At 44.7% G+C, this 57,671-nt stretch carries 49 protein-coding genes (1 of these 49 running past the window's edge); 23 read left to right on the forward strand and 26 right to left on the reverse strand.

Annotated features, from left to right (window positions below):
- A partial coding sequence (locus EBI00_RS16090) for a hypothetical protein (protein ID WP_206612587.1) occupies positions 1 to 184 on the forward strand: 184 nt, incomplete at its 5' end.
- Positions 185 to 299: 115 nt separating this feature from the next.
- Positions 300 to 1,619 carry an MFS transporter gene (locus EBI00_RS13305; RefSeq protein WP_241557041.1) on the forward strand — a complete coding sequence of 440 codons (1,320 nt, stop codon included), beginning with the start codon at positions 300 to 302 and terminating at the stop codon, positions 1,617 to 1,619.
- A gap of 58 nt (positions 1,620 to 1,677) precedes the next feature.
- Here EBI00_RS13305 and purK read toward each other — a convergent pair whose 3' ends face one another.
- From purK to gap, 5 genes are all read right to left on the reverse strand, one after another.
- A complete protein-coding gene (purK, locus tag EBI00_RS13310; RefSeq protein WP_123096437.1) occupies positions 1,678 to 2,742 on the reverse strand; it encodes a 5-(carboxyamino)imidazole ribonucleotide synthase in 1,065 nt (354 codons plus the stop codon).
- Positions 2,743 to 2,745: 3 nt separating this feature from the next.
- The gene (gene purE, locus EBI00_RS13315; protein WP_123096438.1) at positions 2,746 to 3,237 is read right to left on the reverse strand and encodes a 5-(carboxyamino)imidazole ribonucleotide mutase; all 492 of its coding nucleotides are present in this window, start codon (positions 3,235 to 3,237) and stop codon (positions 2,746 to 2,748) included.
- Between the two features lie 205 nt (positions 3,238 to 3,442).
- The gene (locus EBI00_RS13320) at positions 3,443 to 3,913 is read right to left on the reverse strand and encodes a methylglyoxal synthase (protein WP_123096439.1); all 471 of its coding nucleotides are present in this window, start codon (positions 3,911 to 3,913) and stop codon (positions 3,443 to 3,445) included.
- A 6-nt stretch (positions 3,914 to 3,919) separates the two neighbouring features.
- Entirely contained in the window at positions 3,920 to 5,368 is a 1,449-nt protein-coding gene (pyk, locus tag EBI00_RS13325; protein WP_123096440.1) for a pyruvate kinase, read from the reverse strand.
- 81 nt (positions 5,369 to 5,449) lie between these two features.
- Complete coding sequence (gene gap / locus EBI00_RS13330; protein ID WP_123096441.1) at positions 5,450 to 6,463, reverse strand: type I glyceraldehyde-3-phosphate dehydrogenase; 1,014 nt, start codon at positions 6,461 to 6,463, stop codon at positions 5,450 to 5,452.
- 382 nt (positions 6,464 to 6,845) lie between these two features.
- Here gap and edd point away from each other — a divergent pair, with 382 nt between their 5' ends.
- Positions 6,846 to 8,660 carry a phosphogluconate dehydratase gene (edd, locus tag EBI00_RS13335; RefSeq protein WP_123096442.1) on the forward strand — a complete coding sequence of 605 codons (1,815 nt, stop codon included), beginning with the start codon at positions 6,846 to 6,848 and terminating at the stop codon, positions 8,658 to 8,660.
- Positions 8,661 to 8,832: 172 nt separating this feature from the next.
- Here the strand turns inward: edd and putP are convergent, their stop codons facing one another.
- Both putP and hexR read right to left on the reverse strand, forming a co-directional pair.
- Positions 8,833 to 10,329: a sodium/proline symporter PutP gene (gene putP / locus EBI00_RS13340; protein WP_123096443.1), complete on the reverse strand. Its 1,497-nt coding sequence runs from the start codon at positions 10,327 to 10,329 to the stop codon at positions 8,833 to 8,835.
- A 485-nt stretch (positions 10,330 to 10,814) separates the two neighbouring features.
- Positions 10,815 to 11,678, reverse strand: coding sequence for a transcriptional regulator HexR (hexR, locus tag EBI00_RS13345; RefSeq protein WP_123096444.1), 864 nt, complete (start codon positions 11,676 to 11,678; stop codon positions 10,815 to 10,817).
- An 89-nt stretch (positions 11,679 to 11,767) separates the two neighbouring features.
- On the opposite strand from hexR, the gene EBI00_RS13350 reads away from it, so the two are divergent.
- Together EBI00_RS13350 and ung are read left to right on the forward strand one after the other, a co-directional pair.
- Positions 11,768 to 12,643 carry a phosphotransferase gene (locus EBI00_RS13350; protein ID WP_123096445.1) on the forward strand — a complete coding sequence of 292 codons (876 nt, stop codon included), beginning with the start codon at positions 11,768 to 11,770 and terminating at the stop codon, positions 12,641 to 12,643.
- 28 nt (positions 12,644 to 12,671) lie between these two features.
- On the forward strand, positions 12,672 to 13,448 hold the full coding sequence (ung, locus tag EBI00_RS13355) for a uracil-DNA glycosylase (protein ID WP_123096446.1): 777 nt from the start codon (positions 12,672 to 12,674) through the stop codon (positions 13,446 to 13,448).
- A gap of 13 nt (positions 13,449 to 13,461) precedes the next feature.
- Here ung and ygfZ read toward each other — a convergent pair whose 3' ends face one another.
- From ygfZ to EBI00_RS13370, 3 genes are all read right to left on the reverse strand, one after another.
- The gene (gene ygfZ, locus EBI00_RS13360) at positions 13,462 to 14,391 is read right to left on the reverse strand and encodes a CAF17-like 4Fe-4S cluster assembly/insertion protein YgfZ (protein ID WP_123096447.1); all 930 of its coding nucleotides are present in this window, start codon (positions 14,389 to 14,391) and stop codon (positions 13,462 to 13,464) included.
- Positions 14,392 to 14,505: 114 nt separating this feature from the next.
- Positions 14,506 to 15,504, reverse strand: a complete 999-nt coding sequence (locus tag EBI00_RS13365) for a response regulator (protein ID WP_123096448.1) — start codon at positions 15,502 to 15,504, stop codon at positions 14,506 to 14,508.
- A complete protein-coding gene (locus EBI00_RS13370; protein ID WP_123096510.1) occupies positions 15,491 to 18,880 on the reverse strand; it encodes a PAS domain S-box protein in 3,390 nt (1,129 codons plus the stop codon). The genes EBI00_RS13365 and EBI00_RS13370 overlap by 14 nt, the downstream gene beginning before the upstream one ends.
- A 284-nt stretch (positions 18,881 to 19,164) precedes the next feature.
- Here EBI00_RS13370 and xylB point away from each other — a divergent pair, with 284 nt between their 5' ends.
- Positions 19,165 to 20,652 (forward strand): xylulokinase, encoded by a 1,488-nt coding sequence (gene xylB, locus EBI00_RS13375; RefSeq protein ID WP_123096449.1) that lies wholly within the window; start codon positions 19,165 to 19,167, stop codon positions 20,650 to 20,652.
- 8 nt (positions 20,653 to 20,660) lie between these two features.
- On the opposite strand, the gene EBI00_RS13380 is transcribed toward xylB, so the two are convergent.
- From EBI00_RS13380 to EBI00_RS13405, 6 genes are all read right to left on the reverse strand, one after another.
- Positions 20,661 to 21,557 carry a helix-turn-helix domain-containing protein gene (locus tag EBI00_RS13380; protein WP_123096450.1) on the reverse strand — a complete coding sequence of 299 codons (897 nt, stop codon included), beginning with the start codon at positions 21,555 to 21,557 and terminating at the stop codon, positions 20,661 to 20,663.
- 190 nt (positions 21,558 to 21,747) lie between these two features.
- Positions 21,748 to 23,178: a mannitol dehydrogenase family protein gene (locus tag EBI00_RS13385; RefSeq protein ID WP_123096451.1), complete on the reverse strand. Its 1,431-nt coding sequence runs from the start codon at positions 23,176 to 23,178 to the stop codon at positions 21,748 to 21,750.
- Position 23,179: 1 nt separating this feature from the next.
- A complete protein-coding gene (locus tag EBI00_RS13390) occupies positions 23,180 to 24,274 on the reverse strand; it encodes an ABC transporter ATP-binding protein (protein ID WP_123096452.1) in 1,095 nt (364 codons plus the stop codon).
- A gap of 18 nt (positions 24,275 to 24,292) precedes the next feature.
- Positions 24,293 to 25,123 carry a carbohydrate ABC transporter permease gene (locus EBI00_RS13395; protein WP_123096453.1) on the reverse strand — a complete coding sequence of 277 codons (831 nt, stop codon included), beginning with the start codon at positions 25,121 to 25,123 and terminating at the stop codon, positions 24,293 to 24,295.
- A 10-nt stretch (positions 25,124 to 25,133) separates the two neighbouring features.
- Positions 25,134 to 25,994: a carbohydrate ABC transporter permease gene (locus EBI00_RS13400; RefSeq protein WP_123096454.1), complete on the reverse strand. Its 861-nt coding sequence runs from the start codon at positions 25,992 to 25,994 to the stop codon at positions 25,134 to 25,136.
- Between the two features lie 99 nt (positions 25,995 to 26,093).
- Positions 26,094 to 27,413, reverse strand: coding sequence for an ABC transporter substrate-binding protein (locus EBI00_RS13405; protein ID WP_123096455.1), 1,320 nt, complete (start codon positions 27,411 to 27,413; stop codon positions 26,094 to 26,096).
- A gap of 345 nt (positions 27,414 to 27,758) precedes the next feature.
- Between EBI00_RS13405 and EBI00_RS13410 the strand changes: the two genes are divergently transcribed.
- Together EBI00_RS13410 and EBI00_RS13415 are read left to right on the forward strand one after the other, a co-directional pair.
- Positions 27,759 to 28,034, forward strand: a complete 276-nt coding sequence (locus EBI00_RS13410) for an FAD assembly factor SdhE (protein ID WP_123096456.1) — start codon at positions 27,759 to 27,761, stop codon at positions 28,032 to 28,034.
- A gap of 16 nt (positions 28,035 to 28,050) precedes the next feature.
- Positions 28,051 to 28,461, forward strand: a complete 411-nt coding sequence (locus tag EBI00_RS13415; protein WP_148039080.1) for a hypothetical protein — start codon at positions 28,051 to 28,053, stop codon at positions 28,459 to 28,461.
- On the opposite strand, the gene nadB is transcribed toward EBI00_RS13415, so the two are convergent.
- Positions 28,458 to 30,086, reverse strand: coding sequence for an L-aspartate oxidase (gene nadB, locus EBI00_RS13420; protein WP_123096458.1), 1,629 nt, complete (start codon positions 30,084 to 30,086; stop codon positions 28,458 to 28,460). The two genes, EBI00_RS13415 and nadB, sit on opposite strands and share 4 nt — an antisense overlap.
- 232 nt (positions 30,087 to 30,318) lie before the next feature.
- Here nadB and rpoE point away from each other — a divergent pair, with 232 nt between their 5' ends.
- The 6 genes from rpoE (at position 30,319) to EBI00_RS13450 (ending at position 35,108) form a co-directional block, all read left to right on the forward strand.
- Positions 30,319 to 30,924 carry an RNA polymerase sigma factor RpoE gene (gene rpoE / locus EBI00_RS13425; protein WP_123096459.1) on the forward strand — a complete coding sequence of 202 codons (606 nt, stop codon included), beginning with the start codon at positions 30,319 to 30,321 and terminating at the stop codon, positions 30,922 to 30,924.
- On the forward strand, positions 30,908 to 31,570 hold the full coding sequence (locus EBI00_RS13430; RefSeq protein WP_123096460.1) for a sigma-E factor negative regulatory protein: 663 nt from the start codon (positions 30,908 to 30,910) through the stop codon (positions 31,568 to 31,570). The genes rpoE and EBI00_RS13430 overlap by 17 nt, the downstream gene beginning before the upstream one ends.
- Positions 31,571 to 31,573: 3 nt before the next feature.
- Complete coding sequence (locus EBI00_RS13435) at positions 31,574 to 32,548, forward strand: MucB/RseB C-terminal domain-containing protein (RefSeq protein ID WP_123096461.1); 975 nt, start codon at positions 31,574 to 31,576, stop codon at positions 32,546 to 32,548.
- Entirely contained in the window at positions 32,541 to 33,008 is a 468-nt protein-coding gene (locus EBI00_RS13440; protein ID WP_123096462.1) for a SoxR reducing system RseC family protein, read from the forward strand. The genes EBI00_RS13435 and EBI00_RS13440 overlap by 8 nt, the downstream gene beginning before the upstream one ends.
- Before the next feature lie 64 nt (positions 33,009 to 33,072).
- A complete protein-coding gene (locus tag EBI00_RS13445) occupies positions 33,073 to 34,482 on the forward strand; it encodes a DegQ family serine endoprotease (RefSeq protein WP_123096463.1) in 1,410 nt (469 codons plus the stop codon).
- A 200-nt stretch (positions 34,483 to 34,682) separates the two neighbouring features.
- Positions 34,683 to 35,108: a chemotaxis protein CheW gene (locus EBI00_RS13450; RefSeq protein ID WP_158600759.1), complete on the forward strand. Its 426-nt coding sequence runs from the start codon at positions 34,683 to 34,685 to the stop codon at positions 35,106 to 35,108.
- Between the two features lie 66 nt (positions 35,109 to 35,174).
- On the opposite strand, the gene argA is transcribed toward EBI00_RS13450, so the two are convergent.
- Both argA and argE read right to left on the reverse strand, forming a co-directional pair.
- Positions 35,175 to 36,497, reverse strand: a complete 1,323-nt coding sequence (gene argA, locus EBI00_RS13455; protein WP_123096465.1) for an amino-acid N-acetyltransferase — start codon at positions 36,495 to 36,497, stop codon at positions 35,175 to 35,177.
- On the reverse strand, positions 36,494 to 37,663 hold the full coding sequence (gene argE / locus EBI00_RS13460; RefSeq protein ID WP_123096466.1) for an acetylornithine deacetylase: 1,170 nt from the start codon (positions 37,661 to 37,663) through the stop codon (positions 36,494 to 36,496). The genes argA and argE overlap by 4 nt, the downstream gene beginning before the upstream one ends.
- A gap of 130 nt (positions 37,664 to 37,793) precedes the next feature.
- On the opposite strand from argE, the gene EBI00_RS13465 reads away from it, so the two are divergent.
- From EBI00_RS13465 to EBI00_RS13475, 3 genes are all read left to right on the forward strand, one after another.
- Positions 37,794 to 38,741, forward strand: coding sequence for a CYTH domain-containing protein (locus EBI00_RS13465; protein ID WP_123096467.1), 948 nt, complete (start codon positions 37,794 to 37,796; stop codon positions 38,739 to 38,741).
- Positions 38,742 to 38,790: 49 nt separating this feature from the next.
- Positions 38,791 to 41,721 carry a bifunctional [glutamate--ammonia ligase]-adenylyl-L-tyrosine phosphorylase/[glutamate--ammonia-ligase] adenylyltransferase gene (gene glnE, locus EBI00_RS13470; protein ID WP_123096468.1) on the forward strand — a complete coding sequence of 977 codons (2,931 nt, stop codon included), beginning with the start codon at positions 38,791 to 38,793 and terminating at the stop codon, positions 41,719 to 41,721.
- A gap of 109 nt (positions 41,722 to 41,830) precedes the next feature.
- Entirely contained in the window at positions 41,831 to 42,040 is a 210-nt protein-coding gene (locus tag EBI00_RS13475; RefSeq protein ID WP_123096469.1) for a hypothetical protein, read from the forward strand.
- A 98-nt stretch (positions 42,041 to 42,138) separates the two neighbouring features.
- Here EBI00_RS13475 and sbmA read toward each other — a convergent pair whose 3' ends face one another.
- The 3 genes from sbmA to EBI00_RS13490 all read right to left on the reverse strand — a co-directional run bounded on the left by sbmA (position 42,139) and on the right by EBI00_RS13490 (position 49,733).
- Entirely contained in the window at positions 42,139 to 43,428 is a 1,290-nt protein-coding gene (sbmA, locus tag EBI00_RS13480) for a peptide antibiotic transporter SbmA (protein WP_123096470.1), read from the reverse strand.
- 194 nt (positions 43,429 to 43,622) lie between these two features.
- Entirely contained in the window at positions 43,623 to 44,858 is a 1,236-nt protein-coding gene (locus EBI00_RS13485) for an aspartate aminotransferase family protein (protein WP_123096471.1), read from the reverse strand.
- Positions 44,859 to 44,915: 57 nt separating this feature from the next.
- On the reverse strand, positions 44,916 to 49,733 hold the full coding sequence (locus EBI00_RS13490) for an NAD-glutamate dehydrogenase (RefSeq protein ID WP_123096472.1): 4,818 nt from the start codon (positions 49,731 to 49,733) through the stop codon (positions 44,916 to 44,918).
- Positions 49,734 to 50,027: 294 nt separating this feature from the next.
- Between EBI00_RS13490 and EBI00_RS13495 the strand changes: the two genes are divergently transcribed.
- The 5 genes from EBI00_RS13495 to EBI00_RS13515 all read left to right on the forward strand — a co-directional run bounded on the left by EBI00_RS13495 (position 50,028) and on the right by EBI00_RS13515 (position 54,277).
- Positions 50,028 to 51,047: a GlxA family transcriptional regulator gene (locus tag EBI00_RS13495; protein WP_123096473.1), complete on the forward strand. Its 1,020-nt coding sequence runs from the start codon at positions 50,028 to 50,030 to the stop codon at positions 51,045 to 51,047.
- Positions 51,048 to 51,193: 146 nt separating this feature from the next.
- Complete coding sequence (locus tag EBI00_RS13500) at positions 51,194 to 51,961, forward strand: ABC transporter ATP-binding protein (RefSeq protein WP_174714928.1); 768 nt, start codon at positions 51,194 to 51,196, stop codon at positions 51,959 to 51,961.
- Between the two features lie 77 nt (positions 51,962 to 52,038).
- Positions 52,039 to 52,797 carry a transporter substrate-binding domain-containing protein gene (locus EBI00_RS13505; RefSeq protein ID WP_123096475.1) on the forward strand — a complete coding sequence of 253 codons (759 nt, stop codon included), beginning with the start codon at positions 52,039 to 52,041 and terminating at the stop codon, positions 52,795 to 52,797.
- 76 nt (positions 52,798 to 52,873) lie between these two features.
- A complete protein-coding gene (locus EBI00_RS13510; RefSeq protein ID WP_123096476.1) occupies positions 52,874 to 53,563 on the forward strand; it encodes an ABC transporter permease in 690 nt (229 codons plus the stop codon).
- Positions 53,564 to 53,566: 3 nt separating this feature from the next.
- Positions 53,567 to 54,277 carry an ABC transporter permease gene (locus tag EBI00_RS13515; protein ID WP_123096477.1) on the forward strand — a complete coding sequence of 237 codons (711 nt, stop codon included), beginning with the start codon at positions 53,567 to 53,569 and terminating at the stop codon, positions 54,275 to 54,277.
- A 65-nt stretch (positions 54,278 to 54,342) separates the two neighbouring features.
- Here EBI00_RS13515 and EBI00_RS13520 read toward each other — a convergent pair whose 3' ends face one another.
- The 4 genes from EBI00_RS13520 to EBI00_RS13535 form a co-directional block, all read right to left on the reverse strand.
- Positions 54,343 to 54,681 (reverse strand): P-II family nitrogen regulator, encoded by a 339-nt coding sequence (locus EBI00_RS13520; RefSeq protein WP_123096478.1) that lies wholly within the window; start codon positions 54,679 to 54,681, stop codon positions 54,343 to 54,345.
- Between the two features lie 167 nt (positions 54,682 to 54,848).
- Positions 54,849 to 55,949, reverse strand: coding sequence for a uroporphyrinogen decarboxylase (gene hemE / locus EBI00_RS13525; protein ID WP_123096479.1), 1,101 nt, complete (start codon positions 55,947 to 55,949; stop codon positions 54,849 to 54,851).
- Positions 55,950 to 56,103: 154 nt separating this feature from the next.
- On the reverse strand, positions 56,104 to 56,886 hold the full coding sequence (locus tag EBI00_RS13530; protein ID WP_123096480.1) for a DUF2927 domain-containing protein: 783 nt from the start codon (positions 56,884 to 56,886) through the stop codon (positions 56,104 to 56,106).
- A complete protein-coding gene (locus tag EBI00_RS13535; RefSeq protein WP_123096481.1) occupies positions 56,873 to 57,409 on the reverse strand; it encodes an NUDIX hydrolase in 537 nt (178 codons plus the stop codon). The genes EBI00_RS13530 and EBI00_RS13535 overlap by 14 nt, the downstream gene beginning before the upstream one ends.
- 194 nt (positions 57,410 to 57,603) lie before the next feature.
- Here EBI00_RS13535 and astE point away from each other — a divergent pair, with 194 nt between their 5' ends.
- Positions 57,604 to 57,671, forward strand: partial view of a succinylglutamate desuccinylase gene (gene astE / locus EBI00_RS13540; protein ID WP_123096482.1) — the start only. The gene runs 946 nt beyond the window's last position; 68 of the gene's 1,014 nt are visible here — the first part of the coding sequence; it begins with the start codon at positions 57,604 to 57,606; the stop codon falls past the right edge of the window.

A 57,671-nucleotide genomic window follows, 5' to 3' on the forward strand; every position in this document is an offset into this window, starting at 1 on the left:
GATAGCTCACGCTGTCAGGGCTTTTTTTTCGTCTCAAGAAAATGGACAGAAACATCACCCACTCAAGGCCTTCCCCTTGGTCACCGATGCGCTTGCGCCTGTTTCGCAGGCTCAACGCGTCAGCGCGCATCGACGACCAAGGGGAGAGGCTCTACCCAAATGCGCTGTGGCTAGGATCTCATGACATCGGTGTGAATCGGCGACCAATGTTTGGCTATCAGCCGTCTTGTGATAGTTTGCCAGTTTAAGGTTTAATTTATATTAGTGAGTAATGAATTTATAGTTAGGTAATATTTTTGATGAAGATGAATAAAGTGTGGCTTTCAGTATACGAAAAAATAGTAAACAGCGAGGATGCTAGGGCGTGCAAAGCGATTGATGAGTCAGCTTGTAAAGTAGTGCCAGGAAATTTTATTAAAATTATCATCGCGCAGTTTTTTACCAGTTTAGGAGACGCGATCATTAATCCAAAGGTAACATTGCCTTGGGTGATGCAGAGTGTTGGAGCTCCTTTATATCTTGTGGCTTGGTTGGTTCCTATTCGAGAGTCGGGCTCGTTATTGCCGCAATTGGCTATTGCGAGTTTTGTTCGTAGGATGCCGATTAGAAAATGGGTATGGGTTGCAGGTAGTGCTTTACAGGCAGTTAGTGTCACCTTGATAGGATTGGTTGCCCTTTTTATGCAAGGCTCTATAGCGGGTTGGATGATTATTCTATGTCTGGCTGTTTTTAGTGTAGCAAGGGGGCTAAGTTCGGTTGCTTCAAAAGATGTGTTGGGTAAAACGATACCAAAGACTCAACGCGGACAAGTAACCGGTTGGTCAGGAAGTATGGCTGGGCTTGTCACGGTTGGGGTTGCAGCAATCCTATTTTTTGTTGCTTTGACGCCTTTAGAGGGAAGCGCTTATATTTATGGTTTAGCTGTCATTGGTGCAGCGTCCGTTTGGGTGGCCGGTGCACTTGTTTATTCCACCGTGAAAGAGTTTCCAGGTGAGGTCGAAGGTGGAAAAAATGGATTAAAAGAGGCATTAGGACAGCTAGCTCTGCTAAAAACGGATACGGTCTTCCGTCGTTTTGTCATTACCCGATCGCTGCTACTGTGCACGGCATTGAGCGCGCCTTTTTACATAGTGTTGGCGCAACAAACGCTTGGGAGTAGTATGTGGGTATTGGCTATGTTTATAGCGGCTAGCGGTTTTGCTTCTCTTATTTCTGCTCCTTTTTGGGGGCGTTTTTCAGACCGATCTAGCCGGTTTGTTATGATAATCGCGAGTTTTGTTAGTGTTCTTGTAGGGGGAAGCCTATTTCTTTTGTCTTTGTTGACACCTGATGCATTGTCAAACTGGGTTATATTACCCTCTCTATATTTTTTACTTACGATAGCGCATCAGGGAATCCGTGTAGGAAGAAAAACCTATCTTGTTGACTTATCTGATGGCAATAAGCGTACAAGTTACGTTGCTGTGAGTAACACGGTAATTGGCTTTATACTCTTGGTGTTGAGTCTGATCGGTACACTGACTCAATTTATATCGATTGCAGGATTGGTGCTTATTTTCTCAATGATGGCATTGGCTGGGGTTGTAATGGCCAGCAAGTTGCCTGAAATAGGCTCTTAAACTGTCTGAATGACTGTGCGTTGTCCATATTGATTAAATATGGACAACGTATTCAGCATTAATTTGGAAGATTGTCTTTTAGCCAATTAAGTGCGGTAGGGTAGGGTTCAGGCATGTCTAGTGTATGCAATGCTGTTTCTAAAACAGCGAGTTTACCAGAGCAAAAGTTTAGGTGTCCAACCTTACGGCCTAAGCGGACTTCTTTCTGATACCAATAAAGTTCCAAACCCTCGATATTAAGCCACTGATAGTCTAGGTCAATACCGATTAGATTAATCATCATGCTTTGGTTTTTAACGTCAGCAGGAGCCAATGGCAGTCCTGTAACGGCGCGTACGTGGTTTTCGAATTGACATATACTGGCACCGGCTTGAGTCCAATGGCCGCTGTTGTGAACACGTGGAGCCAGTTCATTAATCAATAAGTCGTCTCCCACCCGAAAACACTCCATTGCCATGACACCAACGTAATCTAAGGCATCCATCAGCTTACTGAGCATTGCTTCCGCTTTGCTTTGTAGCGGTTTAAGGCGCTCCAAGGGAGAAATGGACGCATAGAGTATGCCATTGATGTGAAGATTAAGCGTTAGAGGGTAAAAGTGTGTTTCACCATTTTTGCCGCGAACACCCACCAATGATACTTCTTCATCGAATTGAATGGCTTGCTCTGCGATGGCATAGCCTTTCCAATCTTCTGGTATGTCTGTGGATTCCGATTCTTTTAACCAAAATTGGCCTTTACCATCATAGCCACCACGACGACGTTTCAAAAGCACACGCTCGCCCAAGGTATGGTAGGCCTGTTTAGCGGTAGAGTCGCTTTCTACTGGGAACCACGGGGCGGTAGCCAGTTCAAGACGGTCTAACCATTGCTTTTGTGTTAATCGGTCTGCAAGTTGCGGGAAAGTGGCTAAATTGACAAAATTAGTGTGTGTTGCCAATTGCTTAGTGGCAACCGTTTCTGGCCATTCTTCTCGTTCTGCGGTGACCACGTCAGAGGGAGAGAGTGCTAAAGTCTCGGTCGATTCTATATCAACGGGGCGAACATCAACGCCAAGAGGTGTGCCTGCCTGTTTTAGCATGGCGCCTAGCTGGCCTGCGCCCAATACCCATAAAACGGACATAATTTAAGCCTCTCTTGGGTCAGGGTTAGCGAGAACTGTGTCAGTTTGATGCTTTCTGAAAGCGTCAATTTTCGCCGCAAGCTCTGGATTAGAAACCGCTAGAATTTGGCATGCTAATAAGCCAGCATTAAAGGCACCAGCACTCCCGATCGCAAGTGTGCCAACGGCGACGCCTTTTGGCATTTGTGCGATAGACAATAAACTGTCCATACCGTTTAGTGCCTTACTTTGTACCGGTACACCCAGTACTGGCAAGCGTGTATGGGCGGCTACCATGCCTGGTAAGTGGGCAGCACCGCCGGCACCGCCGATGATGACTTTGAAGCCTTTATCGGCTGCGCTTTCTGAAAACTCTGCAAGTTTGGCTGGGGTTCTATGGGCAGAAACCACTTCTACATGATAGCTAACGCCCAGTGCGTCCATGATTTCAGCAGCGCCTTCCATTGTGCTCCAGTCACTTTTTGAGCCCATGATTAGGGCAACATCTGCTTGCAAAATATTTCTCCTATTGGTTGTGTTCAACGTGGTGTCGAGGGGAAACGTTGAAGTAGGTCGATAAGCCTGTCAAATATCCATGAAGCCTAACGCATTTCTATCTGACAAATAATTGGCGGCTAATATAGCCGATTTTGATGTAAACAGCGAGCTTTCAGGGGGGCTAGAGTATTTGGGATGAGGTGAAACTCAAAAAAAGAGCGACTTAGAGTCGCTCTTGGAGGTACTTTTCATAATCTGGAATTTGCCGCTCAAATGCGCTTTCAAACAAGGGCGATGAAACAAGAAAGTTGGCCGATGACACGCTGCAGGCGATTGGGATATTCCAAACTGCCGCGACTCTAAGCAGTGCCTTGATATCTGGATCATGGGGCATAGGCTCAAAGGGGTCCCAGAAGAAAATCAACACATCAATTTTGCCTTCTGCGATCATGCCACCAAGTTGTTGGTCGCCACCAAGGGGGCCACTAATCAGCGATTGCACGGGAACATTAAGCTGTTTTTGCATTAAGTTTCCGGTGGTGCCAGTTGCCATCAAATTGTGTTTGATTAGCTTGTCTTTGTGCTTCTCTGCCCACTCTATGAGCGCTGGCTTCATATTATCATGAGCCACCAGAGCGACGTTTTTACGCTCTGGGGTCGTGATGGTTTTCTGTTGCAATGTTTTGCTCTTCACTGTGAGTTATTCCTCGACAGCGCCGACTTCTACGATTTTCATCATATTGGTGGTGCCATAGCTCACCAGGTGGTCGCCTTTAGTGACAATGACAAGATCGCCATCTTGGATTAAACCGAGAGATTTAACATGATCTACTAAGCCTGCAACTATGGTATCGACGTTAAAATCTTGTGAAGAGAAGGCTACTGGTGTGACGCCACGATAAAGGGTCACTTTATTCAGCGTTGCTTGATTCGGTGACAAGGCATAGATAGGTAAACCAGAGCTAATGCGAGACATTAGAAGTGGCGTCGTTCCAGAATCGGTCAAGCTGATGATGGCTTTAACACCTTCCAAGTGATTGGCGGCATACATGGCAGACATGGCGATGGTTTCGTCAATGTTTGTGAATGTCACATCAATGCGGTGTTTTGAACGGTTGATTGCAGGTTGCTTTTCGGCGCCCAAGCAAACACGATTCATAGTACGGATGACTTCTTCTGGATAAGCACCGGCAGCGGTTTCGGCTGACAACATAACAGCATCTGTTCCATCTAGCACTGCGTTAGCAACGTCAAACACTTCCGCTCGCGTTGGCATAGCGCTGGTGATCATGGTTTCCATCATCTGTGTCGCTGTGATAACAGGACGGTTTAACTGACGGCAACGTTTGATCATGTGTTTCTGAACGCCGATGAGTTCTGCGTCACCAATTTCAACACCTAGGTCACCACGAGCCACCATAACAGCGTCAGAAGCAAGAATAATGGCGTCTAGAGTGGCGTGATCTGCAACCGCTTCAGCGCGTTCAACCTTGGAAATAATTCCCGCTTTTAGACCTGCTGCTTCTGCTAGAGCACGTGCTTCGTGTAAGTCGTCGGCGCAACGAGGGAAAGAAACCGCAAGATAGTCCGCTTTTAGAGCAGCGGCTGTTTTGATGTCTTCTCTGTCTTTGTCTGTTAGTGCCGCAGCAGACAGTCCACCGCCTTGGCGGTTGATTCCTTTGTTGTTAGAAAGTGCACCACCAACAATTACCTTGGTGATTACTTCCATGCCTTTCACTTCGAGAACTTCAAGAACCACACGGCCGTCGTCGAGCAAGAGAATATTGCCGGGTTCTGAGTCTGCTGCCAATTGAGGATAATCAATCCCGACGCGTGTCTCATCACCATTATTTTTGTCAAACCCAACGTCTAAAACAAAAGTCGCGCCATCTTTGAGTTCCACTTTCGTCTCTTTAAAGCGAGCGATACGAATTTTGGGGCCTTGTAGATCGCCCAGAATCGCAACGTGACGGTTGTTCTTTTTCGCCATGGCACGAACTACTTCCGCTCGGTTTATATGATCTTCTGGCTGTCCATGAGAGAAATTAAGACGAAATACATTGGCACCTGCCAATATAAGCTTTTCGATCATCTCAGGGGAGCTTGAAGCAGGGCCTAGAGTGGCAACGATTTTAGTTCTACGAGTCATTATATGTACCAAAAATTAATAAGCGTGAAATAGAGTATAGGAGACGACAAAGGCTGCGTCAGCAGCCTTTGTGTATTTTGATTATTTTGCAGCCATTAATGCAATGGTATTATCGAGCATTCGGTTTGAAAATCCCCACTCGTTATCATACCACGCCATTATTTTAACCAATTTACCTTGTACGCGCGTTTGTGTCGCATCAAAGTTAGAAGTATAGGCGCTGTGGTTAAAGTCTGAAGAGACTAGTGGCTCATAGTTCACATGCAATACTTGAGCAAGAATAGGATCTGCTTTAACTGCATCTTCAATAATTTTGTTCACTTCTTCTACCGTAGTTTCACGTGGTGCAAGGAAGGTTAAATCGACCAATGAAACGTTGATAGTAGGGACGCGAACAGCCATGCCGTCAAATTTTCCAACCAGTTCAGGTACAACAAGACCAACGGCTGCAGCCGCACCGGTTTTACTAGGAATCATGTTTTGAGCTGCGGCTCGAGCGCGATATAAATCTTCATGATAGACATCCGATAGACGTTGATCATTGGTGTAAGCATGAATAGTCGTCATCAACCCACTTTCAATGCCCAGCTTATCGCTTAGGGGTTTTGCAACAGGCGCCAAACAGTTAGTTGTACAAGAAGCATTAGAGATAACCGTCATATCGGCGGTTAAAACGTTTTGGTTTACGCCGTACACAACGGTCGCATCTACGTCTTTACCTGGCGCAGAAATGATGACTTTTTTTGCACCCGCTGTGATGTGGGCGCTGGCTTTTTCTTTTGTGGTAAAAAAGCCTGTGCACTCGTATACGACATCAACACCCAGTTCCGCCCATGGAAGATCGGCAGGGTTGCGTTCTGAGAAGGTGCGGATTTTATCTTGATTAACATAAAGCGCTTCATCGTCGAAGGTGACTTCTTCACTAAAACGACCATGAACGGTATCGTACTTTGTTAAATGCGCGTTCGTTTTAGAATCACCAAGATCATTAATGGCGACTATTTGGATTTGATCACGCTTACCTGATTCATACAAAGCTCTTAATGTGTTGCGTCCAATGCGTCCATAACCGTTGATAGCTACTTTAATCGTCATACTCACCTCTAGAATCGTACAGAATTATCAAGTGTTCGAATTCGAACACTTTGCGTTCGATATTGATATTTGATGTAAAAATACTACATATATGAATTTTTAAGCAAGAGTTTAGTCGTAAAATTCTTACCTTGCGTCGATTTTTTAATCAACTGCCTTGCTTATCCTACATATTATACTGATGTATGTTACAAATGCGGGTACATATTAGCTGAAGTAACCGATAAATTCGAATAATACGTAAAAAAATTACATAAAAATGGTTTTTTTATGTGTTCTATCTGCAAATACAGGTGAAAATAAAGTAAAATGTAGTAATATTACATAAAATTAAAGTATCAGACTGATTGCAGAGTCAACTACACGAATAACGGAGATAGGCATGAATCCGATTGTTGCTAAAGTGACGAACGACATCATTGAGAGAAGTAAAGCGCTGCGCAAGCAATACCTTAGTGATATGGAAAAGGCACAAGAACAAGGTCCACATCGCGGAAAATTATCCTGCGGTAATTTAGCCCACGGCTTTGCTGCGTGTCAGCCACAAGACAAGCAAAAATTGACGCTGATGGAAGAGGCCAATATTGGTATTGTGTCTTCCTATAACGATATGTTGTCAGCGCATCAACCGTATGAAAACTACCCAGATCAAATCCGTGCCGCTGTCCAAGAAATGGGCTCAGTAGCGCAGTTTGCCGGTGGTGTGCCTGCCATGTGCGATGGTGTTACGCAAGGTCAAGACGGCATGGAGTTAAGCTTGTTCAGTCGTGACAACATTGCCCAAGGTGCGGCGATTGCCTTGTCTCACAATATGTTTGATGCTGCGATTTATTTGGGGATTTGCGACAAAATTGTCCCTGGACTATTGATTGCTGCGTTGCGCTTTGGTCATTTACCTGCGTTATTCATCCCAGCGGGCCCTATGCGTTCTGGCATCACCAATGCCGCTAAAGCTGCCGTTCGTCAGCGTTATGCGCAAGGTCAAGCTTCTCGAGAAGAATTACTTGAAGCGGAAGCAGCGTCTTACCACAGTGCAGGGACTTGTACATTTTACGGTACGGCCAATTCAAATCAGCTATTAGTAGAGATTATGGGGCTTCAGCTTCCAGGGTCCTCTTTTGTTAATCCCGATGATCCATTACGTGGAGCCTTGACTAAGTATGCTTCTCAGCTAACGACGAAAATCACCGCGTTAGGCCGAGATTACCGACCTCTGTACGAGATTGTTGATGAGCGCAGTATTGTGAACTCGATTGTCGGTTTGTTGGCAACGGGTGGTTCAACTAACCATACAATGCATATAGTCGCTTATGCTCGTGCGGCTGGCATCATAGTGACGTGGGATGATTTCTCCGCGCTGTCTAAAGTGGTGCCATCATTAACAAGAATATACCCCAATGGCCAGGCTGATATTAACCATTTCCATGCAGCAGGCGGCATGGCGTTTCTGGTTAAACAGTTATTGAAAGGTGGTTTATTGCACGAAGGCGTGAACACCATCATGGGTAAAGGCTTGACCCATTACACTAAAGAGCCGTTCTTGGACGGTGATGGCGTTGTGTGGCGTGATGGTCCTTCTGAAAGTTTAGACGAAGACGTAGTACGATCTTTTGAAAATCCTTTTAACAAAGAAGGTGGCTTATCTTTATTAAAAGGTAACTTAGGTCGATCCGTTATTAAGGTGTCTGCGGTAAAAGATGAAAACAAGATTATTGAAGCGCCAGCGGTTGTTTTCCACAGCCAAAATGCTTTGGCTGATGCCATTGCGAGCGGTGAACTAAAGCGTGATTGTGTGGCAGTCGTGCGTTTCCAAGGTCCTAAAGCGTTAGGCATGCCTGAGCTACATAAACTTACGCCGTATCTAGGTAACCTGCAAGACCAAGGGTATCGCGTTGCCTTGGTAACAGATGGACGTATGTCTGGTGCATCGGGTAAGGTGCCTGCTGCGATTCATTTGACGCCAGAAGCCTTAGCCGGCGGACTGATTGCCAAGATCCAAGATGGCGACTTGATTCGTTTAGATGCGGTAGAAGGTACCTTGTCAGTATTAATCTCTGATGAAGAATTGCACGCTCGTGAAGCGGCTCAACAAGATTTAACCGACTCCCATCAAGGCATGGGGCGGGAATTATTTAGCGCACAACGCATTTTAGTAAGTGGCGCAGAACAAGGCGCTTGTAGCCTGTTTAATGACTAAACCTTTCCTCTGACTACTAACTTTTGTTAGTAAATGGTGTTTGGGGGCTTGTTTCAAGCCCCATTTTTTTGCCTAAAATTTACTCAAAAAAAGAGCCTGGATTCACTTGAATTCAGGCTCTTTTGCATCACTAATAAGATATGCTTATAGCATTTGACCTATTACTGAGAGTTTATTTCATTGTATCTAGTGCTTTCTCATACTTGTCAAAAGACTCAGTGACTGAATCTTCCGGTGCCCCTGTTGCTAGACTAACGACAATAATGGAAATGGTTGCAAAGATAAAACCTGGAACTATTTCGTAAAGGTCAAACATTCCGCCGGAAAGTTGCTTCCAGACAACCACGGTTACACCGCCCACAATAATGCCTGCAAGAGCGCCATTGCGGTTCATGTTACGCCAGAACAAGCTAAGTAGAATAGCAGGCCCAAACGCAGCGCCAAATCCGGCCCAGGCATAGGACACCAGGCTCAGTACTGAACTTTCTGGATTGAGTGCGAGCGTCAAAGCCACCAAGGAAATGATAACAACCGCAAAGCGACCTACATTAACAATTTGCTTTTGTGTCGCTTCTTTATTAAATAACTGTTTGTAAAAATCTTCAGCGAGAGCCGAAGAAGAAACCAGCAATTGAGAATCCGCCGTGCTCATGATCGCCGCTAAGATAGCCGCCAACAAAATACCCGCTACAATTGGATGGAATACAGCGTTGACCAAAATCATAAAGATTTTTTCAGGGTCAGCTAAGTTTCCAGCAAGGTTAGCATCCACGAAGGTAATGCCCACTAAACCGATTAGTAGTGCACCTACCATGGCCAAGAACGTCCAGATAACCGCAATACGGCGCGCTGTTTTTATGTCGGCATTTGAACGAGACGCTTTGAAACGTGCCAGAATGTGTGGCTGTCCAAAATAGCCTAGGCCCCAAGCAACCAACGAGATAATAGCGATAGTGCTGAGGGGCTCTCCGCTCACACTTGTCCAGATATTAAGGAGTTCCGGATTTTTTGCTGTTAAAGTGCTTGTTAGATCTGACCAGCCACCTTCAATAGCTACAATAGGCACAATAACCAATGCAGCGCCCATCATGAGACCCTGCACTAGATCTGTCCAAGCGACGGCGAGGAAGCCACCGAAAAGAGTGTAAGAGACGACACAAACGGTGCCAATGATGACAGCATAGGTGTAATCTAAACCAAATACGGTTTCGAATAATTTGCCACCTGCCACTAAGCCTGAGCTCGTGTAAAACAAGAAAAACAACAAGATAAACAGTGCAGAAATGGTCTGAATTAATTTAGATTTGTCATTAAAGCGTTTGGATAGGAAGTCCGGTAGTGTTAATGCATTGCTGGTTTGAATGCTATAAGTGCGTAGACGCTTTGCGCAAATAAGCCAGTTTAACCAGGTTCCTACAAGTAGGCCACCGGCGATCCAAATGGCTTCCATACCCGCTGCAAAAGCGTAGCCTGGCAAACCTAATAACAACCAACCACTCATATCAGAAGCACCTGCAGATAAAGCAGTAGGCCAAGGCCCTAGCGAGCGTCCCCCTAGGAAGTAATCTTCTGAATTAGAAGTACGTTTGTAAGCGTACAGCCCAATTCCTAGCATAACTATTAGATAGGCTAGGAATGTAAAGCTGATCGCATAACTATTTTCTATCATTATTATTGTCCTCTAGTTAAAAATTCATGAATGCAGTTGTCTTTTACAGCGGGCGTTATTTGCCAATACAAAAAACGGTTTGTATTGGTACTAGGTGATGCATACCGGGCAAAAGAGGCCGATGAAAAGATTTATCTGAACGGCATTCGAACGTTATTTCAGTGTTGTGAATGTTCTTTTTTGTCAGCTATTAAGTGGATTCTTGTCAAAAAAAGACTGAACACGCTGACTTACAAAAAGAACTGCGGTGATTCTAAGTGGCTAAAGTGGGATTATCTTTCAAAAAAATCCGGCTGAATTGCAAAAAACTCTGACATTTGCTGCGGAAGTGAGAGTTTTACTAAAAAGCACGGGCAAATCATGAAATGACCACAAAGAAAAGTGGCTATAAAAAAGGAAAGCCCATGTTAGGTGCTTTCCTTTTTTCAGCGGGTAGGTCGTGGCTTTTGTTGCTTTTTAACGACCATGTCGGTTTGTGTAACCTCTTACTTTTCTACCTTAGGTAGACGAGTGTCTTGCACGCTTTGTTTTAGCTTGCGAAGATGTGCATTAAACTCAGGACCGCGTTTCAGTAACACGCCTGTTGCTAAGGCATCAATTAAGGTTAGATACACAATCCGCGAACTCATGGGGGTGTAGATATCCGTATCTTCGGTTTCTTCAATTGGCAAGACGATAGAGCAGTGCTCGGTTAGTGGAGAGTCCGGATTGGTAATGCCAATCACAGAGGCGCCAGTTGCTCTTGCTACTCTTGCCGTTTCAATTAACGGCAAAGTCCTACCTGTGTAAGAAATGACCACGATGGCATCACCAGCATGAGCCCCCGCCGCTGCCATGCGCTGTACCAATATATCAGTGTAAGCAACAACCGGCATATTCAAACGGAAGAACTTATGATGAGCATCTTTTGCAACCGGACCAGACGCTCCCAAACCATAAAACTCTATTCGGCGCGCTTGAGCTAATACATCTACGGCACGGCTTATAAGAGATTCGGGTAAAATTTCTTGTGCACGAGTGAGGTTGTTTTTAGCGGCTTCAAATATTTTCGCGGTAACAGCGCCCGGTGCGTCATCAGGCTCTACGTTTAAGTTCACATAGGGCGTTCCTGTTGCAAGACTTTGGGCAAGGGAGACTTTAAAATCTGGGAACCCGCTGCCTATGAGGCTGCGACAAAAGCGGTTCACGGTTGGCTCACTTACTTCGGCTCTCGCGGCCAGTTTCGCGATGCTCGAGTGGATTGTGGTTTTGGGGTCGGCAAGAATCGCCTCTGCAACTTTTCGCTCGGATTTGCTTAAGGTGCTCAGTCTTTCTTGTATCTTACGAATAATGTCTTCGTGTTTATTCATTGATCTGCTTCAAAGTTGTCTATTGACTCGGATGGTTGAGTTATTCATTCTGACAGCCACTTACAATTCTGGCAATAAAATGATGTAAAATGACAACATTATCTGAGTATTTAGTTAACATAGCCAGCCTATTGCCTGCTAAAGCGGAAGTGAACAGCACTTTGCTAGAAGAAGGCTTTTCAAATCAGGTGTATTTGATCTCTTGGCATGATAAACCTCGTTTGGTGCTTCGCGTTCCTGGGCTGGATGAGGCGGCTTTTAATATAGATAGGCAAAATGAAATGGCTATTTTGCTTAGCGCTGCAAAAGTCGGTCTCTCTCCATCGGTATATTGGCATGATGAGCAAGGAGCCTTTGCCTGTCCGTTTGTCGAGCAGCCCTCTTTGAGTTGGGATGTTACTCACTCCACCGCCAGTATTCATAAAATGGCCAGCGCTTTAAAGCGAGTACACTCCCTGCCTAATGTCAGTCGTTCTTTTTGTATTTATGCTCTGATTGCGCACTATCTTCAATCCGTCGAGTGTTTCTTGCCGCTTAGTCCAGAACTTCAAGAAGAGTTTGGCTACGTGCGAGGACTCTTTATGAATTTGCCTCGTGTGGCGTCAACCCCATCACCTGTGCTTTGCCATAATGATTTAAATCCCAAGAATGTGTTAATGGATAATAGCTCGTTTTGGTTAATTGATTGGGAATGTGCTGGCATGGGGGATCCACTGTTTGATCTTGCTGTTGTAGCCCGCTCGCACAATCTGAATGGTTTGCAGCAAATACGTTTAATACAGGCTTACGATGACAGTCTTGAAGTAGAAACGACCCTAGATAAAATGGCGCAATACAGTTTGGCGTACTCATTACGAGAAATGGTTTGGTTATTGTTAAAATATTTAACCACTCCAAATGATGCCACAGCATGGTCTTCTTATATGCACTTTAAAACCAGACAATCGCTCAATCCTTTTTTATAATATTTTGTTGAGATAAGAGAAAAATAGAATGTTAATTCCCTCTTGGCAAATGCGTTTAGCCGATGAATTTAATAAAGAGTATATGCGTGCTTTACAGCAGTTTCTTACGCTACAAAAAGAGCAGGGGAAAGTGCTCTACCCTCCAGAAAATGAACGTTTTACAGCCCTCAATGAGGTGCCTTTTGAGCAAGTGAAAGTCGTGATTTTAGGGCAAGATCCTTATCATGGTGAAGGGCAAGCCCATGGTTTGTCCTTTTCTGTTAAGCCAAATGTCAAAGTGCCGCCCTCATTGGTGAATATTTATAAAGAGCTCGAAATGGACCTAGGAATTACGCCTGCGCCACAGGGTTTTTTATTGCCGTGGGCCAAGCAAGGAGTATTGCTGTTAAACAGTGTATTGACTGTTGAGACGGGCAAAGCGGGGTCTCATCAGAATAAAGGCTGGGAGCAGTTCACAGATAAGATCATTGAACTCATTAACAATGAGCATCAAGGAGTGGTGTTTATGTTATGGGGAGCCTATGCGCAGAAAAAGGGCCGTCATATTGATCGGAAAAAACACCAAGTACTGGAGAGCGTTCATCCATCTCCTTTATCGGCATATCGAGGCTTTTTAGGTTGCCAACACTTTTCTAGCGCCAACGATTATTTAGTACGTCTTGGCAAAGCGCCGATTCAATGGGCATTGTCTGCGGCGAAACAGTCGGCGCCAATCATACAGGTGACAGAAACACCCAAAAACGCAAAAGAAGTGCCTCAAGAAACGGCAGCGAACAGTCATTCTCAGATTTCGCTGCCGTTTTAGACTGACAGGACGCCTAATTTTTTGCGCCCACGGGATAGGGAAGTGCAAGTAAAGTGATGTTTTGTTCATCCAGTATTAGGGCCTTCGCTTCGCTGGGCTCTATGTTGATGATCACGAAGGCGAAGCAGGTTTCTTCAATATGGGTCGCGCTGAAGACCTGCCCTATACTTTTCCCTTCCTCATCAAGTAGATCTTTTGTGGTGTCAAGCTGTCCTTGCCAGGTGACCAGGGCCAGTTGTTTCTTCGATTTTCCTCTGTATTGCATGCGGGCCACAATTTCTTGCCCCGTGTAGCACCCTTTTGTGAAGCTAATGCCCCCGGTACTTTGCATATTAAGCCACTGAGGTAGCAGGGTGTCACTCTGTGCCAAGGTGATCAGCGGGCGAGCGGCAAGCATAGAGAGCCCGGCAAGTTGTGAATGCTTTTCTTCAATCGCAGGGCAATCGGCTTGGTTTTCCTCGCGACGAATCAGCCACTTTACTTCCAGTGGGTAATGGCCAAGAGTCAATGTGATGTTCTGGTCGGCCTGAGTGACAGGCAAGCGCTCTGCTAAGGTTGCCTGCGTTGTTTCTGTCGAAGAGGATGTGATGTGAGAATAAACGGCAAAGGCGTCTTGTTCATTGACCAGCTCAGTTTTGAAAAAGACCGCGTATTTTTTTAGATGAAGTAAGGTTTTTTCGACCAAATCTTTGGCCATTATCATCAACACCTCGTCATGGCTTTGAACGAGATAAAAACTGCTGACGATGCGTCCTTTAATGCTGCATATGGCACCGTATAATCCACAATCATCCGATAGCTTGTTCATGTCACAGGTGGTTTGTCCCTGTAGCAGTTTTTTGGCATCTGGGCCGGAAATGCGTAATACACCAATGTCGTGTTGCTTTGCGATGACGGTGTTGTTTTGTAATCTTGAGTGCAGTATTTCGTGAAGCGAGGTCATAACATTTTTCCATGATATCTGTTTGCCACAAAGAGACCGCTGTGGTTTTGCGTGAGTAACCTATCAGTGATGGCGGTTTTTTACTTTTCAATCCCCGATTATCACGACTTGGTGCTAGCGTTCTGCAAACTCGCTTCGTATTTTAAGTAGCTTGGGAAGCTCCTGATGGAGTAAGGGGACGAGTCCGGGATCAAAATGTTTACCACTTTGTTCTGTGATAAAGTCCATAGCATCCTTTATCGGCCAAGCTTTTTTATAAGGTCGCTCGCTTGTTAGTGCATCAAACACGTCCACTAAGGCGATAATACGACCCTCGATAGGAATTGCCTCGCCTGCGAGCCCGTTAGGATATCCAGTGCCGTCCCATTTTTCATGGTGGGTCATGGCGACGGAATGGGCAAGTTTAATCAGATAAGAGCTCGGGTTAGACAATATCTCACCGCCAATTTGAGCGTGGGTTTTCATAATCTCGTATTCATCTGCGGTAAGCTTGCCTGGTTTTAATAATATCTCATCAGGAATGCCTATTTTGCCGATATCGTGCATTGGAGCGGCCATCATTAAATCGTCTGCAGATTCTTCACAAAAGCTGTACGCTAGCGCAATTATTTTGGCGTAGCGGCTCATGCGCTGTACATGCATGCCCGTTTCGTTGTCTTTGTATTCGGCAGCATGCCCCAGTCTGTGTATTAAATCTATGTGTGTATTAAGTAGCTCGTCGGCTTTGATTAGGGATAAATGTGTTTTTACTCGTGCCAAGACAATCGCGGGTACGATTGGTTTAATGATGTAATCCACCGCCCCTGTTTCAAAGCCTTTTTCTTCGTCTATGCTATCTTTTAGTGCAGTAACAAAGATGACAGGAATAGGCGCGGTAGAGGCGTGGCTTTTTAACTGCTGACAGACTTCTAGTCCTGTCATATCTGGCATCATTACATCAAGCAAAATGAGGTCAATGTCTTCTTGCTCGACCAGCTTTAATGCATCTTTTCCAGATCGAGCAAACGACAGACGATAATCCGCCGTCTGTAAAACTTGTCTTAATACTCTTAAATTGACTGGCTCGTCGTCGACTAAAAGAATGCGAGGGGAGAGTTTTTTACCTATTCTCATGTTTGTTCTCCTCTGTCAAAGGGCTTTCTTCCGTTATGATGGCTTTTAAATTTGTTAACGAGCGGATAGCTTGGTCAAATTCAAAGTTGGTAACGGCTTTGCTGATTTCAATGGCTTGCCCTTTCAGAGCTAGCGGCGAATGAAGAATCAGTAAATCTAGGCTTTCATCATCTACCTCGCCTGAATGGGCTGATAGGTGTAATGTATTCAATAAATCTAACAGATTTTCTTTTGATAGTGCGGCGCCTGTATCAGATTGTAAGGTGTCAGTACTGGCTGAATGTTGGGCGATGAGTGCCGACAGTTCATTCTCGAATTGTTCGAAGGTGTGTATTAGGTTGGCTATGCTAAGTTTGCAGGTCTGTGTATCTTCCGATTGAGCGGCATGCTCGAGCTCTGCCATCTCATTGGAGAGTCTAAGCAAGGCCAAATTACCGGCTGTACCTTTAATGGCGTGAGCCAAGCTAGAAAGGGCGTTGAATTCACGCCCATGCAAATGACTTGTAAGCCGTTGTGGTAGGTTTTTGTGTTGCTCTGCAAATCGCGTCAATTCGTTTAAAAACGTGATCATATCAAGCCACAAAGACAGCCCTTTATTGAGATGGATTTGCTGCGTACCCGAAAGGTGATCAGACGTGTCCTTTTCAAAAATCATCAAATCAGTTGGAGTGTCTTGTAATAGTCTCGCCATTTCTGACAGTAGTGTGGCTAATTCAATGGGTTTGTGAGCAAAACCATTCATTCCTGCTTGTTGTGCTTCTATCTTGTCTTCTGCCATGACGTTGGCGGTTAGGGCAATAATAGGGGTAGGCGCTAATTGATGTTCTACTTCATAGCGTCTAATCACTTGCGTCGCCGCTAAACCATCTAAATTGGGCATTTGTATGTCCATCAGGATAATATCAAGCGGTGTCGTTTTAAACTGTTCAACGGCTTCTAAACCATCTCTGGCTAACAAAATAGTGTGTCCCTGCTTTTCCAATAACAAGGTCAACAGCGTAAGGTTCTGCTCTATGTCGTCGACGAGTAGGACTGTTTTGGGGGTAATAATTGGCAGTTCGCCTACTTTGGTGTTAGGCGGAAGGCTTGACTTCTCAAGGGGAAGTCGAAAGGAAAAGCAGCTGCCGACACCCAGTTCGCTGGTGGCCTGCATTTCACCTCCCATCAGCTTAACCAGTTGCTTAGAGATGCTGGTACCTAGGCCTGTACCGCCAAAACGTCGACTCATCGAGGCGTCCGCTTGCGTAAAGGGGTCAAAGATATTGTCCAAACGGTCTTTTGGTATTCCTATGCCGGTATCTTCAACGCAAAAGCATAGATCGCCGTTATTTTGTTTAGATACGGTTAATTTCACGTAACCTTGCTCAGTAAATTTGATGGCGTTCCCCACAAGGTTCATCAGAACTTGGCGGATTCTATCTTCGGCCCCTAGGTATATGTCGGCGATATTTACATCAATGTGAAATGTCAGCTCTAACCCTTTGTTTTTTGCTTGCAGCCAAAGTGTTGAAATAACAACGTCGACTAGGTTTGCGAGGAAAAATGGCTGTATATCGAGTTCCAGTTTGTTTTTTTCTAGTTTGGCGCTGTCTAAAATATCATCCAGTAAATGCAATAAAGAACGGGCTGACTTACTAATCGTTGCTAAGTGTTTTTTGTCTTTTGTCGATACTTCCGAATCTAATAAAATATCTGAAAAGCCAATAATGGCATTCATTGGCGTGCGTATTTCATGACTCATGTTAGCTAAAAACTCTGCTTTGCTTTGTGCGGCTGTTTCGGCCTTGGTTTTGGCGAGGCGTAGTTCGTCTTCCATTTCAATACGTTGTGATATATCTAAAATGACGCCATCGATCCACTCTATGGTTTGATCTTCATTAAACACCACAGAACCGTTTTCTAGAACCCAGATATAATGCCCTGTTTTGTCCAAAAGACGGTATTCGACGGTATAGGTAGCGTGCTTTTCAGCCGCGTGGCTAATGGCATCGGATACTTGTTTTCTATCGTCAGGGTGGACCAGCTGACCAAAAGAAATGGCGCTACTGTAAAAAAGTGCCGGAGGCCAACCACTTACTTCTTGTATCGCATCACTGACAAAGATGGCCGTATACTCTTCATTCATCAAACAACGAAAAGAGGCGCCTGGTATGTTTTTAATCAAGGAGCTGTATTGTTTTTCACGCTCTTTTAGATCCGACTCCATTTTTTTGCGTTGACTGATATCTGTGATGAAACCCACGAAGGTTCGTTCTTGACCTACGCGAGACTCACCAATGGCTAAGCGAATAGGTACCAAATAGCCCTCTTTATGACGTGCCTCTACTTCTCGACCTATGCCGATGATTTTTGCTTCTCCTGTGTTTTGATAGTTAGCAATATAGCTATCGTGATGTTCACGATGATTTATTGGAGTGAGCATCTTTATATTCTGTCCAATAACTTCATCGGCGGTATATCCAAGGATGCGTTCAGCAGCAAGGTTGTAGCTAATAATGAGGCCTTTCTCTGAAATAGTAATGATGCCGTCGACTGCGGTGTCTAGAGTGGTTTTGAGGCGAGTTTCACTGGCGGTTTTTTCTTGTAATAGTTGCCGATAACGTAGTTGTGAGGCAATGTTGGCGGCCAGAATAGACAGCAGCAGGGTGATAACAGCGACCACGAAAGAAAGGGCGCCGTTATCGTTTTCTGATAGGTGACTTAGGTGAGCGTCACCTGTCGATATAAATCGAGCCCCCGCCATGCCCGTATAATGCATACCAGATATTGCACATCCCATGATGATGGCACTGATGCCATTAGCCCAATGCTGACGAATATTTGGCCATTGTTTTCTTATATAAGAATGGGTGGACAAGGCAATAAAAGCCAACACTACAGCAATGACGATAGAGCCGATAAACCAGATAGGATCGTATTTCAAGACGGTATCCATCTGCATTGCCGCCATACCAAGATAGTGCATGGTGCCGATACTTCCTCCGACAAGGAGGCCGCTTAGGCACAATTGCAGCAAACTTAAGTCTGGCTTCACTAGACGTTTTAAGGTGATGTAAGACGCGATGACACTTGGAAAAAACGATACAGCCGTCAGTAGTGGGTCGTAATGAACGCTGCGGCCCATGTCAAAAGCCAACATGCCGACAAAATGCATGCTCCAGATGCCGCCAGCCATAATGAAAGCACCCGATAGCAAAGCCATTTTCTTGTATTTTTTGAGAATATGGTTTCGAGCTACTGAGGCAAAATACAGAGCAAAAAAAGACGCCATGACGGCTAAAAAGAGGGAAAGTGTCACCAGCAAGGGGTTGTACTCTCCCAGAACAAGAAGATTTTGATCGACTTGTGTGACAAAAAATGTGTTAACCCATGACATTAAATAGGCCATGTATTCCTTCAGATAAGTGGTTGAGAAAAAGAGCTTACTGGTTTTTGCTTGACAGCAATAAACTCGTTTTTACTCTAAGCAAATAAAAAACTCATCGTTTTTAGCAACTATTAATACTAAAAAAGCAAGCACTTAGAATTCTATTGACTCCAGCCATGGATGCTTTGAATATGAAATCACATCACACTGTGACTGCCAGTGAGTCATAACAAATAGCATGACAGATCGCACAATAAAATAAATCACTATTTTTAAAAGCAATGGGTAAATAAATGTATCTAGGTCTTGATCTTGGAACATCTGGGTTAAAGGGTGTCGTTATCGACGACAAGGGTAATGTGTTGGTGCAGGAGTCCGTATCGCTCACCGTGAGTGTTCCTCATGCGACTTGGTCGGAGCAAGACCCTGAATCATGGTGGCAAGCTTGTGTCGATGTTATTCAGCGATTACAACAGCGTTTGGATGTGAGCAAATTAAAAGCCGTAGGGTTATCTGGGCAAATGCACGGTGCCACCTTGTTGGATCACCATGGAGCAGTGTTACGTCCATGTATTTTATGGAACGATGGTCGTAGCCAAGGACAATGCCAAGCGCTAATGGCTGAGTTTCCTGATTTGATCGAGCGTTCTGGCAACCTTTATATGCCGGGCTTTACTGCTCCCAAAATACGTTGGGTACAAGAAAACGAGCCCGAGGTATTTGCTAAGTTGGCTCATGTCTTACTGCCGAAAGATTATTTGGCTTTTCGATTGACGGGTGTTATGTCATCGGACTGTTCTGACGCCGCCGGTACACTTTGGCTAAATCCACAAACACGTCAATGGGACGATGATTTATTGGCTGCAACTGGCTTGACTCAAGCCAATATGCCAAAAGTATACGAAGGCTGTGATCTTGTAGGCACCTTATCTGAAGCGATTGCTCAAGAGTTGGGGCTCCCATTGTTACCCGTTGTGGCTGGCGCCGGTGATAACGCGGCCGGAGCCGTGGGCATGGGTGTCACAAATCCAGGCCAAGGTTTTATTTCTCTTGGTACCTCTGGTGTGTATTTCACGGTCAGTGAGTCACATAAAGCCAATCCGCAAAATACCGTGCATGCTTTTTGTCACGCCTTGCCTGGTCGTTGGCATCAAATGGGTGTCACGCTCAGTGCCGCAAATTCTTTGTCTTGGCTTGCCAAGCTGTTGGATAAAACAGTCGTTGAATTACTGGATGTGCTCGAAGACAGTGGTATGCAGCGCACCAAGGTGTTGTTTTTACCTTATCTCAGTGGTGAGCGTACTCCTCACAATGATCCACAGGCGAATGGACAGTTTATTGGATTGAACAATACGACTTGTTTGGAAGACATGACATTGGCCGTGTTGGAAGGTGTCGCATTTTCTCTTCTGGATTGTCAAAATGCCTTGAGCAGCGCAGGCAGTATGGTCGATGAGCTTTCATTAATCGGTGGCGGCGCGCGTTCTGCCATGTGGCGCCAGATTATTGCTAGTGTACTCAATAAACGTCTTATTTATCGAGACGGTGGTGATGTGGGACCCGGTTTGGGAGCAGCGCGCTTGGCTCTTTTGGGAGAGCAGCAAGGCCTAGGGCAGAATATAGAGTCTTTGATCTCGCAATATTGCACCATGCCAGAGGTATTAGAAGTACATGAGCCAGACCTTACCTTTAGCGTCTACTACCAGAAAAAGTATGCCTTGTATCGAGCTTACTATCAGGCGACAAGCAAGCTAAACCATGAATTGGCCTTGTTGTCATGAAGGCTGTGTTATGAAACGGGGGCCGATCCTTCAATATGGATATTACTTTGTGAGCGAAAGTCTCTGGGTGTGACACCCTTCAACTCATGAAATCGGCGATTAAAGTTGGCGACATTGTTAAAGCCAACTTGAAAGCAAATGGTCGCAATCTGCTGATCTGTTTCGGTAAGTAAGCTACACGCACGGCTGACTCGCACACGATTGACAAATTCAATAAAACGATTGCCTGTGGCTTTTTTGAAAAAGCGTGAAAAATGGCTATCAGACATGCCAATTAAGCTTGCGACATTGGAAAGTGTAATGTCTTGACCGTAATTCTGTGACACATAATCAACCACAGTGTTGATTTTACGTTGCAGTGTTTCATTGGATTTTAAATCGATTTGTACGGTAGAAAGTAAGCGGTAATTTCGGCTCTGAGCCAGTTTTTGTAGAAGAGGCAGTGCGAGTATTAACCTTGATAAGCCGCTGGAGTCTCGTACTTTTTGGAAAATATCTTTTAGGTATTCATGGTCTTGATCAAAAAACTCAATGCCTGACTTTGCTCTCGCTAACATAGGTAAAATCTCAGCCAGCTCAGGGATGATTTTCATGCCATTAGAGAAAGACTCATGATCAAAGCGAATAACCATGTCTCTGAGTTGAACCGCTTCTTGGTCGTGTTGGCAGATCCAGTTATGAGGCAGCCTAGGACCTGTTAAAATCAATTGGCCGGGTAAGTAATTTCCAATGTAATCGCCCACAAAGACTTTGCCTGACGTGTCGACGATATAGTGCAGTTCGTAATCATCATGGGCGTGCCAACGAATAAGATCACACGGATATCCGTGCTCTAAGTAGCGAATGGTTTCGTTATCTTCGACAATTTCGTATTCGGGCGTAATGCGTTTGGCGGTATTAGACATAATCTTCTCGCTCAGCAGCTTTTTCGGTTAAATAGAGATCACACTGGTTTTGTGTTTTTAAGTATCTACACCATTGCTTGCTCTGTGTTTTTATTATTTTAATAACACTATATTCAAGAATCCAAGTTGACATAAGGTTTTTATGTGCCTTGGATTCTTGAATTAGACTGTCTAATTAGATAATAACTGTCTAGGCATACTTTGCCATGTTTATTTGAATTGCTTCAGTGAGTTGCGCAACAAAGTCGGGAAACTCCGTTGGGACATTACCCCATAAAAAGCGATCCGTTGCAAAGGCTTGAATACCAGCTTCGTTATTGCTGAAATCGACTAGAGCAGCTTTATTTGGTTCATGATAAGGCGTGCTTAGCTTGCCTTGATCCGATAGTTGAATAAAGGTGAACCAGCTGGCGATGCCTTGGATGGTCTTAACCGGAGTTCGACCTTTGCGATACGCGCCTTCCAATGTGGGGAAAACAAAAATCGGAAATTTAGCGTAGCCGTCGGTACAAATACGCTCCACTGTATCGCCAATGTTAGCGTTACTAAAACGCTGGGCGATAATATCGAAATAAGCTGGTAGATCGACCACAGAGTGCCCAATTGCCGGAATCGAATCTTGCAGAATGAAGTCAGAAAAATACTGCTTTAATTCGTCATCGCGCATGGCTTCATCAAAGTAGGTGAGGCCCTTTAATGCTGCTTGATACGTTACGCAGGTATGGCCTGCGTTTAAAATACGAATTTTCGCTTCTTCAAAAGGCACAACGTCTTTGACAAATTGCACGCCAACGAGGTCAAGAGCGGGTTTTTTACCGGCAAACTTGTCTTCTACGACCCACTGAATGAAGTCTTCGCCCATGACTGTCATATTGTCATCAACACCGAAGCGTGAACGAACATCGTCTACATGCTGCTGGCTTGGCTTAGGTGTAATTCGATCCACCATAGAGCAAGGGAAAGACACATTTTCTTCTACCCATTCCGTCAGCGCCGAATCTTGCTTAGCATCTAAAAACTGCATTAGACCAGTTTCGAGTAGTTCACCGTTATGGCGAAGGTTGTCGCAGCATAACAGGGTGATTTTTGCCTTAGATGTTTCGCTACGAAGTTTAAGACCCGCATACAGAAAAGCATAAAGCGTATTACGAGCACCTTCTATATCGGCTTTTATTGCGGGGTGCTCTAGCATTAAACGACGATTTTCATCAAGGTAGTAACCACCTTCCGTTACTGTTGATGTGACTATTTGAGTTTTAGCATCGGCAAGGGCTACATCGACTTTGTCTGGCGCTTGAGCACCATCAATTTGCTGAACAATAGAACGAATATGCTCGTACCTTGTCTCGCCATCCGCCGCCATGGTTTTTAAAACATACTCGCCTTCTTGTTTAATAAAACGAGCAAAAGCTTGGCTGTCTTGTGGGCGAATATTAACGCCGATAATGCCCCAGTTTTGTTGTGTGTCATAGGCTAGTAGCCTGTCGATGTATACGGCTTGGTGAGCTCTGTGAAAAGCGCCAACACCCAAATGTACTATGCCAGCTTGAATGGAATCTTTTGTATAATCTTGAACACAAAGATGCTCCGCATTGGAAGAGGCTTGTAAATAATTAGTCATACTAGGCTTCCTCTGGAATAACAGAGATGACGCGATCATTTTCGTTAAACAAAATGATTTCTGAAATATCAATTTTGAGACTAACTTCTTGTCCGTCTTTTAGCTCAGTTCGAGCTGGCGCTTTGATGATAATGGTTTGATCACTCGACAACTGAAGATGTGCATACGCTTCGGAACCGAGATGTTCAACCAGCTCAATGCGCCCTGACAAATCACCACCGTCCTCAACTAACGTCATATGTTCAGGGCGAATACCGACAACAACTGAATCTGGTAGTGGGCCTTTCAAGCGCTTAGCAGGAAAAAGAATTTGCTGTCCAAGCAATTCAATCGCTAGATTATCTTCATGACGAACTATTTTGTTCGCTGCGATTAAGTTCATTTTTGGCGTGCCAATGAACTCAGCAACAAAGCGGCTGTTTGGTTGGCGGTAAAGTTCAAGTGGTGTACCAACTTGCTCTATTTGTCCCGCATTTAAAATCACCACGCGGTCAGCTAAGGTCATGGCTTCAACTTGGTCGTGCGTTACATAAATCATCGTTGTGCCGAGTTTCTTGTGAAGACGAGCCAATTCCAAGCGCATTTGTACACGTAGCGCAGCGTCTAGGTTGGACAGAGGCTCATCGAACAAGAAGACTTTTGGCTGACGCACAATGGCGCGCCCAATGGCAACACGTTGACGTTGACCGCCAGATAGCTCTTTAGGTTTACGTTCCAATAAAGCATCAAGCTGCAAAGAGGCTGACACAGAACGTACTTTTTCTTTGATTTCAGCGTCTGACACTTTTGCAAGACGAAGAGCGAACGAAAGGTTATCGGCCACCGTCATATGCGGATACAAAGCATAAGACTGGAACACCATAGCAAGGTCGCGTTTTGAGGAGGCCACTTCAGTAATGTCCCTACCATCAAGTTGAATGCTACCGCCGGTGCTGGATTCAAGGCCAGCGATCGTTCTTAGAAGCGTCGATTTGCCACAGCCAGATGGCCCAACAAATACCACAAATTCTCCTTCGGTAATGCTTAGGTTTATGCCACGCAAAGCATGGTAGCTGTCATAATGTTTTTGTAGATCAGTGATCGCTAAGTAAGTCATAAAAAAACTTCCTAATAATTATTTTACGGCGCCGAACGTTAAGCCTTGGACCAATTGTTTTTGACAGAACCAACCGAAAATAACGATTGGTGCGCAAGCGAGTGTGGATGCAGCGGATAATTTCGCCCAAAATAGACCTTCAGGGCTGGAATAAGAGGCAATCATCGCAGTTAATGGCGCGGCATCGGATGCAGTGAGGTTGAGAGACCAAAAGGCTTCGTTCCAACAAAGCACGATAGATAAAAGCGCGGTAGACGAGATAGCCCCCACAGAAAGCGGCAGTACGACTTTTACCACTTCATCCCAGGGCGTAGCACCGTCCATTCTGGCCGCTTCGAGGATTTCTTTTGGTAAATCTTTGAAGTAGGAAAACAGCATCCAAACAATGATTGGCAAATTCATCAGAGTGAAAATGATCACCAAAGCTGTTTTAGTATCCAATAGACCGTAGTCTCGGCAGAGAATATAAATAGGCACCAATACACCAACCGCGGGTAGCATTTTTGTGGAGAGCATCCAAAGCAGAATGTCCTTTGTTCTCTTTCCTGGAAAAAACGCCATCGAGTAGGCTGCTGGAATGGCAATAATCAGAGCAAGAATGGTCGAGCCGAACGACGTGACGACGGAGTTCCAAGCATGCTGAATGTAGTCACTGCGTTCTTGAACAACCCTAAAGTTGTCTAAATTTGGCTCGAAGAACAGGGTCGGTGGTATTGAAATAGCCTGCAGTTCTGTTTTGAATGATGTAATGAACATCCAAAAAATTGGAAAAAATAACACCAAGGCAATTGTCCATGCGAATAAGCCGGTGAGAATCGTTTTGAGTTTACGTTGTTGATTTAGAGTCATCGTATTCACCTTACACCGTTAAGTTTTTGCCAACGGCACGAATTAAGAAGAAGGCCACGATATTGGCAAGCAATACGGCAAATAACCCGCCAGCAGAGGCCACACCAACGTCATATTGAAGAAGCGCTTGGTTGTAAATTAGGTACGCTAAGTTAGTACTGTCGTAACCTGGGCCACCACCGGTAGAGACGAATATCTCGGCAAAAACAGCCAATAAGAAAATAGTTTCTATCATAACTACAACGGCGATAGGTCTAGCCAAGTGAGGAATGGTTAAGTAACGGAAAATATGCCAGCCGGTTGCACCATCCATTTGTGCCGCTTCTTTTTGCTCTGTATCTTGGGATTGTAACGCTGTTACGAATACTAGAATGGCAAATGGAAGCCATTGCCAGCTAACCATAATAATAACGGACATTAAGGGATAGCTAGAAAGCCAATCAATCGGCTCAAGGCCTAGCGACTGAGATATCCATGCGAATATGCCATATACCGGGTTCATCATCATGTTTTTCCAAATTAACGCGTTAACGGTTGGCATGATGAAGAATGGTGAGATAAGTAGAACGCGAACAATGCCCTGACCAAAAAAAGGTTTGTCAATCAAAGCGGACAGCATGACGCCTAATACAACGGTGATAATCAAGACAGAAAGTAACAGTATTAACGTGTTGGATACGGCTGGTATGAAGCCTGGGTCGGTAATAAAGAACTCGAAGTTCATCAGGCCAACAAAGTTATTTTCACCAGGGTACAGCAAGTTGAAACGAATAGTGGAAAAGTAGATGGTCATGGATAATGGAATGATCATCCAAACCAACAGTAATATGACTGATGGCGCCATTAATAAGCGAGTGATTGAGCGCTTCATGTTTAGTTTCTCTTATTATAAGCGGGAATAATTACCCCATTGAAAGGGCGAGTCAAAATAAGGAATAGGACTTAAGCCCTATTCCTTGATCAAACTATACTAGTAGTATCCAGCTTGACGCATTTGACGATCCGCAGAAGTGTTAGCAGATTTCAGTGCTTGATCAACGGTTAATGAACCAGCTAATGCACCTGATACCATTTGACCTGCTGTAGTACCAATCGCTTGGAACTCAGGGATAGCAGCGAATTGAACGCCCACGTAGGGGGAAGGTTTCAGTGTGCTGTCTGATGGATTAGCCGAGTTGATGGCTTTTAACTCGGCATCAGCAAAGACAGCTGCTTCTTGGAACTTAGGATTAGCATAAGTACTTGCACGTGTACCAGTTGGTACAGCCGCCCATCCATTTTTGTTTCCGACTAGGTTGATGTACTCTTTTGATGTGGCCCAACGAACAAAGGTTTGTGCTGCTTCAACGTTTTTTGTTGCCGCAGGAATACCAAGAGACCATGCCCACAGCCAGTTAGCGCCTTTTTCTGTCACTGAAATCGGAGATTGTGCAAAACCAACTTGATCGGCCACTTTACTTTGTTTAGGGTCTGTTACGAAAGACGCTGCAATAGTGGCATCAATCCACATGCCGCATTTACCCTCGTTAAACAGCGCTAAGCTTTCATTGAAACTATTACTGCTTGAACCTGGAGGACCGTATTTAGTCAGTAGGTCAACATAAAAGCTAACGGCGTTTTTCCATTCAGCTGACTCTAGTTGAGGTTTCCAGTTTTCATCAAACCAACGAGCACCGAACGAATTTGCCATGGTCGTCATCAATGCCATGTTATCGCCCCAGCCAGCTTTACCACGTAGACAAATACCGTAAATACCTTTGCTTGGGTCATTTACTGCGGCAGCAACGTTGCGAATATGCTCCCAACTGTCTCGGTCATTAATTTCCATGCCGGCGGCTTTCACTAGATCTTTTCGATACATCACCATAGAGCTTTCACCATAGAATGGCGCAGCATACATGGTGCCATCATATGACAATCCACCACGGATAGAAGGCAAAATATCTTGAACGTCATAAGAGCCACTGGTATCGATGGGTTCTAGCCAGCCGCGCTCGCCCCAAATTGGCGCTTCATACATGCCAATAGTCATTACATCATAAAGGCCACTTTTATTGGCAATATCTTGAGTCACGTTTTGACGTAATACACCTTCTTCTAAAGTTACCCATTTCACTTTGATATCTGGGTGAGCTTTTTCAAATTCCGGTGTGAATTTTTGCATCTCAATCATGTGACCGTTGTTAACGGTGGCGACTGTTATTTGTGTAGCAGAAAAAGCGCTGGTGGCAGAGATGGCTGCTGTCATAGATACAGCACAGGCTAAGGTTGTTTTACTAATGCGTGTCATAGGTTTTCCCCGTTTGGAGTGTCTTTGTTTTTATAGTCCTACCTAACTTCTTAATAATTACTTATCAAGAGAGTATTAATATAGGCTATGTCATAATTGACCTGTTAATACATAAATTGCCAATAAAGGTACTATTTTGATCAGTTTGGTATCGGTGACTAGAAAAAAAGTCAATATAGTACATGTATAAAACTTGCAGTAAGGTGTTGAAAAGGGCTCTGATGTGGGTGAGGTACAAAGAGACATACCGTTTTTTTGATAAAAATCAGTGAATAACGATAAGCTGTTTTCGTTTCTTACCAATTAATAGCTATAATATTCGCATTCTATTTGAAGGGTAGTAACATGATTGAAACATCAGACTCCGTAAGTTTTAAACGTTTAAAATGGCAATGTCGCCGCGGCATGTTAGAGCTAGATGTGCTGCTGGAGCCATTTCTTGATGATGTGTATTTAACCTTGGTAGAGGAGGATAAACAGCGCTTTCACAAACTGCTCGCTTGTGAAGATCAGGATATTTTTCCTTGGTTTATGCAGAAAGAAACGCCAGATGACCCAGAGCTTGCTCGCATTGTTAATTTCATATTGAACCGTGTTCAGCCTGAAAGCGACCAAGCTTAATTTTTCACGTGCAAGTTTGCTGTTGTGGGTAGTGTTGGCATTGAGTGCCATGGCACTTCTTCAGTTGTACTGGATGCCATTCACGTGGAGACTGATGTTGTATGCCTGCGTCAGCCTTTGTGTTGTCTTGGTCGCAGTATGGATGGTTTGTCGTCCAGTGATTAAAGTGGGCATTGATGATCAAGGGGCCTATCTTTTTGACGATCGTTACTTTTTTAGATTGGTTTTTGTTAGAGCGAATGGCTTTCAGCTAATTGCCAAAGTAGAAACAGAACAGGCTTCTTGGTGGCATTATGTCCTGCCGCCTTATCGGGTCATTTATTGTGATAACTTACCCAAAAGCTCATATCGTCGATTACGCTCTTTCGCGGCACAACAAATATTGTTGCGCCGCAGTGAAGATGCTAAGAAACGTTTTAATGTTTAACGCTCGACATAATTGTCCTCTGTTTTAGCTGTATCGCGATTATTTGGTACTAAAATCGTTGGTTTGCTATCCGCTAATTTATTAGGATAATCCAGCGTAAAATGCAGACCGCGACTTTCTTTTCGAGACATGGCTGAACGAATAATTAGATCAGCCACCATAGCGAGATTTCGCAATTCAAGTAAATCGTTTGACACCTTGTAGTTTGCGTAAAACTCTTGAATCTCCGACAAAAGTAAATCGACTCTATGTTTTGCTCTTAGTAGACGTTTGTCTGTTCGTACTATTCCTACATAGTCCCACATAAAACGTCTTAACTCTTGCCAGTTATGGGTGATCACCACATCTTCGTCTGAGTCTGTGACCTTACTATCATCCCAGTCTGGGATACTAATATCATCGTTTAATGTCTGAATTGTTGCAATGTGGCTCGCTGCTGAACGGGCAAATACAATGCACTCTAGTAAGGAATTGCTAGCCAGACGATTAGCGCCATGAAGACCTGTGTAAGCCGTTTCACCAATGGCATAAAGATTACTTATATCTGTTGCGCTATGCTGATCCACCACCACACCACCGCAGGTATAGTGTGCGGCAGGCACCACAGGAATGGGTTCCTTGGTCATGTCATGCCCGTATTCTAAGCAGCGTTTATAAATGGTAGGAAAATGTTCTTTGATAAACTCAGGGTCTTTATGGGAAATATCCAGTAAGACGTGGTGAATGCCCAGTCGTTTCATTTCATGATCAATGGCGCGAGCCACAATATCACGCGGCGCCAATTCTTCCCGCTTGTCAAACTTAGACATAAATGCCGTACCATCAGGCAACAGGAGTTTTCCGCCTTCGCCGCGAACGGCCTCGGAAATCAAAAATGTCTTGGCTTTGGCATCATAAAGGCATGTGGGGTGAAACTGGTTAAACTCCATATTCCCTACCCTACAGCCTGCTCGCCATGCCATGGCAATACCATCTCCAGACGCTGTGTCTGGATTGCTGGTGTACAAGTAGACCTTGCTGCTACCTCCACAGGCGAGAGAAATGAAGCGACCATGAAATACTTCTACTAGGTCGTCTTTCAAATTGAGCGCATAGACCCCGACGGCTCGGTTTGGGCCTGCTAATCCGAGTTTTTTAGTGGTAACAACATCAATCGCAACGCGGTCTGGGAAGAAATCGATATTTGGATGATTTGTCGCATTTTTAATCAGTGTTTTAGAGATCGCCAGTCCTGTTGCATCGGCACTGTGAATAATCCGTCTGTGACTGTGCCCGCCTTCTTTGGTGAGGTGATATTCGTCTTTTTCGCCATAGCGAGTAAAAGGCACCCCTTGGTTAATTAACCAATCAATGCTTTCTTTGGAGTGTTCAACGGTAAAGCGAATGGCTTCAGGGTCGCCAAGTCCAGCACCGGCGTCAATAGTGTCGTTAATGTGTGATTCTGTGGTGTCTTTGTCCGACAATACAGCGGCGACACCACCTTGGGCGTAGAGTGTTGATCCTTCGCGAATGTCTGCTTTGGTCAAAATGGCCACGCGATGACAATCCGCAAGCTCTAGTGCCAGAGTTAATCCAGCAGCACCTGCGCCAATAATGACGATATCGTGTTTATAGTGTCGGCTCATTGTATTGTTCTAATTAGTCGTTTAAAAAATAATGTTACTATTGATGTCCATGAATAGTGAATACTTTCTCACTCTAAATGGCGAATATTCATCATTATTTTGGATAAAGTAACGTAAACTGGCTAAATGTTTCTTTAAATACGTAAGACGTTATGGGAACCCACTCAATTGATTGTTGTCTTCTCTTGTATACGCAAGGGCACAGGCGATTAAAGCTTTATACGAGGTGCCTATGCAAGGCGAAACGTCTTCTGATCAGGCGTTAGTTGAAAGAGTACAGCAAGGTGATAAGCGTGCATTTGATTTGCTTGTTATCAAGTACCAATACAAGGTTATTGGATTAATAGGACGGTATGTACAAGATCGGAGCGAAGCGTTAGACGTCGCTCAGGAGAGTTTTATTAAGGCCTACCGTTCAATTGGCACCTTTCGAGGAGAAAGTGCTTTTTACACTTGGCTGTATCGTATTGCCGTAAACACGGCAAAAAACCATTTAGTAAGTCGCTCACGGCGACCTCCAGAGTCTGATGTAGAGTTGGATAATGAAGAAGTGTTTAACCATTATGAACCACTCGCGGATATAGACACTCCTGAAGCAAGGCTGAACCGTGATCGTCTAGAAAAAGAGATTTATGTGGCTGTCCAGCGTTTACCAGAAGAATTGCGCAGTGCACTGACTCTGCGGGAATTTGATGGTCTCAGTTATGAAGATATTTCGCTGATAATGGATTGCCCAGTTGGGACAGTTCGGTCGCGCATTTTTCGGGCTCGAGAAGCAGTAGAAAAACACATAAGTCCACTGACAGGGGCAGGAGAAGATCATGGTCGCAAAAAGTAATACATCGTTGGAATCAATGGCAAGCTTGTCAGCACTGCTTGATGGTGAGGCAACCCAAGATGATATAGAGCACTTACTGCAATGTGACAGTGCTGAGTTAAGTCGTCGATTAGAAGGTTATCATAGTATTCATCATGCGCTCCACAAAGAGACCTTTGGGTTTGAATTAGGCGATAGTTTGTTGCTCAGGGTGCAATCTGGCCTAGCGGCTGAGATGAACCTAGAGGAGGATAAGAACCAAGAACAGGGAGAGAATGTCGTTCATTTCTTAGCTCCCAAAGCGGAACGGACGGCGTTCGTTGATCCAGGCCTCATGGGGACCAAAAAATCCACGGAAAAGGTGTTTCGTTGGCCTACTTTTTTATCGGGCATGGCCGTCGCGGCCAGTGTGAGTTTTATGATTGTTTGGGGAAGTCAAATGGCGTTTTTGTCCAATGATGTTCCTTCTAACTTACTGGCCAGTGCCAATGTGTCCTCGTCTAACATGGTGATTACACCTTTGACAGAATCGGCTTATCAACCGATGCAGTTTGATGAGGTCAGACTGCAACATTATCTGAGGCAGCATGCTGAGCAGGCCGCCATGACGGTAGGGCAAGGTATGATCCCAATGGCTCGAATCGTTAGCTACCCTAATGCGAATTAAAGTATGAGGTCATTTGTGCGACTATCCGGTTTGGTAATGCTTTTAAGCCTCTTGTTTTCAGCGGTTGTAGTTCAGGCGAGTGACACGACGGCCGACGCATTAGACAGGCTAAAAAATATGACGCAGTCGTTTTCTACACTGAGTTATGATGGCGTTTTTGTACACTCTGAAACGAAAAAAATGAACAGCATGCGTGTTCGTCATTATCTCAACAATGGTATTGAATATGAGAGTTTGGTTGACCTAGACGGTAAAAAGCTCGAAATAATACGCATAGACGATAAGGTTATTCATGTCTACCCTGATGCGCAAATGACCAACGTCAATATGCCGGCAAGACCGCCGTTTAAACGTTTTAAAAATGTAGATGGTGAGCGTTTACTGCAAGGCTACATGATGTCCGTTGATCCACAGCTAGGTCGTATTGCAGATCGTGAGGTCATTAGCGTCTTGCTTGTTCCCAGAGATGATTACCGATATGGACATAGGTTTTGGTTGGACAAAGAAAACCATTTTCTTTTGAAGCATGACATGTTGAAAAAAGATGGAGAGTTACTAGAAAGGGTTCAGTTTACATCTGTTAATTTTACCCCTGACTTGAAAGATGAGGATTTTGTCCCAAAAGAAGGAAGTTATGCGTCGTCAGTTGTGGACAGCCAGCCAAGGCGTATTAAAAATTTGTGGCAATTTGACTGGTTGCCTGCAGGGTTTGGTTTAGTTTGGCCAGAAGCGCGCGCGTTAAATCACGGCACCAGTATGTTGCTTTTATCAGACGGTATGTCAACGGTTTCGGTATTTGTTGAGCCGACTATGAAGCCTATGGGACTTTCTCTTTTGGCGATGGGAGCAACCATGGCGGGTGAACTGACTATTGAGGTAAAGGATCAACTCTACTTGCTGACAATGGTTGGCGAAGTGCCTCCAGCGACGATTGAAAAACTGCTAACCTCATTTGGACCAATACAAGGTTATGATTGAAGAAACAGGCTATGTCTTATCGGTTGAGGACGGCTTTGCTGATGTTGAAACCATCAGGACAAGCAGTTGTTCATCTTGTCGTGCTCGGCACGGCTGTGGCCATCATGCCATTGCTCAAGTATCCACATCAAACCGTATGCGCATGAAAGCCATCGATCCATTATCGGTTAAAGTAGGTCAATCTGTGGTGGTGGGTATTCCAGAAGATACCTTACTCCAAGCCTCGTTTTGGATGTATCTAATTCCCTTGCTTGGCTTAGTAGTGGGCGCTGTTTTGCCTTCGCTATGGAATGATGAATCAAATCTAGCGGTATTTTCTTCTATTATTGGCTTTGTTGTGGGTCTCTTGCTGGCTCGAAATAAGTCAAAACAGGAAAGCAATAATATGGATTATTACCCTAAGATTTTAAGAATTGAACCCCCTAAGGAGCGTCATATTCCTCTGGTTATGACGCCCTAATGACTCAGGACCTTCTTCACCTGGCACTGTAATAAACTTGATATGCTTTTAAGGAGCCCAATCAATGAACAGATTGCTTAAACAAGCGAGTATGATTGTCGCTAGTACATTTATGGTGGCATCCATGTTTTCACATGCCGCGTCTTTGCCCGATTTCACCTACTTGGTAGAGAAATCCTCTCCTGCGGTTGTGAATATCAGCACGGAGCAGGCTTCAACGCAGCAACCCGCTAACAGAGAAGGCCAGCCATTAGGGCCTAATCGTGACGAGCTCAATGAGTTCTTCAAGCATTTCTTTGGCCAGCAACCGTTTGGTCAGCAGGCTCCACCTCAGCAACGACCACGTAATTCATTAGGGTCGGGTTTTATTATTTCACAGGACGGTTATGTATTGACCAACAACCATGTGATTGATGGGGCTGACGTGATTCATGTACGCCTAAATGACAGACGAGAATACGTTGCAAAGTTGGTGGGAACAGATGCCAGAACGGACTTAGCTTTGCTTAAATTAGAAGCAGAGAATTTGCCAACGGTTAAAATGGGGGACTCTGACGAGCTTAAGCCAGGGCAATGGGTACTAGCCATAGGGTCGCCCTTTGGTTTCGATTACACGGTAACCGCTGGGATAGTGAGTGCAACTGGCCGAAATTTGCCTTCCGATAATTATGTGCCTTTTATTCAGACGGACGTCGCGATTAACCCAGGTAATTCGGGTGGGCCGCTATTTAACCTTGATGGCGAAGTCATTGGCATTAATTCTCAGATTTATACGCGTTCTGGTGGATTTATGGGGGTGTCTTTTGCGATTCCTTCTAACGTTGCCATGTCGGTGGTTGAGCAGCTTAAGAGCGATGGCAAGGTATCAAGGGCTTGGCTTGGTGTACTCATTCAAGATGTAAACAACGAATTAGCGGAGTCGTTTGGGCTGGATCGATCAAGTGGGGCCTTAATCAGCCGAGTACTGCCAGATTCACCAGCGGAGAAAGCAGGGTTGCGTTCTGGTGATATCATTTTAGAGTTCAATAAGCAGAATATCATTCGTTCCGGTGAATTGCCTTATGTGGTTGGGCAAATGAAAGCGGGTACGAAGGTCGATGCGGTTATTTACCGAAATGGCAGTAAGCAAACGATTTCCGTTCAGTTAGAAACTCCGCCGAACGATATGAAAACTCGCGCGCAAACACAGCAAGAACAAAATCGTTTGGGGATGATTGTTGGTGATGTTCCTGCTGAGATCGCCAAGCAATTTGACATCAAGGGAGGCGTTATTGTTGAGCAAGTGTTGGGCGGCACGGCGGCTCGTAACGGCTTGCAACAAGGTGATGTAATTACCATGTTGAATGGTGTTGTGGTGGAAAACATGGAAAGCTTTACGGCGATTGCAAAAGCAGTACCTGGCAATCGTTCGGTGCCAATGCGTGTTATTCGTGACGGATATCCTATGTTTATTCCGTTTAAGATTACGGAATAACCTTCCAGCATTCGACAGAATGTATGCTATAGAAAAACCCGCTTATGGCGGGTTTTTTATGCAAAACTTGAACTCGCCCTTTAGACGTGTGATTATTTAGAGGTGTGACTATTAGACATGTAAATATTTTGGTTTTTTTTATAGCTTGGCCAAAATGATCATGTTACTAAAGTGTCAAATAATATTAGGGGATAGGTGTTGTGGAGCAAGCATTAGAAAAAGGTATTTGTTTTCGTTTGGGGGAGGAGCGCTATGTTCACCCATTGTCGAATATCAAGGAAGTGCTCAGTTATCAATCTCCAGCTCCGGTTCCTGGCGCCAGTGCGGGCGTAGAAGGAATGATTGATGTTCGAGGTCATATGGTCACGGTTCTGTATGGCAGTTATTTGCTTAGCTTGGATCCAGCGACGTGTGAAGATGAGGGACACATTATTGTATTAGAGCTACCGACGGGGTACTTCGGGATTCGTGTTGAAGCCGTGGAGCGGGTTATCGACTTACCACAAAACAATAGCGTTCAGAGCCTTGAATACCGGAACAACGAATGTATTCAAGGCACGATCAATTACCATGATGAACTGTATATTTACGTTGATTTTAGCGATTATTGCTCAGCTCTAGATTAGCGTGTTTGGCTTATTGGCAGACGTTTATCGCTGTTGCCTGCAGTAAACGTCCTAGAGCCATGTCCCTCATAACGATTTGGAAAATATCTTAGAATTTCGTTGATAATTATACAAAGCCTGTTTTTGAGTGGGCAGATTGTTCAGCGTTGTCTCACTAAATCCCCTTTCAATAAACCAATGAGCGGTGCGCGTGGTTAGTAAAAATAATGTGGACAGATTGAGTTGTTTTGCTGTCTGTTCTATGCCTTTTAACAATCGTTCACCACGGTTTGATCCTCGATAGTCTGGTGCAACGGCCAAGCAAGCAAGCTCACCAGCGTATTCTTGTTCAAACGGGTACAAGGCGGCACACGCCACGATAGCACCGTCCCGCTCAATCACGATAAAGCGGTCTATCTCATTTTCAAGCAATTCGCGAGATCGTCTGACGAGGACACCTTTTTCCTCAAGTGGCGCTAACAGAGCCATCATGCCACCAACGTCACCAATATGAGCAGGGCGCAATTGCTCATAGCTGTCCTCATCGATCATGGTGCCACAGCCCTCACGAGTAAAGAGCTCCTGAAGCAATCCACCATTTTCGTTATAGGATATAAGGTGAGCTCGAGGGACGCCTTGACGAACGGCTTGCACACATGCATCAAGCGCGCTATGGGTAATACTAGAGAGTGTTTTGGCGTTAAGAATCATCTGAGCATCTTTGGTCAGTAACTCAGAATACAGTTCACCGTCGTCTTTAAAAATGCCCTTTTCTTCTGAAAAAATCACCAATTTATCGGCTTTTAGCTGAATGGCCGCTTGGATAGCGACTTCTTCACTTTTTAAATTAAATACTTCACCTGTGGGAGAAAAGCCCAAATGCGGCAGCAACACCATGTTGTCGTCTTCCAATAAGCGGAAAATAGCGTCGGTATCAATGCGGCGGACTTCCCCTGTGTGCCCATAGTCTATGCCATCGACTACGCCTAAAGGTCTCGCTACAACATAGTTGCCGCTACAGACTTTTAAGCTGGCACCGTCCATAGGGGTATTTGAAAGCCCCATGGATAATTGGGCTTCCAGTTGCACGCGCACTGCAGCAGACGCTTGTATGATGTCCAACAGTTGGTCTTGAGGGGTGACACGGTAGTCGTCTTCCACCCGGCTGGGTAGGCGTCGATTCGATAGGATTCGATCAATTTGAGGTCGTGCACCTTGTACCAACACCAGACGAATGCCCAATGAATCAAGCAACGCGAGATCATGGATAATACCGGAAAAATGGGCGCATTCGATGGCTTCGCCAGGTATTAAAATGACGAAGGTTTTGCCACGATGGGCGTTTATGTAAGGCGAAGAGTGGCGAAACCAATCTACGTAATTAAATTCTTCAGGCACACTGATCCTCATTGGTTTGGCTCATTTGTTTGCAGGCAATAACGCTCAATTAGACCGCGAATCACCTGTTGCATCGGTTGAATTTGATCCAACGCCATGAATTCATTGGGTTGATGGGCTTGATCGATGGAGCCCGGCCCCAATATGAGCGTTTCCATTCCCATTTGATTTAAAAAAGACCCTTCGGTTGCAAATGCAACCGTAGTGGCTTGACGTTTGGTCAAGGATTCACATGTTTTAATGATATCCGATTCAACGGTCGTATAAAAAGACGGAACGTCAGGAAATAAGCTACTTAATTGTATTTTTGTCCCGGTTTTTTCTTCTATCTGGGGCAATCGTTGTTCAATTTCTGCCATTAACGCTTGATTGCTCATGCCGGGTAGTGCTCTTAAATCAAATTCAAGCTCACAGCGCCCGCATATGCGGTTTGGATTATCACCACCGTGGATACAGCCAAAATTCATCGTTGGGTAGTCAATGACAAAGCTGGCATCTCGATAATTCTGTTTCAGCTGCTGGCGAAACGTCATCAGTTCCGACATCACAGCATGCATGGCATCAAGAGCATTGTTGCCCAGCGCAGGATTAGAAGAATGTCCTGCTTGCCCAGTGACCTGAATGCGCTCCATCATAATGCCTTTGTGAGCGTAAATAGGAGTCAACGATGTGGGTTCACCAATCAAAGCATATCGTGCTTTCAAGGTACCACTTTTGACCAAGGCACGGGCGCCTGACATAGAGCTTTCTTCGTCAGCGGTGGCTAACACAATCAATGGTTGTTTTAGATCAGATAACTCCATCTGCTGAACGGTATCAAGCACAATGGCAAAGAAACCTTTCATATCACAGCTGCCTAACCCATAGAGTTTTTGATCTCTTTCTTCAAGTGTAAAAGGGTCTGATTGCCAGCGGCCTTCATCGTAGGGAACGGTGTCTGTGTGGCCGGCCAATACCAAACCACCATCACCGGTTCCCAACGTCGCGATCAGATTACACTTATGCGGTTGGTCTGGCAAAGGCATCACCTCGCACTTAAACCCTTGCGAGCTTAGCCACGTTTCTAGCAATTGGATGACGCCTTTATTTGACTGATCCCAGTGGGCTTGACTACAACTGATAGAGGGCGAAGCGATAAGCTGCGTCATCATGCTAATTAAAGAGGGCAGTGCGGGCATGGGGTGATGCTCCTTCGAAACAAGTAATGACCTAATATTACTACTGTACGCTAGGCATCTGGTACACTTGCGCGCACTTTATTTTTCTTCGTTGCCGACACCACTGCAACGCCTAAGAGGTTTTCATACCATGGCCACCGAGCTAGAGCTAAAGTTAATGTTGCAACCTGAGCATCTTACATCTGTCAGCGATTTTCTTGATGGGATTTGTGCCCAATCAGAGATCGACGGGCAATCACGTCAGCCTACGTTGTCTTTGATGAATGCGTACTTTGATACAGACACTGCCAGCCTAATGCAGGGGGGCATGGCACTGCGTATTCGCGCTGTTAATAGCCAGTTTATTCAAACCGTCAAAACCCGGGGTAGCAATCGTGTTGGTATGCACGCACGTGGCGAGTGGGAGTGGTTTTTACCTACTGACCGTTTGGATTTATCTTTACTCAGTGAGGTTATCTTACCAGAATCCTTGCAAGACATGGCGTGGTCTCGCGAGTTGGTGGAAGTTTACCGTACCGATTTTGAACGCCAGGTTTGGAATATCGTCACTGAAGACAGCAAAATGGAGGTGGTCTGTGATCAAGGTTGGGTGACATCACCCTATGGGAAAGACGCGATCTGTGAGCTGGAATTGGAATTAAAAGAAGGCCAAGAAGCGGCATTGTATCAGTTTGCTTTGCAGCTTGCTGAGCAGGTACCTGTGCAGGTTAGTCTAGTTTCAAAAGCACAAAAGGGCGTTCGACTAAAATATGGGCAGATTGAATTTCCCGACCAGCCTTCGTATATTGCCAATCAAACCGAGTTGGCGTCGTATTGGTACGAAGTGTGGTTGGTGTATTGGGAAGCCATGCACTTTATGCAAGATGAAGCACTGATGCAGCCTCTACGTCATTCAATCTCCCAATTAAAAACCTGTTTACCAAACGAATTGATGCAGATACTAGACAATGTGGAACACACACTAGAACAACACCTTAGAATGGACGAAGAGGTGGTGTTGACAAAATTAGCGAGTATGAAGCAAATTGGCATTGCTATGCTCAAGGTAGGGCAGTGGCTAAATCAGAAAACAGGTTAGTGTACTCAACCTGCTCTTATTCTAAAAATAATACAGTAAGGAACCTCTTTTGACACCGCCTAATATGAACCCCAATTATGCGCTTTTTTGCGAACAGTCGGCTTCCCGTGCTTTGTTGTTAGAGAGGGTGCAAGACGCGAGAAAAAATCATGGTCTGTGTGCGCTAAATGCAGAACAAATCGCCGTTCTAGAACCCTTATGGATATTGAGTGATTATTTGCATCAGCAATTTACGCGCTTTCCCCATTGGCTAGATGACTTGTTGGTGTTGGACATGCTACCTGAACGACCCTCGAAAGAGGCTCTGTTGGCGGGCAGCGATTATTTCGATTGTGAGTCGAAGGATTGTCTTCACACGTCTCAAGAGGCGCTTGATGAAGCCGCTTTTATCAAGCGACTACGACTGTATCGTCAGTGGTGGATGGTACGTCTGATCGCTCTGGATATTCAGCAACGCCTGTCCTTAACCGAACTCACAAGTCGATTAAGCGCTCTAGCGGACGCCTGTGTGAATGCCAGTTTGCAGTGGTCTGAGCAGCATTATCTTGCTCTTTACGGTCAAGCTCTGGACAGTAAAGGCCAGCCTCAAACGATGATTGTTATTGGGATGGGAAAGCTGGGGGGTAATGAGCTTAATCTGTCTTCAGACATCGATTTGATTTTTGCCTTTCGTGAACACGGGGACACTCAAGGCGGTAAGAAAAGTGTGTCTCATCAAGAATATTTCACCAAACTTGGCCAAAAATTGATTCAGCACCTGGATCAAGTGACTGCAGATGGTTTTGTGTTTCGAGTCGACATGCGCTTGCGACCTTTTGGTCAATCGGGCGCCTTGGTGCTCAACATGGATTCGCTGGAGAATTATTATCAAGATCAAGGGCGGGATTGGGAAAGATACGCCATGATCAAAGCGCGGGTGATGTCAGGCAATGCTCAGGACAAAGCGGCGTTTGAAGCCTTAAGAAAACCCTTCGTGTATCGAAAGTATTTAGATTTTGGGGCCTTAGGTGCTCTGCGGGATTTAAAGCAAATGATCGCCAAAGAAGTGCGCCGCAAAGGCATCGAACACAATATTAAACTGGGTGAGGGGGGCATACGTGAAGTCGAATTCATTGCTCAAGCATTGCAGATTTTACACGGTGGCCGTGATCAAGGTTTGCAGTCGCCCGCCTTACTCAAGGTTCTGCCACATCTTGCTAAACACGACTACTTACCCTTTGAAGAGATGGCATCATTGCGCGACGCTTATCTGCTCCTCAGGCGAACAGAGCATGCCTTACAAGCATTAAACGATGAACAGACTCAATTGCTGCCCAGTGATGCGACAACGCGTACACGCGTTGCTTTAATGGTGGGTTTTCCTTGTTGGTCGACTTTAGAAAAACAGCTGTGGGAAATGCGCAATAAAGTTCATGCGTCGTTTGTGGCCTTGATTGATGATGGGGAAGACAGCACAGAAGAAGTTAAAAACCAAGAATCCTGGCGTTTATTACTGAAAACACCCGATGACAAAGAGGCCATTTTAGACGCCATTGAATTGATTGCATGGCACAATGTTGAGGCGAACGTTGGTCGGATTTCACAATTGTTAAGTTCGAGAACGGTTGTTTTTATGCAACCAATCGGACAAGAGCGACTGGCCGTGTTTTTAGCCGCTTTGATGAGCAAACTAGTTGACGAAGCGAATCCTGATCTGGTGTTGGAGCGGATTTTTCCTATTTTAGAGGCGGTGTTGCGACGTACGGCGTATTTGGTCTTGTTATGTGAAAATCAAACCGCGCTGACTCATTTAATTCGTTTGTGTCGAGAAAGCGTCTGGTTTACCCAAGCTATTTCGACAACACCTGCACTCTTAGATGAGCTTTTGGATGCGAATACTTTATTTTCGCCACCCGATAAAGCCATGCTAGAAGAAGAGCTTCAGCAAGTTCTATTGCGCTTGCCAGAAGACGATGAAGAGGCTCAGATGGATGCCATGCGACGCTTTAGGCGTTCCATTATTTTACGTATCGCAGCCTGTGACATAACGGATATATTACCAGTAATGAAAGTGAGTGATCACTTAACCTGGCTGGCGGAAGTGTTGTTGAATCAAGTATTGCATCAGTCTTGGCAGTACCTCACGAAAAAACACGGTTTTCCTGTGAGTCAGGGGGAAGCCGCTTTGATACCACAGTTGGCCATTATTGGTTATGGTAAATCAGGGGGCTGGGAACTAGGTTATGATTCTGACTTGGATTTGGTTTTTATCCACGATGCGCAAGCAAACGGCGTAACCAATGGGGAGCGTAGTGTGGATAATTTAACCTTTTATACACGATTAGGGCAGCGTTTAATCCACATAATCACCAGCTTTACTGCGGCTGGGCGTTTGTACGAAGTAGACATGCGTTTGCGCCCTTCGGGGAATTCCGGTCTATTGGTTTCTAGTCTGGAAGCTTTCGCTGATTATCAGCAGAACGAAGCTTGGTCATGGGAGCATCAGGCTTTGACGCGGTCTCGTGGTTTAGCTGGCGAGCCGAGTTTGCTGGCAAAGTTTGAAGATTGCCGCAAATCCATCATATCGTCGATCAGAGATCGTAGCACCCTAAAATCCGATGTCATCAAAATGCGCGAAAAAATGCGGGCGCATTTAGACACAGGAGGGAAAGAAAAAGGCTTTGATCTCAAGCAAGGTGTTGGTGGGATTATCGATATTGAATTCATGGTGCAGTATTTGGTCTTAGCGTGGTCACATAAATACCCTGAGCTTATGCGCTTTTCTGACAACGTCCGTCAGTTAGAAGCCGCCGCCGAAGTAGGGTTGCTAGAAACAGATCAGGCATCGAAAATGATAGATACCTATACCTTGTATCGATCTCTTACTCATCGTCTAAGCTTGCAGCAACAAGGCCGAGTGATTCAAGATGATGCTTTGGTGGCGAATCAAAGTTTGGTCAGCCAATATTGGGATAACTTTATTTGTAATGACCAGATTTAGTCGTGTTTTTTGTCTTTTTTCATAAGGAAGTTCGTAAATTTGCTCTATTGGCGCTAAACTCTTAATACTGTATTTATTAAATGCGAATCAAGATAACGAGGAGACGTAAATGCCAAGTATTGATGGTGTAGGCAGCTCCGCTATGGCGTTTGCCAGTGAAGTGTACAGTGCCAACCTAGCTAAATCTGCCCAAGAACAGCAAGGCGCACAAAATCTTGAGCTGTTGGCTGAAGCAATCAAAAGTGCCACACCGGCGGCAAGCAGTGGCTCACACACAATAACAGACAACCTCGGGCAGAATATTAACGTCAACGTTTGACCTTGACTATTGTCCAACGCTAACAGGCTCGTAAAAAAGCCCCGTGTGATTATTCACTCGGGGCTTTTTTACGAGCCTGTTAGTCAGTAAAGCGGCGTTTACTCGGACGGTGGATGCGCCTTTAAGTATTGTCTGTCTTCCTCGGGTAATGGTTGCTCATCAATGGCCGCCTCAAAGGCTTTTAGACGTTTGTAAATGGACAGCAGTTCCACAATGGTGGTCCACGAATTGATCAAGTATTGAAACGAATTTTCTACTTGGTTGAATGCGTTCATGATTCGTTGCATTAGGCCAAGCGTAAAGGCCCCCGCAATGATGGAGGGGGCTAAGATGATAAGCGGAACAAATTGTCCTACGTTCAAGTAGCCGTATCGAACAATATTGAAATACAGATAGTTCGCATATAAACGAAAATAATTTTTGCGTACGTTAGCAAACAGTTCATTGAGAGTGATCGGGGTTGCTCGGTCAGCGTGGTCTTCCCCGTAAACCAGTTCTTTGCGGTAGGCGGCTTCCACACGTTGGTTTTTAAATTCCAATCCAGGAAGCTTTATACCCGCCAAGGCCAACAACAGGGTGCCAAAAATAGACCAAATAATAGCGGTAAACACTAACGCTTGGGGCACTTCACCAATTAAAGGCAGCTCTTTCACGTAGCCAGAGAGCCCCCATAAAATGGGTAAAAATGCAATCAAGGTCATCACAGAGCGAAGCAAACTCACACCTAACCCTTCTACAATGGAAGCAAAACGCATGGTATCTTCTTGGATACGTTGTGATGCCCCTTCGATATGACGCACCTGCTGCCATTTTGATGTGTAATAACTCGTCATAGCGGTACGCCAACGAAACACATAATGACTAATAAAAAAGTTACTTAGTACCGACACTGTTATGGCGACTAAAATAATGACAGCAACGGTTGATAATTCGGCGTAATAATCTGCCAACGGGATGCTATTTGGCGCGGCTAAGGCTTTCTGGATAAGATCATAAAAGCTACCATACCATTCATTTAACATGACACTGACTTGAACCTGAAACCAAGTAATAAAGACAATTAAGCCTGAGCCAATAACAGACCATTTCGCCCACTTTTGGCCACCATAAGCGATCCACGCTCCAATAAAAAGGCCATAACACACGGCCATGTATTGATATAGCCAGACATTTAACGCGGTTTTTTGTGCGCTTTGAAAAACGGCTTGTGCTGACGCTTCTGCCCCTTCGGCTAACGCATCAGGGAAATGAACACCAAACAGGGCCCCTAGGCTCAATATATGACCTAAATCTTGTATAAAAAAATACCAACTAAGAACGCAAAAGATGGCCCATAAAGCAAAACTTAGAAAGAAAAGCTTGGGTTTCGGAAAAAAGGAATCAAACACGGCGTTGTTTCTCTCTGTAAGTTAACAGTCACGTAAATTATTGATTTAGGATAGGAGATTTATATCGTGGTGTGAGCTTAAACCAGACGTGGAGGAATCACAATAAAAGGGTGGCCCGAAAGAGCAATGAGGAAAAAGTGCAAAAAAAACGGGCCAAAGCCCGATTTTTAATTACCTTACTGAAGACGATAAATCTATGCGGCTTGGTTGTTTGCCACCACGGTTGCAACCGCTTTATCAAGGCGAGCTAAACCGTCCGCAATATCCTGCTCCGTAATGATGAGAGAAGGAGCCATACGCAGCACGTTAGGACCCGCTACCAAGACAAATAAACCTTCTTCAGCTGCAGCTTTTACGATCTCACCGGCTTTTCCAGCAAGGCTGTCGATGACTTCAGCACCAAGTAACAGACCCATACCACGAATGTCTTTAAAAACGTGGTATTTTTCGTTAATGGCTTTTAAGCCTGCCACAAAAAGGTCATGGCGCATAGAAACACCACTCAGTACTTCAGGTGTGTCGACGATATCAATCACCGCTTCAGCAATAGAACACGCCATAGGGTTGCCACCATACGTGCTTCCATGGGTACCAAAGGCTAAGCTTTTTGCTGCTTGTTCAGTGGCTAGCATAGCACCTACTGGGAAACCATTGCCCAGTGCTTTTGCGGTAGTGAGTACGTCAGGTGTCACACCAAGTTGCTCGTAAGCGTACAAGGTGCCTGTACGGCCTACACCAGACTGAACTTCATCATAAACCAACAATGCGTTGTATTGGTCACACAACTCGCGCACTTGCTTGGCAAATTCTAGATCGGCAGGAATGATACCGCCTTCACCTTGAATCGGTTCCATAACAATGGCGCAGGTTTTATCGCTAACTAACGTTTTTAGCTGCTCAATATCATTGTAGTCACAATGTTTGATGCCACCGGGTGTCGGTTCAAAACCTTCCTTGTATTTGGCTTGACCACCAACAGAGACAGTAAACAGAGTACGACCATGAAAAGACTTATTGAACGAAATGATTTCATGTTTTTCTGGACCATAGTGATCAAACGCGTAACGACGAACCAATTTGAACGCGGCTTCATTGGCTTCAGCACCACTGTTCGCAAAGAAGACTCGATCTGCGAAGGTTTTCTCTGTCAATTTTTTCGCTAAACGTAATGCCGGCTCGTTGGTCATGACGTTGGCTAGGTGCCACAGTTGTCCCGCTTGCTCACACATTACATCAACCAATGTTGGGTGAGAGTGACCCAGCGCTGTTACGGCAATACCACCGGCAAAATCGACGTATTCCTTGCCTTCTTTATCCCATACGCGAGAACCTTTTCCGCGCACTGGAATGATGGCAGAAGGGGCATAATTTGGCACCATTACTTCGTCAAAGGTTGCTCTCGTTACTTGTTGTGTCACTTTTCTATCCATATCTAAAAAAGACCTCTTTTAAATGGGTGGTCGCCAGTGCGACCACCTTTTTTGGGTTTACATCAGGTTTCTCAACTCACGAATCGCCACCGTCACCATAGCAAGCGATAAGTCGCTTTCCGCTTTTATTTCATTAAAAGTGGTGTGGTAGTGGTGAACGCTGTCGCTGTTTGATTCACGCCAATGTGATAAGCGCTCCTCGAGTTTCTTGATGTCTGCACTTGATTGAATAACCTCTTGAGTGAGGGTTCGTAAACTGTTATCGATTTCATCGCCCAGTCCACCTTTCGCACGTCGTTGCCACATGTCATCAGCGGTTAATGCACTGACCTTATTACGTAACCAATGAAGCTCTAAGTCCATTTCTAGGGCAAAATACGTTTGAGCAACATCGAGCACTTCGGTTCCGGTATTTGTTGCAACCCGAATAATATCCAATCCATAGAATAAGTAATGCAACGAAGACAATCTTTCCGCCACATCGGCGGGGATATTTTGCTCAACCAATTTAGCCGCCATATCCGCTAAATGCGACTGGCTGGATTCCGTCAAAATGGCTTGCATATTCGCTCTAATTACTTCAACACCGGGCTTGTAGGTGTCTTTTAAGCGTTGAATAGACATATTGTCACGCGTGTTACGCAACAACCACAAAGTGGTGCGTTCTACGAGGCCCTGTATTTGAATGAGTAAATCATTCAATACGGAGTTTGACACTGTGAAGTCTAGTTCGTTGATCGCACTCCATAAGTCAGAGATACCGAAGATATCTTCTGCTGCCATGTAAGCGCGCACAATATTAAGCGCTGACGCACTCGTTTCCTCTTGCACGTATGTCGTGAAAGTTGGGCCCATGCGGTTGCCAAGGTTATTCGTTACGTGGCCTGCGATGATTTCCTGAATCAAGGGATGTGACGCCATTAGACCACCAAAATGCTTGGTGAGTTGGGTTGGGAAATATTCGTTGATTTGCGTTGTTAAATCAACGTCTTCACCAATACCGTCTTCTACTAATTGCTCAGAAAGCTTGATTTTGGAATACGCCAACAGAACGGAAATCTCAGGACGAGTTAAACCAAGCCCTTTATTCAAGCGTCTCTTGATTTGAGCATCGCTTGGCAAGTATTCGATTTCACGGTTTAAACGGCCTTCTCGAACCAAAGACTGAATTAGGCGCCAATGATCAGCTAAGCGCTCAGGTGCTTGCGCATTCGCCAAAGACAGCACGTGGCTTTGGCCACGGTTATGGCGCAAGACTAGCTTGCCCACTTCGTCCGTCATCTCTGCTAACAAGCTATTGCGTTGTTTTTCGGTTAGATCACCATTTTCCACCACGCGGTTAAGTAGGATCTTGATGTTTACTTCGTGATCCGAGCTGTCTACTCCCGCCGAATTATCAATAGCGTCCGTGCTGATTAAGCCGCTTTTTTGCGCAAATTCAATACGACCTAGTTGAGTTAGCCCTAAGTTACCGCCTTCGCCAACGATTTTGCAACGCAGCTCTTTGCCGTTAACGCGCAGACCGTTATTTGCACTGTCTCCAGCATCCGCATGAGACTCTGTCTCAGATTTAACGTAAGTACCGATACCGCCATTCCAAAGCAGATCTACGGGCGCTTTTAAGATGGCATTGATCAAATCAGTGGGCGCCATGGATTTGACGTTGCCTTCGATACCTAATGCTTTACGGATGTCGGCATTGATCGGAATGGACTTCGCAGAGCGATTGAAAATACCGCCGCCTTTTGAAATCAGCTCTTTGTTGTAATCTTCCCAAGACGAGCGTGGCAACTTGAACATACGCTCGCGCTCAACAAAAGACGTTGCCGCATCTGGTGTGGGGTCAATGAAGATATGCATGTGGTTAAAGGCTGCGACTAGACGAATGTGTTTTGACAGCAGCATACCGTTACCGAAAACGTCTCCCGCCATGTCACCGATGCCCACTGTAGTAAAGTCTGTGGTTTGGCAATCAATGCCAATTTCTTTGAATTGACGTTTAACCGATTCCCAAGCACCGCGCGCCGTTATGCCCATTTTCTTATGGTCGTAACCATTAGAGCCACCCGATGCAAAGGCATCGCCTAACCAGAAACCGTATTTCGCTGAAATGCTGTTCGCCAAATCAGAGAAAGTGGCCGTGCCTTTATCAGCGGCGACAACCAAGTATGGGTCGTCTTCGTCGTAACGAAGAACCGACAGTGGAGGAACCACTTCGTTTTGGACAAGGTTGTCTGTGATGTCGAGTAAACCACTGATAAAGGTGGTGTAGCAATGAACAACTTCAGCTTGTACTTCTTCACGAGAAGCATTCTTTTTGAGTTGTTTTGCGACGAAACCGCCTTTAGCGCCAGAAGGAACAATAACGGCGTTTTTCACCATCTGGGCTTTTACTAGGCCAAGTACTTCAGTACGGAAGTCTTCCATACGATCAGACCAACGCAGACCACCACGTGCGACTTTGCCACCACGCATGTGAACACCTTCTACCCAAGGTGCGTAAACGAAAATTTCGAATTTTGGTCGTGGTAATGGCACCGCAGGAATAAGCGACGGGTCTAATTTGAAGGACACGTAGCCTTTCGTTTTACCTTCGTCATTGGCTTGATAGAAGTTGGTACGCAACATGGCCTGAATGACAGACAGGTAGTGTTTCAGGATGCGATCTTCGTCAAGGTTAGCCACTTGATCCAATTCTGCGACAATTTTATCGAGAATTTTTTGCTCTTTTTCGTCGCGTTTTGTGTTGAGACTTGGGTCAAAGCGTTGTTCAAATAATTGCACAAGTAAACGAGCGATAGGCGCGTTTTTCTCAAGCGTCTGTTGCATGTATTGCAAAGAAAACGGTATTTGTAGCTGCATCAAGTATTTCGTTAAGGCACGCAACATAGTGACTTGGCGCCATGTTAAAGAAGCGTTCAGAACCAGTGCATTGAAGCGGTCGTTTTCGACGCTGCGATGGAATACTTGATTGAAAGCGTCTTGGAATGCCATGCGTTGGGCATTTTTCTCGAGATTCACATCAGCGTCTACACTGATGGCAAACTCAACCACCCAAGTGTTAGTGGAGCCATCGCCATCTTGATCCAGCTCGTAAGGACGCGCTTCAAGCACACGCAATCCCATGTATTCTAAAATAGGTAATACATCGGACAAGATAAGTGTGGTGCCCGATCCGTAGATCTTAAAGAAATAGTGATTTTTTACTTGGCCAACTTGGCGATAAAGATGCGTAGAAATGTCACCCTCACTGCCCAATTGACTCAATCGCTCAATGTCTAACACGGCGGCATTAGGAGAAAAGTCTTCTCGGTAGGCCGCTGGTAGATAAGGCGCATAACTGTTAAAAAGTTGGTTGCCACTTTCTTCACCGTGATTTTTGTGCAGTGCCATGAGTAACTTGTCTTCCCATGAACTCATTGCATCCTGCATCTTGCGCTGAATGTCTTCGGCGTCGATTGTGGGGCTGTTTTTTGGGTCTGCAATCTGAATGGTGAAGTTGACTCGTGCCAATACCAGCTGAGAGAACTGTACGTTAAATTCAGAGCTGGTTCCGTTACAAGCGTCCATTAAGATATCTTGCATCTTGATACGCAATTCTGTGTTGTAACGATCTCTTGGTACGTAGACCAAAGCATTCAAGAAACGGCCGTAAATGTCTTTACGCAAAAAGACGCGTAATTGGCGACGCTCTTGGATCGCTAAAATGCTTTCAATGGTGTTGAAGAGTTCATCCACTGGGGCTTGCAACATTTCATCACGTGGGTAGCTGTTGAGAATGTGCTTAAGGTTTTTACCTTTGTGGCTGTTTGGATCCACATTCGCTTTTTCTACAATGATGTCGAGCTTTTTGCGCAACAGTGGAACATCCTGCAAGCGGGCAATGTAAGCTGCAGAAGAGTACAAGCCAAAGAAGCGCCACTCACCAATGACATTGCCTTTTTTATCAAAGCGTTTGATGCCTAAATAGTCTAAATGCACCGGACGATGGACTGTTGAAATGGCGGTGGATTTAGTCAAGATAAGGATGTTAGTGCTATCAACCGCAAGCTTGGCAAGATTGTCATGTAAGACAATGTCTCGTTTCACTTTCTTGTCATCTAGATCGCGGAAGGTACCCAATCCTGAACCGTCAACAAGTTTAAGATGTGTTTCGTTTCCTTCAATTGCAAGATCGTACGCGCGAAAGCCAATGAAGGTGAAATGATCGTTTTCTACCCAGCGTAAAAAATCAAGAATTTCTTGGTGCTCATCGTTGCCTTTTAAATGATCAAGCTGAGCAGATTCTTCAATGATGCTGTTCAGCTTGCTCTTCATTGTCGGCCAGTCTGCTACCGTCTTTTTGACATCTTTCAAGCTGTTAAGCAGTTCTTTTTTGATGTTTTCAAGTAAGTTGACGTCGGATAGGCGGTCGATTTCGAAACGCATTAATGATTCTTGTGCTTCCGATGCCATGTTAATGCGAATAAGATCGCCTTTTTCATTACGATCAACGGGCACAGCAGGGTGTGAGGTCATGTGTATGGTATGACCTAGACGAACCAATGCCATATTAAAAGAAGACACTAAGAAAGGCATGTCACTGGTCAATACTTCTATCACAGTGTGCGTAGATTGCCAGCTATGTTCTTCGTAGTTCGGATTGTAAACACGAACTTTAGGCTGGTTATTTGGACGTTGTTGTAGGAAATCCCATAGGCAAACGATGGTGCCGTAAAGGTTTTCAATAGATTCGTTGGCCAGATCTTCCGTCAGTGAGTCCTGGAAGTACAAATGGGCCAGTTGGATAATGTTTTCGGCTTCAGCCTTGTTGAAGTGTTCGTTAATTTCGACTTCAACGCGTTCGATTAATTCATTTTTTTTGTAATCGGTCATTAGAACTCATCCCTCATGAGTGGTGTTCTTAATAAAACTAGTTCTGAAATTCGTTTTATGAAAGTATTCAGTTCGGACTCTGTAGTGATTATTATGAAAATTAGACTCCTTTGATAGTTAATAACTTATCTAATAGCGACATGTTGTTATGGTGACGGGTTTATTGAGCCAAAAAAACCTTGCTCAACACGAAAAAAACCTTTGTTATCCATTTTAAACGAAATAAACTCCGTTTTTGTTCATACCTCACAGGATAATATTTTGTACAAGAGTGAATTCGCATCAAGAGAAGTCATGCAGGCGAGTAAAAAACCCCTAAAATACGGTTTTTTGCTGTTGCCGCACTATTCTATGCTGGGTTTTTCTTCTGCCATTGAAACATTGCACATGGCGAACTGGGTAACGGGTAAAGAGCTGTATTCCTTTTGCACTATTACCCATGAGGAAAGGACAATCCCTTCAAATACGGGGGTTACAACGGTATCAGACTACCTCACGAGTGACGCGCCCAACGATCTAGACGCGATTTTTGTGTGTGGGGCGTCTCCCGTGATAAAAAGCGAAAGTCCGACTTTAGAAAATTGGATTAAAAAACAAGCGAAAAAAAAAGTAGGCTTAGGTGGAGTTTGTACTGGCAGCTATTTGCTAGCCAAAGCCGGGTTGCTGGATGGGTATCGTGCAACGATACACTGGCGCAGTTTAGCCAATTTGCGCGATGAATTTTTACAGACCATTGTCTCGAACCATCTTTTTGAAGTAGACAGAGATCGTTATACTTGCAGTGGCGGCACAGCAGCGATGGATATGATGTTGTTTCTTATCGGTAAGCAGCATGGCATGTCGCTTGCTAGCAATATATCTGAACAGTTTGTCTGCGAAAGAATTCGCACCCATGAGGATCCGCAGAGGATTCCACTCCAAGCGCGTATAGGCACTGGACAGCCAAAATTAGTAGAAGCGGTGCAACTAATGGAAGCAAATATTCAGGAGCCTTTGTCTTCGGACGACATTGCTTTTCATGTTGGGGTGTCAAGACGCCATTTGGAAAGATTGTTCAAAAGCAATTTAGATATTGTGCCATCCCGTTATTATTTGGAGTTGCGTTTGCAGCACGCTAAACAGTTAATTTTGCAAACGGACAAAAGTATTGCGCAGGTTGGTGCAACCTGTGGGTTTGGGTCAGCGCCTCATTTCAGTACCACCTACAAAGGTTTTTTTGGCATCACACCACGTGAAGAGAGAAATAAAATTCACAATTTAAGTTTAGTGCCTGTCCAGTCGGACAAGAAAAGGAGGCAACTCTGGAAAAAGTAACTTAAAATGCCAGTCTAAGCTGTTATGGCAGTTATGTTTATGCCATTTTAGCTAACAAGTGTGTTCGGCGTTTTAGTGCTGATTTCGTGTTGTGTAATTGTTACATACAACAATAATAAGTTTATAAAATAAAGAAGGTAGGAATCATGTCAAAAGCCCCGGCGTTAGAACTCATTGATATCCACAAGACGTTTGGCGATGTTGAGGTGTTAAAAGGCATTTCTCTAAAAGCGTACGATGGTGACGTCATTTCAATTCTTGGCTCCAGTGGCTCAGGCAAAAGCACGTTTTTGCGTTGTATCAATATGCTTGAAAATCCGACTCGTGGAGACATTATTTTTAATGGCAATAAGCTGGATCTTGTTCCGGGCGATACGGACTTAGTGGCAAATAATATGCGTCAACTGACGCAGATGCGTCAGCAAATAGGGTTTGTTTTTCAAAGCTTTAATTTGTGGCCGCACATGACAATTTTGCAAAACGTTATGGAAGGCCCACTGAGTGTTTTAAAGCGCCCAAAACAGGAAGTGGCGGAGTACGCTGAGCACTTATTAAAAAAAGTAGGGATTGCTGAAAAGAAAAACATGTATCCTAATCAGCTATCTGGTGGGCAGCAGCAGCGAGTGGCGATTGCTAGAACCTTAGCGATGGACCCACAAGTGATACTGTTTGACGAGCCTACGTCGGCCCTTGATCCTGAGCTAGTGGGTGAAGTGCTTGGTGTAATGCGTAACTTAGCGGAAGAGGGACGTACCATGTTAATTGTCACCCATGAGATGAACTTTGCTCGAGATGTTTCTAGTGAAATCGTGTTTCTTCATCAAGGCGTTGTTGAAGAAAAGGGGACGCCAGGTGAAGTGTTTGGATCACCAAAGTCAGAACGTTGTAAGGCGTTTCTTTCTAGCGTGTTCTAGTCTTTTTTGTGAAAACTGAGTACCAATCAAAACAAAAATAGTGAATTAGTAAACAAATATTCCAAGGGGATTAAAAAATGAAATTGAAAAAAATGGTGTTTGGATCGGCGTTATTGTTAACCGCAGCATTGACGACGGTTTCGTCACATGCGGCTGAAAAAGTACGCTTTGCGACAGAGGGTGCTTGGGCGCCTTTCAACTTTATTGATGAATCTGGTCAGCCACAAGGTTTCGATGTGGATATCGCTCGTGCTTTGTGTGCCAAGATGGCAGCTGATTGTGAAATCGTGACGCAAGACTGGGATGGTCTTATTCCTGGTTTAAAAGTGCGTAAATTTGATGCCATTATTGCTTCCATGTCTATTACCGAAGACCGTTTGAAGGTGGTTGACTTCACTAATAAGTATTATTCCGGTGGTTTGCGTTTCTTGGGTCGTACAGGTGAGCAATTTGATTTGGCTAACTTAGAAGGTAAAACGATTGGTGCACAACGTGCAACGCTTGGCGCTCAATACCTAGAAGATAATTTCACAGGCAAGGCGGATCTTAAATTCTATGATAACCAAGACAACGTATACCTTGACTTGATCTCTGGCCGTTTAGACATCGTTTTGTCTGATGAATTGCCTACTTATAACTGGTTGAAAACATCGGCTGATGGCTCAAAATTTGAGTTCAAAGGCGATGCGTTCATGAAAACAGACAATATAGCGATTGCTATCCGCCAAAATGACAAAAAGCTAAAAGAGAATCTGAATAAAGCGCTTGATGCGATTTTAGCGGACGGTACTTACCAAAAAATCAACGCTAAATACTTCCCGTTCTCTATCTACTAAGCGTAGGTATTTCTTAGAGTTTTTCGGCACCTAGGTGCCGAAAAACTAACTTTTAAGCTTACTCTGAGAAAAAACTATGATTAATCTTCATGGATTCGGCGATCAGCTGCTCCAAGGTGCGGTCGTCACCATTGAGCTCGCGCTGTATTCGCTGTTTGTGGGTTTGATTTTGGGGCTACTGGGGGCGTCAGCAAAATTATCTTCTTATAAAGTCTTAAGATGGATTGCGCATGGCTACACCACTATTATTCGCGGTATTCCCGAGCTTCTAACCGTTCTGATTATTTATTTTGGCGCAACCAGTGTTCTTATGGCGATTGCCGGGCTGTTTGGTTACGACGAGTATATTGAGGTGGGAGCGTTCGCTGCTGGTGTTATCGCTCTGGGTTTAACATTCGGCGCTTATGCGACGGAAGTGTTTCGTGGTGCTCTGCAGGCGATTCCAAAAGGCCAGCATGAAGCGGCGACGGCTCTGGGTATGGGGCCAATCAGAAAGTTTTATCGGATTATTTTGCCACAGGTATGGCGAGTGGCATTACCAGGGTTAGGTAATCTATTTCTTGTTTTGCTAAAAGACACAGCCCTGGTGTCTGTGGTCGGTTTGGATGACATCATGCGTAAAGCCAATATTGCGGTAAGCAGTACCAAAGAACCGTTTCTATTTTATTTAGTGGCGGCCTTTATGTATCTCGCGCTGACCATTATCTCCATGGTGTTTGTTTCCTATATGGAAAAACGTGCCAGCCGTGGTCTAACTAGGGGATAATGTATGGATATTTCAGTCGTTATTGAGTACTTTCCTCGTTTATTAGAGGGTGCTTGGGTCAGCCTTCAGTTAGTGGCTTTATCTATTGTTTTGGGTGGTGCTTTTGCATTACCCATTGCATTAGCTAGGATTTCTCCTGTTGCTTGGATTCGAGCGATTCCTTTTGCTTATATCTTTTTCTTTCGTGGCACGCCTTTATTAGTGCAAATATTTTTGGTGTATTACGGGGCGTCACAATTTGATGCCGTGCGAGAAAGTATGTTTTGGCCCATTCTTAGAGAGCCGTTTTGGTGTGCTATTATTGCTTTTACGTTAAATACTTCCGCTTATACGGCGGAGATTTTTCGTGGAGCTATTCAGGCCATTCCGCAGGGGGAAGTGGAAGCTTGTAAAGTGGTTGGCATGACGCGTGTGCAAATGTACAGACGCGTACTCTTGCCAAGAGCGTTTGGTATTGTCTTACCAGCTTACGGTAATGAAATCATCTTGATGCTTAAAGGCAGTGCGTTAGCCAGTACTATTACGATTTTGGATTTAACAGGAATGGCTCGAACCATTATCGCTAGGACCTACACGCCAATGGAGATTTTTATTGCGGCAGGTGCGATTTATTTGATAATTAGTATTGTGATTATCGCGATCTTTCGCCAAATTGAGTTACGTCAAAACCGTTATCTGGGCACTTTATCCATTAAGGTGCCAGACAAAGGCTAACAATGAAAAACAAAAAAAGAGGCTGCGGCCTCTTTTTTTGTTTAACGTTAAGTAGACAACGTGATTTAGATGGCGTCAGCACCCGTTTCGCCGGTGCGAATACGGATGATTTGTTCTAGTGGCGTGACAAAGATTTTACCATCACCAATTTTGCCCGTATTGGCGCTGGATTGGATGGCTTCGATAGCACGCTCTACTTGATCTGTTTCGACGGCTAGCTCAAGTTTTACCTTAGGTAAGAAATCAACAACGTATTCAGCGCCACGATACAGTTCAGTGTGGCCACGCTGACGGCCAAAACCTTTTACTTCTGTGACAGTAATACCGTTGATGCCCATTTCTGAAAGAGCTTCGCGCACCTCATCCAGTTTGAAAGGCTTAACAATCGCCGTAATCAATTTCATTTTATTCTCCATGTAACATAATTATTTTATATAAAAATACCACTCTAATGAAAAAGTCGCCATAAAATGGCGGCTAATGAGCGATATATAAATTACTTTGGACGACACAAAGGGGCTTTGCTGGTTACAGTGTTCCTACAAAGCCTCTGCGGATTTATTTAGTCAGTCTACAAGCCGTTCAGTGCGTCTAAATCATCGTATTTAGGGGTGTGGTATTTCTGTCCAAGTCGGTGAACGGCATCGATTAGGTACTTGGGGTGATCTGGGTTGACGAATTGATGGATGCCATGACCAAGATTAAAGACATGGCCACTGCCGGTTCCAAACCCAGACAACACGTTTTCCACTTCGCGTTCAATAACCTCTTTGCCCGCATACAGTACACAAGGGTCAATATTGCCCTGCAGGGCGACGCTATGACCAACACGTGCTCTGGCTTCGGCGATGTCAGTTGTCCAGTCTAAACCTAGGGCGTCTGGTCCGGTTGCTGCCATATTTTCTAGCCATTGCCCGCCGTTTTTAGTGAATAAAATAACGGGGATTCTTTTGCCTTCGTGGTTGCGTATTAAACCGTCAAGAATTTGTTTCATGTACAGCAAAGAGAATTGCTGATACATAGGACCACTCAAGACACCACCCCAAGTGTCGAAAATTTGCAACGCTTGCGCACCAGCTAGAATTTGCCCATTAAGATACGCTGTCACTGACTGGGCTAACTTGTCGAGTAGGGTATGTAAAATTTCAGGGGACTGATACATCATCGCTTTAATGTGTCGAAAGTCCTTGCTAGAACCGCCTTCCACCATGTAAGTGGCTAATGTCCATGGACTGCCAGAAAATCCGATTAGAGGTACGCTTCCGTTCAGTGCGTGACGAATTGTGGTCACCGCTTTCATCACATAACCTAAATCGTTTGCTGTGGTGACTGGTAGAGCGTCTACATCGGCTTTGTTGCGAATGGTGTGCCTAAATTTAGGGCCTTCTCCCGTTTCAAAATACAGCCCCAGCCCCATTGCGTCCGGAATCGTTAGTATGTCTGAAAAGAGAATAGCAGCGTCTAATTCATAACGTTTCAAGGGTTGCAAAGTGACTTCGCAGGCAAACGCATCGTTCTTGCACAGACTAAGAAAATCCCCAGCGCTTGCTCGACTGGCGCGGTATTCTGGTAAATAACGCCCCGCTTGTCTCATCATCCAGACCGGTGTGGTATCAACGGGTTGTTTAAGTAATGCGCGCAAAAAGCGATCATTTTTGAGCTCAGGAAACATTCAGACTCTCCAATGTGTATTTTTTAATGCCTGCATTTTACCTAACTTGTGCTGGAAAAGCAGAAAGAATAAATACTATTTATGGAAACGTCCTGGCAAAAAACAACAACCTTGATCTAAAGCAGGCTTTATCTAACATCTATCCGATTTGTGGCTAGTCCCCTAAGTAGGTTTTTAAGCTGTATCTTTGCACTAGGTAGGCGGCATTATGGATTTCATTGTTGGCGTGAAAATCGGCCAATACGTGCGAGAAGGCTTTGGTCACCTGAGCGACGTCCATACCTGGCTGTAGGTGTTTTGAATAGAGCGCTTTTAGCAATAAATAGTCTAATGGACTGAGATAGGCATCGATACTGACATCGTTAAAAATAGAAGGGAACACCGAGTTGGAGTCATTTGGCAGCCCAAGTAATTGGGTGATTTCTTCTACAATACAGTCTAGAAAACGCCTTTTTTGTCGTGCGTAGTCCACCGGGATGATGATACTGCCACGGGTGATTTGATGTTGACTGTTGTGGCGAAAGTTGCCCAAGCAAATGGCTTCATCTAGCGCGGCTCTGATATTTTCAGGGTCACCAATATACTGTCTTACTTTGTTTTCAATATTGTCGTAGGTGGTGAAAATAACAAAGATATTGGCGGTTTTTCTATCGTCAGTAAAATCAATAGAAAGACCGGTAATGTGTGCAAGGTGTTGGGCATGCACACTCAAGAGTTCTTTCTGAAAAGCTGCATCACCGCTGTCGCTTTCAAAAAATAGCTTAATGGGAGTGTTCCAGCGGATAAGCTTGGGGTATTTGTTTTCCTTGTATTCTCGTTCAAGAGCGATTTTTAAGAAGCTATCGCGAATGTAGTCGTCGTCCTGCCATCGCTCTTGGGCTAAGGCGAAAGAACTGATGATAAAACTGATGAATAAGAAAAGACTAAAGCGGATCATCGTCTTTCGGGTAGGTGAGCTTGTTAACGTATTGGTGGAGCGCTTCCATGGAGTCTGGGGTAAACAGTAACTCACCTTTATTCTCTAAAATACTGGCAATGCTCATTTCATGAATGGACGCTACTTCCTTAGATTGTAGCGTTAGCTCGCCTTGAATCTCTGGATCGTACAAGCAGGTGTATATTTTTCCCCAAATACGGAAGCCCTTTCCTTCGGTTAAAAAGACGCCTTGGCTTTCTAATTCAGCATTAATTCCCAGCTCTTCTTGCAGTTCGCGGTGTGCGGAATCGATATAGGATTCCCCTTTTTCAACCACACCTCCGGTCGTAATGCCGTAATAACTGGGACAAAAGGCTTTGTCGTCGGCTCTTTTTTGAACTAATAGATGACCTGACGTGTTGAAGACAAAAATGTAAGTAACGCGATGGTAGTGACTGTTAAAATTCATTAAGCGTCGGGGTACATCGCCAATTACCTTGTTTTGGTCGTCGACCAAGATAATGACTTCATCAGTGTTGGACATAAAATACTCAATGGGTAAAGAAAATAGCTGAATAGGTAAAGGGTATCGGCATTTCTGTCGAAAGAAAAGTCTTCCGTTATATATAGAAGGCGACCTTTTTTTTGGTAATGTCAGCCCTGCTAAGAAATGCACACTATTCTTTCTTTTAAAGACGGTATGATACGGATTAATTTGGGTGTAATCGGTGGAGTAAAATGACCATTCTTAATCATGATTTTTTGGCTTTAACATTGGCTAATCCGCACAGCATAGCGCCATTTGA

Source organism: Marinomonas hwangdonensis, assembly GCF_003721245.1.
Taxonomy (GTDB): Bacteria; Pseudomonadota; Gammaproteobacteria; order Pseudomonadales; family Marinomonadaceae; genus Marinomonas; species Marinomonas hwangdonensis.

Coding starts and splice junctions, on each gene's coding strand:
- EBI00_RS13390 (WP_123096452.1), bottom strand. CDS start 24,274: ATGACTTACTTAGCGATCACTGATCTACAAAAACATTATGACAGCTAC.
- EBI00_RS13520 (WP_123096478.1), bottom strand. CDS start 54,681: ATGAAATTGATTACGGCGATTGTTAAGCCTTTCAAACTGGATGAGGTG.
- EBI00_RS13370 (WP_123096510.1), bottom strand. CDS start 18,880: ATGTCATGGGTTAACACATTTTTTGTCACACAAGTCGATCAAAATCTT.
- EBI00_RS13510 (WP_123096476.1), top strand. CDS start 52,874: ATGATTAATCTTCATGGATTCGGCGATCAGCTGCTCCAAGGTGCGGTC.
- EBI00_RS13485 (WP_123096471.1), bottom strand. CDS start 44,858: ATGGATAGAAAAGTGACACAACAAGTAACGAGAGCAACCTTTGACGAA.
- EBI00_RS13385 (WP_123096451.1), bottom strand. CDS start 23,178: ATGACTAATTATTTACAAGCCTCTTCCAATGCGGAGCATCTTTGTGTT.
- EBI00_RS13365 (WP_123096448.1), bottom strand. CDS start 15,504: ATGAGAATAGGTAAAAAACTCTCCCCTCGCATTCTTTTAGTCGACGAC.
- argA (WP_123096465.1), bottom strand. CDS start 36,497: ATGAGGATCAGTGTGCCTGAAGAATTTAATTACGTAGATTGGTTTCGC.
- pyk (WP_123096440.1), bottom strand. CDS start 5,368: ATGACTCGTAGAACTAAAATCGTTGCCACTCTAGGCCCTGCTTCAAGC.
- nadB (WP_123096458.1), bottom strand. CDS start 30,086: ATGAGCCGACACTATAAACACGATATCGTCATTATTGGCGCAGGTGCT.
- EBI00_RS13435 (WP_123096461.1), top strand. CDS start 31,574: ATGAGGTCATTTGTGCGACTATCCGGTTTGGTAATGCTTTTAAGCCTC.
- gap (WP_123096441.1), bottom strand. CDS start 6,463: ATGACGATTAAAGTAGCTATCAACGGTTATGGACGCATTGGACGCAAC.
- argE (WP_123096466.1), bottom strand. CDS start 37,663: ATGCCCGCACTGCCCTCTTTAATTAGCATGATGACGCAGCTTATCGCT.
- EBI00_RS13410 (WP_123096456.1), top strand. CDS start 27,759: ATGATTGAAACATCAGACTCCGTAAGTTTTAAACGTTTAAAATGGCAA.
- EBI00_RS13400 (WP_123096454.1), bottom strand. CDS start 25,994: ATGAAGCGCTCAATCACTCGCTTATTAATGGCGCCATCAGTCATATTA.
- EBI00_RS13440 (WP_123096462.1), top strand. CDS start 32,541: ATGATTGAAGAAACAGGCTATGTCTTATCGGTTGAGGACGGCTTTGCT.
- EBI00_RS13380 (WP_123096450.1), bottom strand. CDS start 21,557: ATGTCTAATACCGCCAAACGCATTACGCCCGAATACGAAATTGTCGAA.
- hexR (WP_123096444.1), bottom strand. CDS start 11,678: ATGAATAAACACGAAGACATTATTCGTAAGATACAAGAAAGACTGAGC.
- ygfZ (WP_123096447.1), bottom strand. CDS start 14,391: ATGACCTCGCTTCACGAAATACTGCACTCAAGATTACAAAACAACACC.
- EBI00_RS13350 (WP_123096445.1), top strand. CDS start 11,768: ATGACAACATTATCTGAGTATTTAGTTAACATAGCCAGCCTATTGCCT.
- EBI00_RS13430 (WP_123096460.1), top strand. CDS start 30,908: ATGGTCGCAAAAAGTAATACATCGTTGGAATCAATGGCAAGCTTGTCA.
- EBI00_RS13405 (WP_123096455.1), bottom strand. CDS start 27,413: ATGACACGCATTAGTAAAACAACCTTAGCCTGTGCTGTATCTATGACA.
- EBI00_RS13475 (WP_123096469.1), top strand. CDS start 41,831: ATGCCAAGTATTGATGGTGTAGGCAGCTCCGCTATGGCGTTTGCCAGT.
- EBI00_RS13465 (WP_123096467.1), top strand. CDS start 37,794: ATGGCCACCGAGCTAGAGCTAAAGTTAATGTTGCAACCTGAGCATCTT.
- putP (WP_123096443.1), bottom strand. CDS start 10,329: ATGATAGAAAATAGTTATGCGATCAGCTTTACATTCCTAGCCTATCTA.
- EBI00_RS13305 (WP_241557041.1), top strand. CDS start 300: ATGAAGATGAATAAAGTGTGGCTTTCAGTATACGAAAAAATAGTAAAC.
- hemE (WP_123096479.1), bottom strand. CDS start 55,949: ATGTTTCCTGAGCTCAAAAATGATCGCTTTTTGCGCGCATTACTTAAA.
- purK (WP_123096437.1), bottom strand. CDS start 2,742: ATGTCCGTTTTATGGGTATTGGGCGCAGGCCAGCTAGGCGCCATGCTA.
- EBI00_RS13530 (WP_123096480.1), bottom strand. CDS start 56,886: ATGATCCGCTTTAGTCTTTTCTTATTCATCAGTTTTATCATCAGTTCT.
- rpoE (WP_123096459.1), top strand. CDS start 30,319: ATGCAAGGCGAAACGTCTTCTGATCAGGCGTTAGTTGAAAGAGTACAG.
- ung (WP_123096446.1), top strand. CDS start 12,672: ATGTTAATTCCCTCTTGGCAAATGCGTTTAGCCGATGAATTTAATAAA.
- EBI00_RS13495 (WP_123096473.1), top strand. CDS start 50,028: ATGCAGGCGAGTAAAAAACCCCTAAAATACGGTTTTTTGCTGTTGCCG.
- EBI00_RS13500 (WP_174714928.1), top strand. CDS start 51,194: ATGTCAAAAGCCCCGGCGTTAGAACTCATTGATATCCACAAGACGTTT.
- EBI00_RS13445 (WP_123096463.1), top strand. CDS start 33,073: ATGAACAGATTGCTTAAACAAGCGAGTATGATTGTCGCTAGTACATTT.
- EBI00_RS13535 (WP_123096481.1), bottom strand. CDS start 57,409: ATGTCCAACACTGATGAAGTCATTATCTTGGTCGACGACCAAAACAAG.
- EBI00_RS13515 (WP_123096477.1), top strand. CDS start 53,567: ATGGATATTTCAGTCGTTATTGAGTACTTTCCTCGTTTATTAGAGGGT.
- EBI00_RS13505 (WP_123096475.1), top strand. CDS start 52,039: ATGAAATTGAAAAAAATGGTGTTTGGATCGGCGTTATTGTTAACCGCA.
- EBI00_RS13490 (WP_123096472.1), bottom strand. CDS start 49,733: ATGACCGATTACAAAAAAAATGAATTAATCGAACGCGTTGAAGTCGAA.
- edd (WP_123096442.1), top strand. CDS start 6,846: ATGAATCCGATTGTTGCTAAAGTGACGAACGACATCATTGAGAGAAGT.
- xylB (WP_123096449.1), top strand. CDS start 19,165: ATGTATCTAGGTCTTGATCTTGGAACATCTGGGTTAAAGGGTGTCGTT.
- EBI00_RS13395 (WP_123096453.1), bottom strand. CDS start 25,123: ATGACTCTAAATCAACAACGTAAACTCAAAACGATTCTCACCGGCTTA.